Here is a 56,226-nt window from a genome sequence, read left to right as displayed (position 1 = left end):
TGGCGGTCTTCATCTGCAACGATGCCCTCGTCAAAACCGCATCGTCCCAGGCCACTGTCGCGCAGATCATGTTCGTGCGCGGTGCCATGACCATGGTTCTGGTTTTCCTGATCGCCCGCCATTTCCGCGCGCTGCCGACGCGCCGCATGCTCACCGACAAGCTCATGCTGCTGCGGGTCTTTTTCGAGATCGGCGCGACGCTCACCTACCTCACCGCGCTCAGCCGTATTCCCTTCGCCAACGCCTCGTCCATTCTCCAGTCGCTGCCGCTTGCCGTCACGCTCGGCGCCGCCCTTTTCCTCGGTGAAAAAGTCGGCTGGCGTCGCTGGGCCGCCATCGGCGTCGGTTTTCTCGGCGTGTTGATCATTCTGAAGCCGGGCCCGGCAGGTTTCGTGCCCGACGCGCTGTTTGCCGTTACCGCCGTGTTCTTCACCGCCGGTCGCGATCTCGTCACCAAACGTGTCGACCCCACCATACCGTCGATTTCGGTCAGCCTGTTCACCACAACAGCCGTCACCGTCCTCGGCGCCCTCCTGATCGTGCCGATGGGCGGCTGGCAGCCGCTCGATTCCAGCACATACGGCCTGCTGGCCCTGGCGTCGATCGCAGTATTAGCCGGCTATCAAACAATCATCATGGCGATGCGCACCGGCGAAATATCCTTCGTCGCCCCGTTCCGTTATACCAGCCTTGTCTGGGCACTGGCCTTCGGCATCCTGTTCTTTGGTGAAATCCCGGACAACTGGATGATATTGGGCGTTTCGCTTGTGATCGGTTCCGGACTTTACACCTTCTATCGCGAAAGCCGCCGGAGACAGGTGACCGTCGGCGAGACCGATCCGGCTCCGCCGGCCTGATGAGAAAAGCCATGCCCGCTGCAAAACCCCGTTTTGAAACCACAACCGGCCTCATCCTTGCCGGCGGCCGCTCCAGCCGCATGGGGCAGGAAAAGACGGTCATGACACTGTTCGGCCGGCCGATGATCACCCATGTGGCGGAACGTCTTGGACCGCAGGTGAAAAAACTTGCCGTCAATGCCCTTCCCGGCTTTGCCGAACACGGAAACCTGCCCGTAGTGCCCGATACGCTCGCCGACCATCAGGGCCCGCTTGCCGGCATCCTTGCAGGCTTGCGCCATTTCTCCACGCAGGCAAACCATACCCATATGGCAAGCGCCGCCGGCGACGGGCCGTTTCTGCCGCGCGATCTCGTTGCCCGTCTGACGGCCGCCTGTCCGGATGGCGAAACGATCGCCATTGCCGCGTCCGAAGGGCACATGCATCCGGTTTATGCGCTCTGGCCACTCTCCGTCGTCGACGATCTGGAAATCTGGCTGAAAGAACCGGGAAACCGGCGCGTCAAAGCCTTTTTCGCCCGACATAACCACGTCACGGTCGCGTTCGAGCCGGAAGAAACGGCTTCCGGCCCGCGCGATCCGTTTTTCAACGTCAATACGCCCGAGGATTTTGCCCGGGCGCAACACTATCTGGAGCAGTGATGACCCAGCGCATTTTTGGTATTTCCGGCTGGAAAAATTCCGGCAAGACGGGCCTGGCCGTCCGCCTCGTCGCCGAGTTCACCCGCCGTGGTTACCGTATCTCGACGATCAAGCATGCCCATCATGATTTCGATATCGACAAGGTCGGCGCCGACAGCTTTCGCCATCGCGAGGCGGGCGCGCACGAAGTGACCATCGTTTCCGGCACACGTTTTGCCATCATGCATGAATTGCGTGGTGAACCGGAACCGAGTTTTGAAGACATTCTTGCCCGCATCGCGCCCTGCGATCTCGTGCTGATCGAAGGGTACAAACGCGAACCGGTGCCGAAGATCGAAGCCCGCCGGCTCGAATCGGCCAATCGCGAACCGCTTGCTCCCAGCGATCCGCATATCGTCGCCATCGCCGCCGATCATGCCGTGGAAGGCAGCACAATTCCGGTCTTCGATCTCGACGATACCAACGGCATCGCCGATTTCATCGCGGAAAAGGTCGGCCTGCCGCCGAAAGCGTAAACGACGGCCGGCCGTCAGTTGGTCAGTCGGCTGTTCTGCTTGCCAATGTCTGCGGCGATCGCGGCAAAGGCCGTTACCAGGGCATCGGTGGAATTCGACTCGTAATAATTGCCCGGAGCCGAAGCGCAGAACTGCAACAGGCTCTTGCCATTGTCCGGCGCCATGAAGGCAACGGTATAGATCTTGATGCCCGCCCCTTTGGCCGCCACGCACTTGTCGCGGACGTTCTTGTCGATCGTGGGGTTCCAGAGATTGCTGTTACCGGTCATTTCGCCATCCGTCATCAGCACGATCACGCGGTCGGCGTTGGCGTTGTTCTTCTTTCTCTGCTCCACGCTTTCCGTGTCGGTGCCATACGTGTTGGCCTTGATATTGTTGGTGGCAGTATCAACGGCCGTGGTTGCATCCGTACCACCGACAGGTGCGATCATGTCGGTCACGAATTTGCGTGCCCTCGTCGTGCCCCAGTCCATTGCCGATTGCCCGATCAAAAAGCTCGAATAGGACATGGCGCCGGTGCGCACCAGCTTGGCATTCGGATCGAGCTTGTCCAGACCATCGAACAGTGCCGCAGCCGCTTCTTTCAGCGCGTCATTCTTGGTCGTGTACCTCAAGCAGATATTGAAGATCTGCAGTACGCATTTGGTGGTATTTTCCAGCATGGAGCCCGACTGGTCGAGCAGCACTTCCATCGAAATGCCGCGCGGACCGCCGTATCCGCTCGTTGTCGTGCTCGCCGCCGAAACAGTCACGGCACTGCTGAAGAGCAGCCGCGTCAGCGGTGTCATGCTCACCGGCATCCGGGAACTGACAGCAACGACGAAAGTCTTGCCAGTGGAGCCGTTGGCGGTCGTGGTCACCGTAACAGTCGTGCCCGCCTTGAGCGTGGCGACCGAGGTGGCATCCATGCTCGTTGAAAAACGACCGGCCACAAATGTCTTGCCGTATTCCGAGCCGTTGGTGCTGTCGAGCGTCTTGTCCGCCAGCCGCGACGACACCGCCAGCGCGGCCGCATCCGTCGCATCCTGCAGCTGGCTTTTCGACAGGACCATGTTGGTCGCATCGATCGCCATACCGGCCGACCCTAAGAGAACCGGCAGGATCAATGCCGTCATCATGCTGAAATTGCCGTCCTGACGGAAAACGAAATCGCGAAGTTTCTGTCGCAGAGAAAGCATGCCGGCACCGCTCGAATTCATGGGAACGGCGTCACTATTTCAGCAATCACTTAATTAGTGATAACTTCATCAATTAGAAATGAACGATATATGAATTTTTGCGGCACGACACCACCACGACGGGCAACCGAAAAAGTCGGCAATTCCCGCAGGTTCGCAACGGCATGCAGACGCGAAAATCAGCAATGATTATTGCAGGATAATGCCGGATCGCATGCAACCAGCTTCCCAGTTCAAGCGTATATGCTAAGCAGAATGCCTGCTCGAAAGGTTGCCCGGTGAATTCAGATATCGCATCGCTCTCTCGCGAAGAGCTTCAGGACGAGGTCGCCCGCCTCAGGGCATCACAATCGCGAGTGGGAGCGGAGACGGACACAGCAACGGCGGCAGCGCTCGAATCGTCGGAAAGCCGCCGCCGCGCCCTGTTCGAAGCGATCGATGACGGTTTCTGCATCATCGAATTCATCGACGGTCCGCATGGGCCCTTGAGCGACTATGTCCACATCGAATCCAATTCCGGTTATGAGCGCCAGACCGGCATTGCCGATATCGTCGGCAAGCGTCTGCGCGAGATCGAGCCGGACAATGCCGATGTCTGGCTGAAAGTGTATGGCGGCGTGCTGGAAACGGGCCAGGTCGTGCGGTTCGAGCAGGAATTCGTCGCCATCGGCCGTTTTATCGAAGTGTCGGCCACCCGTGTGGAACCGGCCAGCCTGCGGCAGGTCTCCGTCCTGTTCCGCGACATCACCGAACGCAAGCATGCCGAGGAAGCCCTGCGGGCAAGCGAGGCACGTGCCCGTGATGCCGTGCAGCGCGTGCAGTTGGCGCTGGAAGCCGGCGCCATCATCGGCACATGGTTCTGGGATGTGCCGAACAACCGGTTCACCGTCGACGAGGCTTTTGCCACCGCCTTCGGTATCGATCCGTCGCTCGGCCGTGTGGGGTTGAGCCTGCAACAGGTTGTCGAAACGGTTCATCCCGACGATCAGGCCGGTCTTGCCGCCGCCATGCGCGAGGCACTGGCGCGCGGCGGCGCCTATGCCCATCAATACCGCACCCGTCGCCGCGACGGCAAATATTACTGGCTAGAAGCCAATGGCCGCGTCGACCTTTCGCCTGAAGGCAAGCCGCTGAATTTTCCGGGCGTGCTGCTCGACATCGAAAACCGTCGCGCCGTCGAGGCAGAACGCGACCGCGCGCTGGCCGCGCTGCGAACCCTCAACGACACGCTGGAACAGCGTGTCGAAGAACGCACGACCGCGCTTCTGGCCGCGGAGGAAGCGTTGCGGCAGGCGCAGAAGATGGAAGCCGTCGGCCAGCTCACCGGCGGGCTTGCGCATGACTTCAACAACATTCTCGCCGGCATCAGCGGCAGCCTGGAACTGATGAAGACGCGCCTCGCGCAGGGCCGCATCGGCGATATCGACCGTTACCTCACCGGCGCCCAGTCCGCCGTCAAACGTGCAGCGGCACTGACCCAGCGTCTCCTTGCCTTCTCCCGCCGCCAGACGCTCGATCCAAAACCCTCAGACGTCAACCGCGTGGTTGCCGGCATGCAGGATCTGATCGCCCGCAGCGTCGGCCCCGGCATCGCCATCGAAACCGTTGCCGCCGGCGGCTTATGGACGTCTTTCGTCGATGCCGGCCAGCTGGAAAACGCGCTTCTCAACCTTTGCATCAACGCCCGCGACGCCATGCCGGAAGGCGGCAAGCTGACCATCGAGACCGGCAATCGCTGGCTGGACGAGCGCGCCGCCGCACAACGTGGCCTGCCGCCCGGCCAGTATATCTCGCTCTGTGTCAGCGATACCGGCACCGGCATGCCGGCCGATATCGTCGAGCGCGCCTTCGATCCCTTCTTCACCACCAAACCGATCGGCCAGGGCACCGGGCTCGGCCTTTCCATGGTCTATGGTTTTGCCGGCCAGTCGGGCGGTGCCGCGCGCATCTATTCCGAACTCGGCAAGGGCACGATGATCTGCATTTACCTGCCGCGTCATGCGGTCGAAGGCGACTACGAGGACATGGCGGTGGAGGATGCACCGGTGCCCGTCGCCAGCGGTCAGAACCTCATCCTCGTGGTCGATGACGAACCGCTGGTGCGCATGGTCGCAGTAGAGATCCTGCAGGATCTCGGTTATTCCGTGCTGGAGGCGGAAGATGGCCCGTCTGCACTGAAGATCCTCAACACCCGCCCGGATATCGACCTTCTCATCACCGATGTCGGCATGCCGAACGGCATGAACGGCCGCCAGCTGGCGGATGCCGCCCGCATCGAGCGACCGGAACTCAACGTGCTTTTCGTCACCGGTTACGCCGAAAATGCCGTCCTCAACCACGGCCATCTCGATCGCGGCATGCAGGTCATGACCAAACCCTTCGTGGCCGATGCACTCGGCCGACGGGTGAAGGAACTGATCGGCGGCGAGTGATACGTGCCGATCAATGATCAAATCGATGGAAGCGCGCGGCAGATGTCCTGGTTGATCTCCAGATCGGCCATCAGCATTTTTGCGCTGTTGCTATAGATCGCCTTGATGGTTGCTCCGGCCTCGATCACCGGCGCCAGCCCACCATAGCAGAAAACGGAGCTGATCCGGTCCACGATAACGGGCGGCAGACTGCTCGCCTCGGAGGCCACGTCGTATTCATAGCGCAGCATATCGCCATGAGATCCGACATAGACAAGAACGGTTGCCTCATCGACCCGCTGCGGCGTTTTCACCTGACTGGCGAGCTTTTCCAACATATCGGGCAGCGGGCGCACATCAAGCCCGCCCCTGATCATGCTGGCGGTATAGCCAGGATTTCTGGCACCTTCCTGCGCGCTAATTTTCGAGACGATGCCCAGGGATATTTTCTGAACCTGGGCGTTGACGCCATAAACGACCAGTCCCGACAATACGCAACCAACGCCGCCCAGCCAGAGCCATTTCCGGCCCGCCTGTCGAGCCTCACGGCTGGCGGTATAGAACAGCGCGAGGTTGACGAAAGGTATGTAACCGAACCACCAGCGCCCGGCAGTGCCATAGGCATTGTTGGAGCGCCCGGCCAGCACCGGCCCGAACGCATAACCGATGAGGATGAAAAGCACGACCTCGCCGATGATCAGGGCGGGAAGCAATTGGCTGGCCGCCGCCTCCGGCGCATAAACCCAGATCAGCGACGCGAACGCCGACAGCGGCAAAAGAACCGCCAGCCAACATAGATAGGCCAGTCTGCTGACAGATGGAAACGAGGAGCGCGTCAGATAATAGGCAAGCGACCCCAGCACCAGCGCAAGAATGGTGACACCCTTCAGCAACCAGGGATCGAGATTCATATAGGCGAAAGCCAGTCTTTCCATCGCACGCCCTCGCCCGCAAACCATTCAACAGGCTGCACAAAATCAGACTGACGCGTGCAAGGCAATCGGTATCTGCGCTCGGTGGCAGAGCCGATGGAAAGCCGATCCGGGCCGATCAGGCGGCCCGGAAAGTCTGCTGCTGCGGATCAGACGTTGTCCGCATCCTTGCGCGGGCTGGCCCAGCCGAGCGCGTGGTAAAGCACGATCGCACCGATCGTCGCCGTACCGATACCGTCGAGCGTAAAGCCGGCGACGTCGAGCTTGAAATTGCCCGCACCCAGAACCAGCGCCACACCGACGGTGATCAGGTTGCGCGGCTCGGAAAAATCGACCTTGTTTTCAACCCATATACGGCCGGCGGTCGCGGCAATCAGGCCGAAGACCACGATGGAAAGGCCGCCGAGAACCGGTCCCGGAATGGTCTGGATCAGCGCGCCGAATTTTGGCGAAAAGCCCAGCAGGATGGCGACGAAAGCGGCGACGAGGAAGACCAGCGTCGAGAAGATGCGGGTCACAGCCATGACACCCATGTTTTCGGCATAGGTGGTCATGCCGGTGCCGCCGAAGAAGCCGGAGAACATTGTCGCGACACCGTCACCGATAAAGGCACGGCCGAGATAGGGATCGAGATTGCGGCCGGTCATGGCGCCGATCGCTTTGATATGCCCGAGGTTTTCGGCAACCAGGATGACGACGACAGGTGCGATCAGGGTGATCGCCGAACCGGAAAAGACCGGCGCGGTAAAGGTCGGCAGGCCGAACCATGCGGCGGCGGAAACACCGGAAAAATCGATCGGCGCGCCGTAACCCATGCCGTTCGCCAGCACGAGGTAGAGAAGGTATGCGAAGGCACCGCCGATCAGGATCGGCAGGCGGCGGGTCATGCCGGGCGCATAGACTGCGACAATACCCACAGCAGCAACCGTGGCGATCGCCACCCAGCGCGAAATCTGGCTGCCGTCAGGTGACGCAGCACCGGTGCCGGACGCACTGGCAATGGCGATCGGAGCAAGCACGAGGCCGATGGCGGCAACGATCGCGCCGGTCAGCACCGGCGGCATCAGCGCCTCGATCCAGCGATGGCCGGCCATCATCACGATGATACCGATCATCGTGTAAAGCGCGCCGGCAGCGATAATGCCGCCCAGCGCCAGACCGATATTCGGGTTGGGCGCGCCGGCGGCAGCAGCGGTTGCCACCAGAACCGGGCCGATGAAGGCGAAGGACGAACCGAGATAGCTCGGCACGCGGCCGCCGACGGCGATGAAGAAGATCAGCGTCGCGATGCCGGAAAACAGGATGGAGACGTTCGGGTCAAAACCCATGATCATCGGCGCAAGCACGGTCGAACCGAACATCGCCACCACATGCTGGAAGCCCAGCACCACCGTCTGTCCCGTCGGCAGACGTTCGTCGGGCAGAATGCGCCCTTCCGTCTTCAGCCGCCAGCGCGGGAAATAACCACCTTGTTCGCTCATGTTTCGCCCCATCTGTTGGTTTTGCCAGACGACCGGGCACGCGTTTTGGCGGCGTGCCTGTTTTGCATTTCGATCGGAGGCCTGGATCTTAAAAAACTGCGCTTCGCGGACAGGTGCCGTCACAGATTGTCGGCAACACCGGTCGGCTCGCAAAAAACCTCGTTAATCCGATCTTAACCCGCTGTCATCGGGATTTTCAGGCTTTCCCACAGACGAAAAGTCTAATGTGGGAGGAATGGACTGGCGAAACGACGCAGGTCCCTTACCTGACGTTGACAGGGAGCAACAAACGACAGGGAGGAGACCCGTCATGGAAAAGAACAGGATTTGTCTCTGGTACGACAAAGAGGCGGAAGATGCTGCCCGCTTTTATGCCAAAACCTTCCCGGACAGCGCGGTCGGCAAGATCATCCACGCACCCGGTGATTACCCGGATGGACAGGAAGGCGATGTGCTCGTCGTCGAATTTACCGTGCTCGGCATTCCCTGCATGGGCATGAATGGCGGCCCGCATTTCAAACCGACGGAAGCCTTTTCATTCCAGATCTCGACAGAAGATCAGGCCGAAACCGACCGCTACTGGAACGCCATCATCGACAATGGCGGGCAACCAAGTGAATGCGGCTGGTGCAAGGACAAATGGGGTGTCTCCTGGCAGATCACCCCACGTGTGTTGATGGATGCATTGAGAGAAGGCGGCGCTCCGGCCAAACGCGCCTTCGATGCGATGATGACGATGAAGAAGATCGACGTTGCGGTGATCGAGGCTGCGGTGCGGGGTTAACCCTCGCTGCGCCCCGGCCCCTCGCGATCGCGCTCATACCGCCGCGTTACCGGAAATTCAGGCAGCCAGTCTTCCCGGCGAATCGTCCACAATTCGTAGGTCGGCTGAAACCGGTTGATCTCGTCCAGCGTGCCGAGATTGACCTCGATCTCGTCGTCGCTTCGCCCAAAAACCTGCGAACCGCAATGGGGGCAGAAATGCCGCCCCTGATAATCGCGCGTCTCGCCTTCCACCGTCACCGCGTTTTCGGGAAAGATCGCCGAGGCGTGAAACAGCGCGCCATGCTGTTTGCGGCAATCGAAACAATGGCAGATGCCGACGCGATACGGTTCTCCCGAAGCGATGATCCTGATATTGCCGCAACGGCAACCACCGGTGACCTGGGTCATGGAAGCACTCCCGGCTCATTCGGGTCCTGACAGGCACCCTTCTGATCAAGAAATGATTTTCTGCGTCAAAGGTTGCCTTATGCGGATGCGCAGGGGTTTCCCGTCAATTTGCTCCAGATCGAAGGAGTTTGTCTGGCGCACAAGATCGCTCAATTTCTTGGCGCCATAGGTTCGCGGATCGAAATCCGAGGTCAAATTCGACAACTGTGCGCCCACGGGTCCCAGATGCACCCAGCCGTCTTCACTCTCCAGTTGGGAAATCGCTTTCTTGATCAACGCCGTCGCGGTTTTCGGCTGCTTCAGCGGCATCGGGCTTAACGCGATTGCCGCCTCACTTGTCGCGACCGGTGGCATAAGGTTTTCCGTGTATATGAACCGTAGACACGCCTGCCGGAAACTCTCGGGCGTCTTCTGTTCGCCGAAACCAAAAACATCGACACCGTGTTCTCGGATACAAGCTGCCAGGCGCGTGAAATCGCTGTCGGATGACACCAGGCAAAAGCCATCGAAACGACCGCTATGCAGAAGGTCCATGGCGTCGATCACCAGCGCGATGTCACAGGCATTCTTGCCTGCCGTGTAGGCAAAATTCTGCTGCGGTATGATCGCAAACTTCGCCAGCACATCAGTCCACCCCTTCATCTGTGGCGTGGAAAAATCACCATAGATGCGTCTGACGCTCGCCTCGCCGATCTTGGCGATCTCCTCGAACAATCCACCGGCGATCTTCGCCGACGCATTTTCCGCATCAATCAGCACAGCTAGCCGCCGTGGTCGTGCTTCCGGCATAACCCCCTCCCCAAGATATCCAGGTTGAAGATCAGGCAACTCCGCCCTCCTCGCAATTTATAATTTCATCTATCATCACGCAGGCTTAACAAGTTGCTCCAGCCAGCCGCATAAAAAATTCATGCAAAACCAACCACTCACTGAGCACGAAATCATCATTCGCACTTCAAATAGGCAATGACATCCCTTAACCCGGAGAGGATTCGGCCTATTCTTCGCTTTATTCGGCGTGATACCGACAGAACCGGAACCACGCGCCAGCCTTTTGGAAAGCTTTTGCAAATGCCAACGACACCCGGCACCGCCTCACCTTCTCCATCGAGCCCAAAACCCTTCTACAGCAATTTCGGCTTTCAGGTTCTCGCCGCCATGGTCATCGGCCTGGCGCTGGGGCTTCTCGCCCGCAATATCGGCCCTGATGCCGCCGGCAACCAGAATGCCCTGTCGGTCACCCTGCAGACCATCGGCACGATCTTCGTCCAGTTGCTGCGCGCGCTCGTGCCGCCGCTGATCTTTACCGCCATCGTAGCCTCGATCGCCAACCTGAAAAACCTCAACAATGCCGCCAAGCTGGTCTGGCAGACACTGCTCTGGTTCGCCATCACGGCGCTGATCGCGGTCGTCATCGGAATCGCGCTCGGCCTCATCATCCAGCCGGGCCTCAACACCGCCGTCACCGAGGCAACCGCCCGCGCGCCCGCCTCCGCCGGTTCGTGGCTGGATTTCCTCAAAGGTCTGGTGCCGACCAACGTGCTTGGCCTCGAAGCCTCGACCAAGGTCGTGAATGGTGCAGCCTCAACGTCGCTGAACTTCAACGTTCTGCAGCTTCTCGTCGTGTCGATCGCCTTCGGCATCGCCGCGCTGAAGGCCGGCAAGGCCGCCGAACCTTTTCTCGCCTTCAACCAGTCCGTTCTCGCCGTCGTGCGAAAAATCCTGTGGTGGGTGATCAGGCTTACGCCGCTCGGCACGATCGGCCTGCTCGGCCGCGCTGTCGACCAGTATGGCTGGACGACGCTGTCGCAGCTCACCTGGTATGCCGCCGCCATCTATATCGGCCTCGCGCTCGTCCTCTTCGTCGTTTATCCGGCGCTGCTCGTCGCCCACGGCCTGAAGCCCTCGCGCTTCTTTGCGGGTGCATGGCCGGCCATCCAGCTCGCCTTCGTGTCGCGTTCGTCGATCGGCACCCTGCCGGTCACCGAAACCGTCACCGAAAAGGCGCTTGGCGTCCCGCGCGAATATGCAGCCTTTTCCGTACCGCTCGGCGCCACCACCAAGATGGACGGCTGCGCCGCGATCTACCCGGCGATCTCCGCGATCTTCATCGCGCAGTTCTATCAGGTGCCTCTCGGCATTCAGGAATATTTTCTGATCGTCTTCGTGTCGGTGCTCGGCTCTGCCGCAACAGCCGGCCTGACCGGCGCCGTCGTCATGCTGACGCTGACGCTCTCCACGCTCGGCCTGCCGCTCGAAGGCGTCGGCCTGCTGCTCGCCATCGACCCGATCCTCGACATGGGCCGCACCGCCGTCAACGTCGCCGGTCAGGCCCTGGTGCCGACCATCGTCGCCAAGCGCGAAGGCATTCTGGATCAGGCGGCCTATGACAATGTCAAGGATATCGACACGCTCGACGATCGTGAGGTTCAGCCGGCCTGATCTTAAACCGAAGAGGGTGGGGCCGGTGGCTCCACCCTCACCCGCAGCTTGCCTGCGTCACACGTCCGGTGGCCGGATCCGTTTCGATCGTCACCCGGTCCTGCCGAAAGTCGCGCGTCACCATATCGCCCGGTCCGATCTGCCGCACGTTTGCCGCGCCGGTCAGGCGCTTGGCCCGTGCATCGCTGGGCTTCTTTTTGCCCACCAGCTTTTTCGCGGCGTCTGCATTGCAGATTTTCGCCTTGGCAGGAGCTGCAACTGCCGTAACGGGAACTGACGTTACGGCAAGCAGCAGCGACAGAAGACTTGCGGAAATTTTCATGGCGATATCCTTAACTCAATCCAAACTGCAAACTTATCGATAACTTTGCCGACAATGCGACCGTCGCCAGACCGTTGCCAGTTGCTAATATTTTGCCTAGGACAAGTCTCCTGTCGGAGACTGCGCATGATCATGAATTTTTTAGCCGGACGTTCGCTCAAGACCCTTGTAGCATTGACCGCCCTTCTTTCCACCACGGCGGCGCAGGCCACGCCCGTTCTGGTGGTCGATACGGCCAGCCACGAGGTTCTCTATCAGGAAGATGCCGGCGCGCCATGGTATCCGGCCTCCACCACCAAACTGATGACCGCGCTGATCGCCTTCCAGGCACTGCGCTCCGGTGAAGTGACCCTGCAGACCCCCGTCGTCATGACGCGCAATGCCACCAAACAGGCCTTTCTCGAATCCGGCCTGACACTCGGCCGCACGATGACGCTGGAAGATGCGCTTTACGGCGCGCTCGTCGCATCCGCCAATGATGTCGCGACGGCGATTGCCGAAAAAGTCGGCGGCGACCTGCCCACCTTCATCCGCCGCATGAATGCGGAGGCTGAGCGGCTGGGCATGACAGGCACACATTTCGCCAGCCCCAACGGCCTGTTCGACAAGGACAATTACTCCACGGCGCGCGATCTTGCGATCCTCGGCATGGAAATCGAAAGACAGTTTCCGCAATACCGCCAGTTCTTTGCCCCTTCGGCCGTCACCTTCGATGGCAAGGAAGTGAAATCCAACAACCAGCTCTTGACCCGTTATGCCGGCACGATCGGCATGAAGACCGGTTTTCTCTGTGCCTCCGGCCGCAATTATGTCGGTCTTGCCGAGCGCAACGGCCGACAGGTCATGATCGTCATGCTGGGCGCCACGACGGAGCGCGAGCGCAATGAGCGCGCCGCGCAATATCTGGACGAGGCTTTTGCCGGCCGCCTGCCCTCAACGGGCCGCGTCGAGACCATCGCCAACCGCACGGACATTGCAGCACCGGACATGCGTGTAAAACTCTGTACGCCCGCAAGTGCTGCCTATGAAACCGAGCGCAACGCCATGTACCCGATGGGCTTGCCCGGCCACGAAAGTTTCCTCAAGGACGAGATCCCCGGCATCACCCACGCCATTACCACTTGGGCGACGGAAAACGTGGCGGACGTGCCCTTGCCAAAGCCACGCCCGCCGGAATTCCAATAATAATAATCAATCCTCGGGCAGGAATTGCGGGTTCCACACCACCTCCCAGATGTGCCCGTCAGGATCGCTGAAATAACCGGCATAACCCCCGTAAAACGTATCCTGCGCCGGTTTGATGATGCGGGCACCGGCCTTTCGCGCCGCCGCCATGGCCGCATCGACCTCTTCACGTGCATACACATTGTGCCCGATCGTCATGGCGGTCGGGCTCACCGGCCCGGCCGGCAGTCCGGTATCGTGGGCAATATCGGCCAGCGCCCATAGCGCCAGTTTCAGCCCGCCAGCGAGATCGAAAAATGCGACAGCGCCATGTTCGAATTCGCGGCCGATGATGCCTTCGGTCGCAAGACCCAAGCCATCACGATAAAAGACGAGAGATTTTTCAAGATCGGAGACGCCGAGCGTCACGACGGAAATACGCGGTTTCATATCCCAAAACCCTTTCTATCGACGCCTGCCCCATGCAGGCGCCCTGATAGTCTTGGGCCATCACCGTGATGACGGAAGGACCTCCAATATGGAGGGGCCGGGCCAACCTTCCCGAACCTAACCTGTTTCAGACAAGGCAAAGCTAGGCATTTGCAGGCCAAGGGTCAAGGCGAACGGGCCATTCACCCGACCAGTTCACTGGAAGATACGATATGCACACCCGGCTTTGCCGCAATCGCATTTTCCAGCAGAGTTTTGGCGATAACGGGCGCGGGATTGATCCGCCACGCCTTGGGCAGAACCGGCGCAAGGGTTTTCAAGATCACCTCGGCAACACCCTCGCCGCTGCGCCGCTCGGTGCGCTCGCCGCCGATCAATCCCGGCCGAACGAAACACAGCGAGGGAAAACCGACCATTTGCAGATCCTGCTCCAGCTTCCCCTTGACGCGATTGTAGAAAAACATCGATTGCGGATTGGCACCGAGTGCCGAATTGAGCACATAGGCCTGCGCGCCGCGCCGATGCATGATCTGAGCAACGGCCAGCGGATAATCATGATCCACCCGCTCGAAGGCTGCCTGCGAACCCGCCACCTTGATCGTCGTGCCGAGCGTGCAGACCACAGCGTCGCCCTGCCAGAAAGCCTCGGCACCCGTCATGTTCTCGAAGTCGCAGACCGGCGCTTCGAGCTTGGGATGCGGAACCAGAGCCTTGCGACCAGGTGCCACCACCCGTTCGACCCGGGGATCGGCCAGCGCCAGTGCCAGCACATGGCTGCCGACAAGGCCGCTTGCTCCAACCAGCAGAAGTTTCATATTGCCCCCCAATCCAGTATCCCGCTCAAGGAACCAAGGATAACATCATCCGCAGCACAAGAGGAGGAAACATGTCTGCAACGGCACCGCCCCCTGCCCATCCGGCTCAATGCGCCTATATCCTGCTGATGACCGAACCGGCCCCCTCCATGCTGACACCGAAACGACCGCTCCTGCGCCGCCTCACCTCAACGATACCATTGCGCGCACTGACAGCCGCCGCCCTGACACTCTTGTTGACGAAGGCCCCCGCCATGTCGGAGATGAATACCAGCGCCCTGTTCGAAGCCGCCACGACCGGCAATTCAGCCGCGATCACCGAACTGCTCGCCGAGGGCGTGCCCGTCGATGCGCGCAGGGAAAACGGCGAAACCGCCCTTCTCGTCGCCACCCACGGCAACCGGATCGAAGCGGCAAAGGTGCTCATCGAGGCAGGCGCAGACGTCAACGCCAAGGATGAGATCGACGACAGCCCGTATCTTTACGCCGGTGCACGCGGCCACCTCGAAATCCTGCGCATGACATTGTCGCATGGCGCCGACCTGAAAAGCACCAACCGTTACGGCGGCACGGCGCTGATCCCCGCCTCCGAGCGCGGCCATGTGGAAACGGTGAAAACACTGATCGAGGCAGGCGTGGATGTCGATCACGTCAACAGGCTCGGCTGGACCGCCCTTCTGGAAGCGATCATCCTCAGCGACGGCGGTCCGCGCCACCAGCAGATCGTCAAACTTCTGCTCGATGCCGGCGCCAGCCGTGACATTGCCGACAAGGATGGCGTGACGCCGCTGGAGCATGCACGAACGCGGGGATATGAGGAGATCGTGGCGCTACTGGAGGCCGGGCGTTAGACCGGCTTTACGCCCGCCCAATCACGGCGCTGCAATTCATAACGAACCTCGCCTTCTTCCGAGCCGGGGATAGGGTCGTCGAAGAGCGGAAAATCCGTACGCATATGCGTCATGCCGAGCTTTTCCATGACCCTTCGGGAGCCACGATTGACGGCCATCGTACCCGCAAAAACCGTGTCATAACCGGCCGTCTGAAATCCCCAGTCCACCAGTGCAGCAGCACCCTCGGTCGCCAGCCCCCGCCCCCAGCTTTCCCGCTTCAGCCTATAGCCGAGTTCCGCCAGAAGCGGTGTTTCCGGGCAAAGGCAGAACCAGCCGACAAAGCCGAAATCGCCTTTTCGACGGGCAGTCCACACATAGGGTTCGGTGCCGCGCGGCATCAGGAACGACACATCCTGCGACCTGACCGTGTCGTGATCCACCGCCCCACCGTGCAGGAAGCGCATGACCTCGGCATCGCGTTCGAGATGGATGAAGTCTTCGCGGTCATAGGGCTGACAGAGAGTCATCATGAGATTTGCGGTGTGCGGAATAGTCATGACAAAGCTCTCATCGTTTGGACCTTCGCTTCATCGCACCTGGATATGAATGTGATCATCATGCCGCGCCGCCCGGCAGCCCTGAAAACGGATCGCCTCCCCGCTCGCACCCAGCGCATTTTTAAGATGCGGCTCGACAAAGATCTTTTCCAGTCCGAACCGTTCGGCGCCCACGGTCGATAGCCATTGCAGCGCGAAACCGGTGCGCTGTTCCTCAATATGGTAAGCAGGAAAGACCGGCTGCAGCCAATCGAAGTTCCAGCGCGTAGTGATGATGTCGTTGCGCCCTTCGCAAGGTTGTTCATCGCCTGCCTCCGGCTGTTCGAAGGCAAAATAGCCGATCGGCGAGCGCGTCGCTCCATCAAGAAAATGCCCGTCTGCATCCTTGTAATAGAAGGCGATATCCAGCTTGCGTCCATCCGCATGGGAAAGATGCGGCAGAAGCGGAAAGCCGTCGATGAACGGAAAATTGCCATCCAGCACCACGGTCGTCGTACCCGGAAATTTTTGGTCCAGATCGCCTGCCAGCGCCGTCACCAGTTCACGCATCGGCGGCGTCACATAATTGCGGTTCAGCAGGCAATAGAGAACCGAACGGACCACCAGCCTGTCTGTCTCACCGGCAATGCAGGAGAGCGGAACCCGCCCGAAAGCGGGCGCTACGACATGGGCGGACACGGTGGCACCGACATAAATGACGAGGATCGCCAGCCGTGCGAGACGATACCGAACTTTTAGGGCGCGAGCCAAACCCAACGACACAAGATAGGCAACGCCGCCGATCTGCGTGAGGATGGTCAGTGCGGCAAAGACGAGCAACTGGAGAATTCTGCGAAAGAGATGCATGCGCGCCTTGTTCCTGTTCACCACATTTGCGTGTCATGCCACTAGCCTGCGCGGCGACACGGGGCAATCAGGAAGATCAAGCCTGATGACGTAGCGGATACAAAGCCCTATTCCTGCAATTCCGCCCGCCCGATCACATCCACCCGCTGGCAGCTTCCCCTCGCCGGAATGATCTCCAGCTTTTCCCCGACGCGAAACTTTTCGTCAGGCCGGCCAATCCTGAACGGGTGTCGGCACAGATGGCTCTGCCCGTCCGGCCCAATGCGGCTGAAGCTCAGGAGGCCAAACGTAAAAGTGTATTTTTCGCCATGGCCATACTGCTCTGCATCCCAGACAGCCTCGATCGTCGCGATCGTCCTGTCGAATGAGTTCAGCCGCCACATATAAACGGCACCGGCCAAGCCCAGCACAATAACCCCGGCCAGCGGCAAGACGATGTTGAGCCGGCGCAACTGTCCCAGAACCACAGGATCTTTGGGAAGGGTGGAATGCATGGAGCCCCACAATATCGCTTTCAGGCAGCGGTAGCATCCCATCATATGATTGCCGATTGCTTTCGCAATCCACTCTTGCCGCGAGAAATTTCCCAGCCTAAACCGCCTCAACACATCGAGAGGAGCCGCCATGTTCGAGACCACCGCGATCGAAACCGAAAACAAGCCGGAATTCTATCGCCAGCTCACCCAGCAGCTGGCTGCCCTTCTCGACGGAGAGCGGGATTTTATCGCCAATGCCGCCAACACGTCGGCGCTGCTTTTCCAGATGATGCCCGACCTCAACTGGGCCGGTTTTTATCTCATGAAGGAAGGCGAACTCGTGCTCGGCCCGTTTCAGGGCAAGACCGCCTGCGTGCGCATTCCGGTCGGTCGCGGCGTCTGCGGGGCAGCAGTACAAAAACGCCAGTCCATGCTTGTCGAGGACGTGCATGCCTTTCCCGGCCATATCGCCTGCGATGCCGCCTCGCGCTCGGAACTAGTCGTGCCGATCTTTCGCGGTGACGAGGTCATCGGCGTCATCGATCTCGACAGCCCGATCCCGTCGCGTTTCGATGCCGACGATCAGGCAGGCATCGAGCGTGTCGCCGAAATTTTCATTGCAGCGAGCGCATAAGGCGTCAGCCGTTTAGGCCTTCACATAGACCCAGGCGAGAATGCCGGATTTGAGCGGAACCTCGATCCGCTTGTAATCGGACACTTCATAGGCATCGGCGGCCGCCAGTTCCGCCGGTGTGATGCGAAACACCTTGCCGGCCACTTCATCGGCCGGATCGCCGGAGGACATGACGATCGGGTGGAACCGTTCGCCGCTTTTGGCCAGAACATCCGGGTCGGTAATTTCGACCATTTCCTTGGTGAAACCCGGCATGGCATCGTCAGTGCCATCCAGAAGCCGCCCGAACGACGATTTTTGCACGTCCGGATATTGCAGCGTTCCGTAGGAAAACAGAAAAACGGTCTCGTCCATGCCAGATCCCTCTCAGCCATCCATGCCCCAGACATATGCAATCGAAACGCTGGCCGCCACAGGCAACGGCGATGAAGCGAAAAAATTCTGCCTGCGCATCATCCGTGAGTTTTACGGCATCGAATACAACAGCGACTGGCATGCGGATCTCGACAGCCTGACCGGCAACGCCGAAAATGGCTGGTATTCATCACAGAATGCCGGCAGCTTCCGCATTGTTCGTGATGCGCGCCAAAACATCATCGCCGCCGGCGGCCTGTACGATCTTTCCCGCAAACCCGGCACCTTTGCCCGTCTGTCCGGTCGTTACGGCAATAAAAAAACCTGCCAGATCGCCCGCGTTTATCTCGATCCGGCCATACGCGGAAAAGGTCTCGGCAGCCGTATCGTCTCAGTGCTGGAAGCGGATGCCAGCGCGCTCGGATATGACATCGCCTATCTGCACGCCGATGCACAGACGCCGGCCACACTGTCCTTCTGGGCCAGCCGTGGCTACCGGGAGTTTGGCCGGTTTTCCTACCCATCACCGTCGGGCGGAACGGATACGTCGGTCGATTTCGACAAGGCACTCTGACATCCAGCCGCTCGTCGGCTATCGAAGCTATGCGTCGAAGAGCGGCCACTCCCTTCCGTGAGACTTTACAGGGCGCTCTCCATCTCGGAGGCGTCGAAAGTTATGACGACCTCCTTCCAGTCCTCGTAGCTCTCGGAATAAGCGGAAAGGTCGAACGGCAGCGCCTTCAGGATTGCCCGCCGGGCACTCGCTGCAAAAACCGGGAAGCGCGGATCATCCGACACGGTTTCCACCACGGGATTGCCATTCAGCGAACCGTCCCGGTGGAGATTGAAGCGGATCCGCACCCGAGGCGGCGAAGGCGCTTCCCCAGCCATACTCCAGTTCTTCATCACGGCATCGCGGACCACTGCCCCGGCAGATTTTTGCGGTTGCTTGGCACTCTGCTGACGCTGTGTGTCAAAACCGTCCTGCGCCCAAGCAGCAGCATATGGCGCACCGCCCATCATCGCGACCACCGCCGCAGCGATTGCCGCCTTCTTCAAAAATACCCGAAAAATCATCTCGCCCCTCGCATGCTATCCGGAAACCAGAACTAGTGCCGGAACCTCTCCTGTCCAGCTGGTAAAAACCGCATAAAAAAGCCGCCGGGCGCAAACCCGGCGGCTTTCATCGTCGATGCGGACGCTGTTACTTCTGCGCCACCGGTTTCACCAGCGGGGTGATGCGGCGGATGGTGACGCGGCGGTTTTCCTGCGAAGGACCGTCCGTGCGCACCTTCAGGTAACGCTCGCCATAACCTTGGGTCGCAAGGTTTTCCGGCGCGATGCCGAATGCGTCGGTCAGCACGCGGGCCACCGATTCCGCGCGTTCGTCGGACAGAACGAGATTGCTGTCGTCGGACCCGACGGCGTCGGTATGGCCTTCGATGAGGAAGGTTTCGGCCGGGTCGCGGTCGAGCACTTCCTTGATCGCATCCGCCACCTTGCGCAGCGAAGACGCCTGGTTCATCGGGATATCGGCACTACCGGTCGCAAAGGTGATCGTGTCAAGGTCGATACGGCGTACCTTGTCGCGGATACGCGCCGAATAGCGTACTTCATCCAGCGAATAGACGCGCTCGACGCGCTCCACCGGCGGCTGTTCCAGGAAATCGTAATAATCCCGGTCCGGCTCGGAGGAGGTGTCGATGATGTAGTCGTCCAGCGGCACCGTCAGGCGCATGGGCGGCAGGTCGAGACCCGGATCGCGCCAGCGGCGCGGCTGGTCGCGGTCGTCCATCAACTCGGGTGCGTAATAGAGCACGTATTCACGGCCGTCGCGATCGATGCGCGAACGCTGCACCACATCGCCGTAACGGTTGCGGATCGTGACGATCTGCACACCGCCGTCGCGGTCGATGATTTCGCGGGTACGGCCGCCGCGCAGGCGCTCGTATTCCGGCTCGTAGCCCTCGTCGTAGAAACGGCGGCTGTCGTCATGGCGCACGATGGTGCGGTTGTCGAACTGCAGGATCACGCGGCCACCATCCCGGTCGCCACCGCGCTCGCGAAAACCTTCGGGGCGTTCGAAGCGCGGACGACCGTCGAGGCGTTCACCCCGTTCTGCGGTTGCTGCTTCCATCTTGACCGGCGGACGCGGACGTTCGCCCGGCGCAAGCGCCTGTGCCTCGGCATCGGAGGTCGGCGGCGGTGGCGGCGGGCCCGCGGGTGCGGCAACGGCCGGACCACCTTCTGCTCCGCCACGTGGCGGACGTGGGCCACCTTCACGAGGGCCGCCTTCGCGCGGACCACGCGGACGACCCACCTGATCCGGGGCAGCAGCCGGTGCCGATGGATATTCCTTGGCGCTGTCGAGAATGGCGGCACCGTTTTCGACCGGCAACACGACCGGACCGGTGGCGGAAGCCGGATCCTTGGCGATTTCCTTGGCACGCTCGATTTCTTCCGGCGTGCGCGGCCCTGCCGGAGGAGCTGCGGCCTGACCGGGTGCCGGCTGGCCGGGTGCGGCGCCAGGCGCTGCGTCCGGGGCAGCAGGCGCCGCACCGGACTGGCCCGGTGCGGCCGGCTCGGAAGGTGCTGCACCTTCAGTCGCCGGCGCTCTGCCCGGACGTGGCGCAGGAGCCTGTCCCGGTGCGGCCTCGCCGGCAGCGGGGGCCTGGCCCTCGGCCGGCCGTGCCGGGCGCGAACCCTCAGTCGGGCGGGCTGGGCGTGGTGCGGGTGCTGCCTCAGGGGCCGCCTCGGGGGCGGCAGCAGGCGCTTCGGCCGCCGGAGCGGCAGGTTTTTCGGCCGGAGCCGGCTTTTCTGCGGGTGTTTCGGCAGGCTGCTCGCGGCTCGGGCGTTCACCCTGAGGACGCTCGCCACGCGGACGGCCCTCACCTGACGGGTTTTCGCCACGCGGCCGTTCACCGCGTGGACGCTCGGCACCCGGCTGCGCCTCGCCACTCCCTTCCTGGGTGCGGGCCGGGCGCTGCGGACGTTCCGCGGGCTGTTCGTCGGCGCTCGGCGCCTGTTCGCGGCGCGGACGCTGGCGCGGCTCCTGCTGCTGTTCCTCGGCCGCGGGTTGCTCGCGACGCGGGCGCTCCTGTTGCTGCTCAGCGGGGGCTTCACGGCGCGGACGCGGCGCTTCCGGCTCCGGCGCGGCCTCGCGGGCCCTCGGCTCAGCCTGGGGTTCGGCCTGAGGCTCGGGTGCGCGCTCGCGGCGCGGCCGCTCGGCCGGGGCCTCTTCCTGCTGGGGTGCAGCGCCCGGCGGAACAATGATTTGCCCCTCGGCTGGCTGTTCCTGCACACGGATCACTTCATTATGCGCCGGCACGGCGATCGCGCCCGGCGCAACCGGTGCGGCCAGCGCCGGCTGCCATATCAATGACAGCGACAGGACGGGCATTGCCACACCTGTCATCAAACGTTGTTTCTTCGACATGGGACCTCCTTGGTGATCTCGCATCCCTGCAAATTCTGATCGAGGCTCCTCTTCGGGAGCCTGGTAGTGTTCGGGCAGCCCTCAACGGCCACCCATTAAAATTGTTCCCAAACCTGAGCATTACAGGCTGAACTCCACCTGAACGCGCCATTCAGGCAAAGCTGAGGCACGCCGCCCACCATCCACCATTGCAAAAACGCCCGCACAGGCTAAAAGCGCGCCCATATCAACCGGCACCGGAAAAGGACGCGCCATGACCAAGATCGACGAGGAAGCCCTGGCCGAAGCCTATAACCGCGCATTGGAACTGGAAAAATCCGGCGATCTCGATGCCGCCGCCAAGGCTTATGCCGAAGTGCTCGAGCTCGACCCGGAAGACCACGGCGGCGCCGCCGTCCGCCTCGCCTCCATGGGCCGTGGCGAAACCCCGCCGCGCGCGCCGGATGCCTATGTCGAAACCCTGTTCGACCAGCATGCCGAAAGTTTTGAGGACATTCTGGTCGAGCAGTTGGGCTATACCGTGCCCATGATGGTGCGCCAGCACCTGCAGTCGCTCGATCTCGGGCCGTTCAAGCGCATGCTCGATCTCGGCTGCGGCACCGGCCTCACCGGCGGCGCCCTGCGCGACATGGCGGAAGACATTACCGGCCTCGATATTTCCGAAAACATGGTGCAGATCGCCCATGAAAAGGATCTTTACGAGACGCTTTACGTCGGCGAGGTCGAGGATTTTCTGGAAGACAATGACGACGAACCCTTTGACCTGATCACGGCCACAGACGTGCTGCCCTATCTCGGCGCGCTGGAACCGATCTTCTTCGGCGCCGCTGAAAACATGGTCAAGGGCGGCATCTTTGTCTTTTCCTCGGAAACCCTGCCGGCAGAAGACGGTCGTCCTTACATCGTCGGCCCGCACCAGCGTTTCGTGCACGCCGAAAGCTATATCCTCGACCGCCTGAAGGAAACCGGCTTCGACCTCATCGAAATGTCGGAGATCAACGTGCGCATGCAGGATGGCGAGCCAAGCCCGGGCCATCTGGTTGTGGCAAGGTTGAAGTAAGAAAAGGGTGGTGCGGCTGGTCCCTTCTCCCCGCGCGCGGGGAGAAGGGTCTATAGCGAGCTCTCCGCATTTCCGGACTCAGTCCGTAAGGCAACCTATCCCCGCCCTTCGCTCAGGCTCAGGGCGTTCGTCATTCGAAACGATTCACTGGATCGTTTCGTCGGCTGCGCCGACCATTCCTCACCCCCGCAAATACACCGATCCCGCATCAAAACTCAGCCCCGGAAACACCTTGGTGGTGAGGTCGCCGACAGAGACGCCATACTGTTTGTGGATCATCGCCGCCGCCAGTTCGCGCAGGTCGCCGGTCGGCATCAGGTCGCGGCCTTCGTAAAGCTGGTCTTCGCCCAGTCCCGGCCACTCCCCAAAAATCTTCCCGCCGTCCACCGCGCCGCCCGCCAGAACCGCAACACCGCCCGTGCCATGGTCAGTGCCGCCGCTGCCGTTTTCGCGTGCCGTGCGGCCGAATTCGGTCATCGCCAGAACCACGGTTTTCGACCAGGCATCGGCGCCCATGCTCTCCTTCAGCGTGGTGATCGCCAGCGCCAGCGTGCCGGCAACTTGCGCGAACTGCGCCTTCTGGTTCACATGCGTGTCCCAGCCATTGATGGAAAAGCTGCCGATGCGGTAATCGCGGGCCAAAAGATTGCCGGCAAGTTTCGCCATGTCGGCCACACCTGAACCGCGCTTGCCGCCGGCATAAAGCGGATCGGTCGACATGTCCGTGCGCACGGCCTCCTCGAACGCCTTGGAAAAGCTCTGGTCGCCGGCATACAGCCGTTCGAGGAAGCGCACTTCGTCCTCGGCAAGCGCCACATCCGATTGCGCCGACCAGACATCGACATCGTTGGGACCGGAGAGGATCAGTTCCATAGAGGTGTTGATGTCGATCGCCCGGCGGCTCGCCGTGCGCGGAATGGTCGCCAGCGCGCGGTTCAGCCAGCCATTGCGCTCGCGTTTGTCGGCGCCGCCGCTTTCCAGAATGTCCTGCCCGTCGAAATGGCTGCGCTCGTTGCGGTAAGGCGTCGAAACCGCATGCACGAAGGCCAGTTCGCGCGCCTGCCACAGCGGCATCAGCGATTTTGCCGCCGGGTGCAGGCCAAAACGGCCGTCGAGATCGGTGAGGCCCGTATCGGGTGTCAGCGCCAGTTTTGGCCGCAAGCCCGCATAGGCCGCGTCACCATAAGGCTGCAACAGATCCAGCCCATCCATCGCCCCGCGCAAAATGATCGTCACGAAACGGGCATCACCCGGGGCTGCGGCAAAACTCACCGGCGTCATCACCGGCATGGCCGCGAGGCAGCAGGCAGAGGCGAGAAAGCCGCGGCGCGACAGTCGAAAATCGTTCGAAGCGTCCATCGTCATCTCCTGTTGAACTCCGGGGAAACCAGAACCATGGTCAGGCCATGCACCTTGTTGGGCGCCTGCGCCACGATTTTTGTCGTGTCCGGCCGGGCTGCATCGGCAAGGGTGGTGGACAGGAAAGCGGCAGGATCAAGATCCTTGCCCAGCCCGCGCACGGCCAGTCTTGCCCAGGCGATCCGTTCGCTGAGCTGGCTCGGCGATAGCCATGCCTGCGCATCATCGGCAAACCCTGCCGGGCTCGGCGGCTGCCAGACCGGCTGCCCCATCCGCCGCAACGCGCCAAAGGTCACGGCGCGGGCAAAACCGGGTTTTGGCGCCGCCGCCTTGGTGGCGGATTTCTTGATGTCGCTGGCGGCGCCATCCTCGGCACTGGCGGCAGCATCCGGCCGGCCCATGTCGGCGCCGCGCGGCCCCGGCTTTTCCGCCTGCACCATGTCGTCGCCATCCTCGGCCTCGTCGGGCCGCAGCGGCACTTCCGCGTCCTCGTCATCCAGCGCTTTGGCCAGCGCCGTCATGTCCGCCTCCTTGACGTCGAGCGCACGCAGGCCCGACACCACGAAATCGAAAGGCTGCTTGAATTTCTGGCCCTCGCCGTCCCAGGCGCGCGGATGATCCAGCATCGCCTGATAGACCGCCGTCAGGTTGCCGTCGCTCGCCGTCCATGCGGCCACCATCGCCTCGACGATTTCGGCCGGCGGCTCATCGGCGATGAAATACTTCACCAGCTTGCGGCAAACGTGCCTGGCCGTCTCCGGCCGCTTGGCCAGATCGTCCAGCATTGCAACATGATCGGCATCGGAGCGGCCTTCCTCGCCATAGACCTTGCCCAGCAGCGACAGCCGGCCCGGCTCGGCCCTTGCCCGGCGATAACCGACTGCCAGCGTGCGGCCATCGACTGTCACACCGGTCAGGATCAGCGCCGCGCCACGCACGTCTTCCTGCGTGTAACCGGAACCCGCGCCCATCGTGTGCAATTCCAAGAGCTCGCGACCGAGGTTTTCGTTGAGGCCGGTGCCATTGCGCAGGCCGGCCTGCGATTCCGGCCCCACCGAGCGGTTCTGGTCGAGATAGAACAGCATGGCGGGATGCAGCACCGCCGCATGCAGAAGGTTGACGAACGGTCCGCCGATATTGGGCCGGATCGCCTCAGCCTCGAACAGCGACACGATCATCCGCATCGCATATGTCTTGCGGGCGTTGACGGAAAAATGATCGATCCAGAAGCTCGCCAGCCGCTCGAAAAAGCCATTGTGGGAATAAACGGCCTGCATGATGCGCGCAAACGAATCGCGCCGTAGCATCCGGTCCGCCTCCCGCAACGTATCTCGACGCAGATCGGGATTGGGTTTTCCGGCCTGCGCCGTCTTCGCCTCTGCGGCCCGCACAGACAGCAGCCGCAGCGCCGTTTCGCGCCGGCCCTCAAACCCTTCCCGCGGAAAACGCGCCTTTGCCTTGGCGCCTCGCTCGACCTGTTTCATCAGGTCGGCAGCGCTGGCCGGCGCATTTTCGTCACCCGGCTTCAGACCATAACCAAATCGGATGGCCGCCATGGTGGGGCGGGAAAGTGTCATCGAGCACCTCGTTTAGAACCTTGCACAAGGGGTGATGTAGCACTGCGACACAAACGGCAACAGATTAAGGCAAATTTCCTACATGAACGATTTGTAATCCGGCGTGATCGGGGCGGCATCGGCAGGACCTGCCACAACCACAAATATAAACGCTGCAAAACCTTGTTGGTTCCCGCATAAACCAGACACCCAATCACCTTTAAGCCATTGGTGCAATTAATGTTTTTTTCACGGGAGCATGCGCATATTCCGCGCAAGCTGAAACGGGACGAGACATTCTGGATGCCAAGCCGCTTCCTGACTGACGAGAATGAAATCCGCATCAAGTCGGAGATCGCAAAGGCGCAGGCAGCCTCGGTCATCGACCGAATGTACTATATGCTGGCCACCAATGCGGTCATCGCCGGCTGTGCCTATGCCGTTTCCACGGTCGGGCACGGCACAGATACGCTGGCGCCCTGGTGGCTGGCGGTGCTCCTGTTGACGCTGGTTGTGCGTGGTATCCTCACAGCCGCGATGATGCGGCGCAACTTGCCGAACACGGAGCCGGAAAAGACGCTTAGCCACCTTGCCACCGGCAAGCTGATCACCGGCTGTACATGGGCAGCCCTGCCCTTCATCTTCGAAAGTTTCGATGCCACCAGCGTCGATGGCGGCCTTTACCTGATGATGCTCGGCATCGCCGCCGCGACCGTCTTGATGGGTGTCGGCAACAGCCTTGCACCACTGGCCTTTGCCATTCCCGTGCACACCGCGGTCATCGTATCGCTGATGTCGCAGGGCCTGCATGGCCTGATGCTGGCACTGTGCGTCACGGCCCTTACCCTGCTGCTTTACCGCGGCAGCAAGCAGTCGGAAGCCACGTTTGCCAGCAACACGCGGGCAAAGGTTCAGGCGGATGCGCTGGCGGAATCGCTCTCCAAGGCCAATAGCGAAATTCTGGACACCAATGCGCGGCTGGAACATCTGGCCAAGTGCGACCCGCTGACCGGCCTTGCCAATCGCAATGCCTTCAACGAGGCGCTCGCCGCCGGCATTGCCGATTGCGATACCGACAAGGGCAACCAGATGGCCTTGCTGGTCGTCGATCTCGACGGCTTCAAGCTGATCAACGACACGCTCGGCCACAGCGTCGGCGACAGCCTTCTCGTCTACATTTCCGACCGCATGCGCCAGTCCATCGAGGGCGCCGACGTGTTGGCCCGTCTGGGCGGCGACGAGTTCGCGGTCGTTTATACCGGCCCGGATGCCGCCGAACGCGCCCGCCGCCAATGCGAATCCATGCTGGAGCGCAGCCATGCGCCCATCGCCTTCGCCGAACAGTCCTGCATCGTCGGCACATCCATCGGCCTGGCGATCTATCCGGATCACGCCGCCAATGCCGAGGAACTGTTCATCTGCGCCGACATGGCACTGTATCGCGCCAAGGACAGCGGTCGTGGCCGCTGGTGCGAATTCCACCCGGATTTCCGCATCGCCGCCACCCGCCGCCACCAGATCGAGCAGGATCTCGGCGCCGCCATCCTGAGCGGTGCGGTCGAGGCCTGGTTCCAGCCGCAGGTCATGCTGAATGAAAGCGGCATTATCGGCTTCGAGGCGCTGGTGCGCTGGCATCATCCGCAGCTCGGCGCCATCGCGCCGCCGGATATCGTCCATGCCGCTTTGGCCACACACCAGTCCGACAAGCTGACCGGCACGATTGCCGAGGCAGCCTGCCGCCTGCTGAAACGCCTGCCCGAGATGGGCCTGCCGCACGCCACCGTCTCCATCAACGTGTCGCCGCGCGAACTTTCGGTCTATTCCGTCGTCGATCTCATCGACAGCATTGTCAAGCGCCACGGCGTCGATCCGGCCATGCTGGAAATCGAGATCACCGAGGAAGCCTTGCTCGATACCGACATGATCGGCGACCAGCTGGCCCGCATCGCCTCGTCCGGTTACAAGCTCGCTGTCGACGATTTTGGCGCCGGCCACTCGTCGCTCACCTATCTCACCGGCCTGAAGGTGGATCGCCTGAAGATCGACCGTGGCATCGCCGCCGCCGTCACCTCCAGCCGCCAGAGCCAGAACATCGTCTCCGCCCTTGTCGGCCTCGGCCAGTCGCTGTCGATAGACGTCCTCGTCGAAGGCGTGGAAACGCCGGAAGATGCCGCCGCATTGCAGGAACTCGGCTGCCACACGGCGCAGGGCTATTTCTTCGCCCGACCGATGCCGCCGGAACGCCTCGACCACTGGATCGCCGAGCGCCCGTCCAACACGCAACAGGTGGATTTCAAACGCAGCGCCAACAGCAAAAACTGAGGAAACGGCACTGCCGTCGTTTCCCTTTTGTACTGGTTTTGTGAGCCTGCCCCCTTCACAATGGAGAAAACGCACTCCATATTCGCGGCATGGCCAAATCTCCGAAAAAATCCACGCCCCAGAACCGCGGTTTTGAGGAGGCTCCCCAAGCTTCATTCGAAGGCGCACCTCTCGAGGGCAGCGTGTCCGACTGGGTGAAACAGCTCGAAGCCGAGGCGGAAGCGTCGGGCATCGAAACCCAGCGCGAAATCGCCTCGAAAGCGGGAAAACACCGCAAGAAGATCGAGATCGCCGCCCGCGAGGAAGCGATCAAGGCTGCCGCGAAGGAAAAGCCCAAGACTGCCAAGAATACGACGGCCAGCAAGACCTCGCGCGGCGTCTCGATCGGCGCATCGTCGGACCCGAAAACACGCGCCGCCGCCGGCCTCAATCCGGTCGCCGGCATGGATGTCTCGCTGGAAGAGGCGGAGCACCTCGCCACCGGTGCCGTCACCGCTACGGTCGAAGCCCTCTCCGCCCTGATCGAATCGGGCAACCCGCTGTTCAAGGACGGCAAACTGTGGACGCCGCACCGGCCGCAACGCCCGGAAAAATCCGAGGGCGGCGTCACCATCCGCATGGCGTCGGAATACCAGCCGGCCGGCGACCAGCCGACCGCCATCCGCGATCTCGTCGAGGGCATCAACAACAACGACCGGTCCCAGGTCCTGCTCGGCGTCACCGGCTCCGGCAAAACCTTCACCATGGCCAAGGTGATCGAGGAGACCCAGCGCCCCGCCGTCATCCTCGCGCCCAACAAGACGCTGGCCGCCCAGCTCTATTCCGAGTTCAAGAACTTCTTCCCGGACAACGCGGTCGAATATTTCGTCTCCTATTACGATTATTACCAGCCGGAAGCCTATGTGCCGCGCTCCGACACGTTCATCGAGAAGGAATCCTCGATCAACGAACAGATCGACCGTATGCGCCACTCCGCCACCCGCTCGCTGCTGGAACGCGACGACTGCATCATCGTCGCCTCTGTCTCCTGCATCTACGGTATCGGTTCGGTCGAAACCTACACCGCCATGACCTTCCAGATGGAAGTGGGCGACCGCCTCGACCAGCGCCAGCTGCTCGCCGACCTCGTGGCCCAGCAATACAAACGCCAGGACATAAACTTCATCCGCGGATCGTTCCGTGTGAGGGGCGACACGATCGAGATCTTCCCCGCCCACTTGGAAGATGCCGCATGGCGCATCTCGATGTTCGGCGACGAGATCGATTCCATCACCGAGTTCGACCCGCTCACCGGCCAGAAGACCGGCGACCTGAAGTCGGTAAAAATCTACGCCAACTCGCACTACGTGACGCCGCGCCCCACCCTCAACGGCGCCATCAAATCCATCAAGGAAGAGCTGAAAATCCGCCTCGCCGAGCTGGAAAAGGGCGGGCGCCTCTTGGAAGCGCAACGCCTCGAACAGCGCACCCGCTACGATATCGAAATGCTCGAAGCCACCGGCTCCTGCGCCGGCATCGAGAACTATTCGCGTTATCTCACCGGCCGCAATCCCGGCGAACCGCCACCGACCCTGTTCGAATATATCCCGGACAACGCCCTTCTGTTCATCGACGAAAGCCACGTTTCCGTCAGCCAGATCGGCGGCATGTATCGCGGCGACTTTCGGCGCAAGGCAACGCTCGCCGAATACGGCTTTCGCCTGCCCTCCTGCATGGACAACCGGCCGCTGCGTTTCGAGGAATGGGACGCCATGCGCCCCCTCACCGTCTCGGTTTCGGCGACGCCCGGCACCTGGGAAATGGAACAGTCCGGCGGCGTGTTTGCCGAACAGGTCATCCGCCCCACGGGCCTGATCGATCCCCCTGTAGAGGTGCGGTCGGCCCGCTCCCAGGTCGACGACGTGCTCGGCGAAATCCGGGAAACCGCGCAAAAAGGTTATCGCACGCTCTGCACGGTGCTCACCAAGCGCATGGCCGAAGATCTTACCGAATACCTGCACGAACAGGGTGTTCGCGTCCGTTACATGCACTCGGACATCGACACGCTGGAACGCATCGAGATCATCCGCGATCTGCGCCTCGGCGCCTTCGACGTGCTGGTCGGCATCAACCTGCTGCGCGAAGGTCTCGACATCCCCGAATGCGGTTTCGTCGCCATCCTCGACGCCGACAAGGAAGGTTTCTTGCGCTCGGAGACGTCGCTGATCCAGACCATCGGCCGTGCGGCGCGTAACGTCGACGGCAAGGTCATTCTCTACGCCGACAAGATCACCGGCTCGATGCAGCGGGCGATGGACGAAACCACCCGCCGCCGCGAAAAGCAGGTCGCCTATAACGAAGCGCACGGCATCACGCCGGAATCGGTGAAGGCAAAGATTTCCGACATCCTCGACTCGGTCTACGAACGCGACCACGTCCGCGCCGACATTTCCGGCGCCAGCGGAAAAGGTTTTGCCGATGGCGGCCATCTGGTTGGCAACAATCTGCAGGCCCACCTCAACGCGCTGGAAAAGAGCATGCGCGATGCGGCCGCCGATCTCGACTTCGAAAAAGCCGCCCGCCTGCGCGACGAGATCAAACGCCTCAAGGCCGCCGAACTGGCGACTATGGACGACCCTATTGCGAGGGACGAGGCAAGGAACCAAGAAGGTGGCGGCAAGAGCGGCAAACGCGGTGGGGCAAGCGCCACCCGCGAGTCGATCTCCCCCCTTGAGGGGGAGATGTCCGGCAGGGCAGAGGGGGGTGGCTCTCCACCCTATACCCCATCCGAATCCTCCCTCTTCCGCCGCAACACGCTGGACGAAATGACCGTCGGCCGCACGGAAAAGCCGACCACCGGCAAAATCCCGGAAAAACCGGTCACCGAACCCGGCAAACGGTTTTCGCCACTGATGGAAGGCCAGCCGCAACGCGCCGACAAGGACGACGTGCGCCCGCTGGTGCGCGGCAAGGTCGGCGCGGGGAGTTATGAGGATGCGGGCGACGCCAAGCAACAGAAGCGGAGGACCAAGGGCAAGACGGGGCGTCCGGGGCGGTGAAGTTGGGCAATACGCCTGTTCCGGCACCACCGCCCGCACGCGGGCCAAGGCTCAACCTCGGCAAGGCGCTGCTGGCCCTGCTTTACGTCAATCTGATCGCCCTCCTGCTTTCCATCTTCGTCGGCATCATTTCCGGCGGGCTGGCCGCGACGCATCCGACAGACATCCCGCTATGGGTGTTGGGCGGAAGCATGTTCTATGGCCTGATCATGCTGTTGCCCTTGCTTGCAGGTCTCGCCGTTCATGCCATCATTGGCGAACGGCTGACTCGTCCATGGCTTGGCCTTCTTCTGGCCATCAGTTGCACGTCCGTTGGCTTGCTACAGGCACTCATCGCGTCGCAACTGAACACGGGCAATCCTATGGCTGGTATGATTACCTTCATGGCCATAGGGCTTTCAATCCCTCTCACCGTGCTCTGGACCGGCATCTATGTTTGGCTGCTGCGTTCAACGAACCCGGCAAGCGTTTTTCGCCGCTGATGGAAGGCCAGCCGCAACGCGCCGACAAGGACGACGTTCGCCCGCTGGTGCGCGGCAAGGTCGGCGCGGGGAGTTATGAGGATGCAGGCGACCCAAAGCAGCAGAAGCGGCGGACGAAGGGCAAGACGGGACGGCCGGGACGATAGACTTGCGCCTAACGCTTACTTCGTTTGCAAATCCTCATGTCATGGCCCCGCTTTGGTCGGCGTGCGCGCAAAATAAAGATTACAATGCGCGTCTGAATCACCCCTCATATCTCATAGGTTGCACATCTACAAAAATCTGATTACGCCTATCGAAAAGAGAGGCGATCAATGCAAATAAAAAGCGTAAAAATAAATAATTTCAAAAGGGTGCAGGAAACTGAAATTCACCTTGGGAAAATTACATACCTCGTCGGAGGCAACAATTCCGGCAAAAGCAGTGTGTTGCAGGCAATACACATGGCTGTTAGTTGCGCTCAGATATCATCAGAACTACAGCAGCAAGTAATCGCTGAATCCAGCTTAAGATATTCCCCGACAGCAGAGTTCCAAACTCTAGGTAATTCTGGCCCTTACGAAAACAGGAAGGAAGGCTCCAGAGGAACGATTGAGTTTTTCGGAAGCACGACCGACGGCGCCGATGCAAGCTACAAGGTGGAAATATACAAAGCCCGAAATTACCATAATATTGGCGTCGATAGATCAGGCGTATCCCCAGGATTTGGGCAATATATATCAGATTCAAAAAGTCTATTTAGCGTTTACGTCCCTGGATTGGCCGGGATTCCTCACCGTGAAGAAATGCAGGGATACGCCTCTGTATTCAAAAGAGCAGCGGGGGGAGATGCAAATTTCGTTTTTCGAAATATTATTCGCCTCATCAGCGAAAAAGGAAAAATTGAAGAACTTGAGGATCTTCTATTTGATGTTATAGGACCAACAAAATTCCGAATAGAATTCGATCCGAACCGAGACCTCTACGTTGACGTAAAGATCGCCCTCGGGGATCAACCATTCGTGCCCGTCGACCTCTGTGGCACAGGCGTGATTCAAATCACGCAGATCATATCTTATGCAATCCTATTTAATCCAAAACTGCTTCTGGTCGACGAACCAGATAGTCACCTCCACCCATCCCGGCAATCCCTACTTGCTGACGCCTTAGCAAAAATCGTCGATAGATATGACTGCAACATCATAGTCTCCACCCATAGCCGCCATTTGGTGAGCGCAGCCAGAGACGGCACAAAACTCATATGGCTGCGCAATGGAAGAGTAGAGACACAGGACAAAGACGATCTCACACAGATTTTGCTCGACCTTGGCGCACTAGACCAAATAGACTCATCCGGAGCCGAAATAATAATTTGCACAGAAGACAAGGGAAAAGAGAATTTATCAAGATTTATCAAACGCCTCGATCTTGATGAAAAAATCAAGATCATCTCCTATAACGGCGTCACAAACGCTGCGTCGGCCGTTGCAATTAAAGCGATGGCGGACTTGTTCTCAAAATCTCCAAAAATAATCATCCATAGAGACCGTGATTTTCTTTCTGACGATGAAGTTGAGATATGGGGAAAAGAATACACCAACAGAGGCATGACTATTTTTTGCCCGAAACTGAGCGATATTGAAAGCTACTACGTTCAACCAAAGCATATAGCAGAGACCTATCTTGTCAGCGAGGAAGATGCCAAGCAAAAAATTGGCTCTGTGATATCTGGAATCGAGGATAAGCTAAGGAAAAAGTTCTCAGAAAAGAGGCGCGAGGCCATTCAACGATACTGGAAGGACGGAGGCGGGCCTGCAACAGGGAATCTTTGGCCGGACAGCACCCCACCGACGGAAGCTACGATACTTGGCAAATTACTCATGTCAGCCGTCAACGAAGCCTCGCACGAGTTATTCGGTCGCAGAGAAAATTTGAATACATTGCCTAGCGCGAATCTCATGAAAGAACTCAACGAGATGCTGGAGAGTTTGCCTGACTAGGCAGAACGGTGGCCCCTTATCTTCTTTCCTGCCATTAAATCGGCAGGAAAGAAGCACATAAACAACCTCGCGAACTCCGACCCTTCCTCACCCGTAGATTCACCCTCCATAAACCCACCGCATGCCATATCTCCTTCACCACACTGCAAGGAGACCCGCCACGATGATCGGCTTCAAGAACACCCACAACCAGCCCATCTACGTGAACCGGGCGCAGGTCCTCTATGTCACCACATTCGAGGAAGACGTTTCGGTGATCGCGCTGGCCGTGGCCGGCAGCGGCGGCAAGCCGGTGACGATCCATGTGCGCGGCAGTGTCGAACTGGTCTCGTCCAAACTTTCCGCGCCACCGGTGCCGGCGCCCGCCCCGGCGCGCTGAAGCGCCCAGGCCGGCAAAGTCCGGCGACGTGGCCTTGCCCATTTGCGGCCACAACCGCCGGCACAAAGCGACAATCAATCACATTTACGTGATTTCGCTCGCGTCCACTTCCTGAAAACGACATCTGCGTCGCAATCAGACATGCTGCGTGGACGCTTGAGACCCCCGATTCAACAAAATCAATAACTTGACTCGAAGTTCATCCACGTCTTCCGAAGCCGTGCGATGCTTCACCCGTTCCATCGCGGATACACCGGGAGGCGTCCCGGCGAGGTGGAGCCGGCGCGCGGCATGAGGGGCAGACGCATATCCTCATGTCGCGGGTTCGCGGAAACTGGTTCCCCTCCGGCGACACGGGGGAAATGTTCTGGCGGTCAGACGCCACGGCATTTCTGAAGCCCGAAAGAAGCGCGCCGGGCGTGCCTGTGCGGCACACATGATCGCCAGTCGGTGGAAACACCGGGATGGCTTTCGCAGAGGAACCGAAGTCGCGGGCATAAACCGCCGAAACGGGACACGGCGCGTGTCATTTAATAATTTCAGTCAGAGGCACAAACCGTGTCCCGGCCGAAATTTTTCAAAAACGCACTGGCACCAAGGGAGGAGTCTGTCCGCAAAACGGCGCTTCCTGCGGACCGCCCACACCATCTATCATCCAACAGCAGAAATCCGATCAGCGAAAGGAGAATGCCCGATGAGCCACTTTTCCCCGGAGGACCGCCTCACCATCGCCCGGCGTGTCGCCGAGATGCTGGCGCTGCCGCACATGATCTGCCGCCGTCGCCGATGCCGGCGCAACGGCCGCTGCTGGTATCATTTCGCAGCCAGCAAAGAGCCCTGCTGCCTCAACAACCTCAACGCCAGCCAGTACGCGATCTTCGAGGAGCTGCGCGCCGATACCGAACATGTCGCCAGCCGATGGAGGTTGCTCACACTGCCGCACGGCACCTCTTCCGTCACCAAAGAGGTGCGCGAACTGTCAATCGACATCCTCTACCGTCTGTTGGGAAAGGCCAACCGTGGCCGGTTTACCGAATGGCGGCGCAAGCGCGCCCTGGAAATGGCGCCACGTCCGGCCAAGCCCGTGCCGGTGCCCGCACCACTGCCCGCTCTGGCGCCAGTGTCGGTCGCCCGCCAGGCGGTGGATTGGTCGGAGCTGGAATTCGAGACCGCCGAGACGACGGTCCCGCTGATCAGGGTGTTGTGAAGGTGGGCAAAAGCGTCGAGGCCATGGGCATCGCCCGGCTCTTTGTTCGGGCCAAAAACGCGTTTCGCGGCAATCGCTCTAAAAAAGCGATTGCCCGCTGCGAACCTGCCGGCAATCAGCCAACAAACGCCCGTTCAATGACGAACTCGCTCGGCTTGTTGTTGGCGCCTTCGGTCAGGCCTGCGCGTTCCAGCCGCTCCTTGGTATCCTTCAGCATCGCCGCCGAACCGCAGATCATGCCGCGATCCACGGCCGGATCGAGCCCCGGCACGCCGAGATCGGCAAACAGCTTGCCATTGTCGATCAGGTCGGTGATACGGCCCTGGAACGGGTAGTCCTCGCGGGTCACGGTGGAATACAGTTTCAGCTTGTCGCCGACGATTTCCGACAAAAATTCGTGGTTCTTGATCTCTTCCACCAAATCAAACCCATACTTCAGCTCCGCCACTTCGCGGCAGGTATGGGTGAGGATGACTTCCTCGAATTTTTCATAGGTTTCGGGGTCGCGGATCAGGCTGGCAAACGGCGCAATCCCGGTGCCGGTCGAAAACATGTAGAGCCGCTTGCCGGGGGTCAGCGCATCGAGAACCAGCGTGCCGGTCGGCTTCTTGCGCATCAGCACCGTATCGCCCGGCTTGATTTTCTGGAGATGCGAGGTCAGCGGACCATCCGGCACCTTGATGGAAAAGAATTCCAGTTCCTCGTCCCAGGAAGGGCTGGCGATCGAATAGGCGCGGTAGATCGGCTTGTCGCCCACCATCAGGCCGATCATCGCAAACTCGCCCGAACGGAAACGGTAACCGGCCGGACGCGTCATGCGGAAACGGAACAGGTGGTCGGTATAATGCTCGACCGACAGCACGGTCTCGGCAAACACGCCGTCCGGGATTTTTGGCGCGAATTCTTCGGGCTTGGTGGGAGCGTTCATACCGGTCTCGTTCGTCTTCGTTTCGCGGCACCAAAGCGCCGCCTCCAACCCCACCCGACAAGCGGGGCACATTCATCACTCTCGGAATTATACCAAAACGATCAGGTTTCAAAGCCGTCAGCTTGTCACGCCTGCTCCGCAGTCAGCGCACGGCGGCGCCAGCTATACCCCTGCCCGGCTTCCGCTGCCTTCACCGCCGGCTGGTAATGTTCGGAAATCCCCGGCAGACGCCCTTCCGAAAGCCGCCTGATCGCCGTCGCATTGGTCACGGAAACCGTGTCGATCCCCACCCGCAACATCAGCGGCACCTGGTCGATCAGCACATCACCCACGGCGCGCAACTCGTTGCGATAGGCGAGCCGGTCGCGCAACAAGGAGGCCTGCGAAAACGCTCGCCCATCACTGAACGCCGGAAACGTCACAGCCACGATCTCCAGCCGAGAAAGATACGGCTCCAGCTTCGTCACATCATCGGCGGGATACAGCACAACGCCAAGGCCGACATCGTTGCTCTCCTCAGCACGAGCGATCAGGGCGTCGAGCGGCAGCAGAACCTTTTGCCCCTCGCCCGCCTTCACCTCATCGGTCTCGATCACCCATGGATCACTGTCGACAAACCCGCTCTCGCGCCAAATCTTCGCGTCAGTCGCCATGGTTCACGCCGCCTCCGCCTTGGCATCGCCATAGAGCGCATCCTTGAAAGGCTGCGGCCCGACACGGCGATAGGCATCGAGAAAAATCTCATCCTTCGAAAGCCGAAGCCCCAGATAGGTATCGACAATCGTCTCGATCGCGTCCGTCACCTTCGACGGCTCGAAACCACGCCCGATGATTTCGCCGATCGACGTATGTTCGTCACCCGAACCGCCGAGCGTGATCTGGTAAAGCTCGGCGCCCTTCTTTTCCACACCCAGCAGGCCGATATGGCCGACATGGTGGTGGCCGCAGGCATTGATGCAGCCGGAAATTTTTATCTTCAACTCGCCGATCTCCGCCTGCCGTTCCGGCGCGCCAAAGCGTGTGGAAATTTCCTGCGCCACCGGGATCGAACGGGCATTGGCCAGCGCGCAATAGTCCAGACCGGGACAGGCGATAATGTCGGTGATCAGCCCGGCATTGGCCGTCTCCAGCCCCTGCGCCACCAATGCGCGGTAAAGCGGCTCAAGATCGGCCAGCGCCACATGCGGCAGGATCACGTTCTGCTCGTGGCTGATGCGGATCTCGTCATTGGCGAATTCTTCCGCCAGATCGGCAATCGCGTCCATCTGCACATCCGAAGCATCGCCCGGAATGCCGCCGATCGGTTTCAGCGAAATCGTCACCATCCCGTAATCGGGATGTTTGTGGGGACAGACGTTCTGGTCCACCCAGCGGGCAAACCCGGCATCGGATTTTTTCCAGCTGGCCAGCTGCGCCCAGCCTTCCGGCCGCTGCGGCAGAGCCGGCGGCGCGAAATAGGCGGTGATGGCGTCGATATCAGCCTGCGGCAGTGTCAGCTCGGTGCCGGCCAGATGGGCGAATTCCGCCTCCACTTGCCGCGCCAGTTCTTCCGTACCGGTCTCCAGCACGAGAATCTTGATACGCGCCTTGTACTTGTTGTCGCGGCGGCCATGAAGATTGTAAACGCGCATGATGGCGGTGATGTAGGTGAGCAGATCGGCTTCCGGCAAAAAGTCCTTGATCTTCTTGGCAATCAGCGGCGTGCGCCCCTGTCCGCCACCGACATAGACGGCAAAACCGATCTCACCCGCTTCGTTCTTTTTCAGATGCAGCCCGATATCATGCACCTGAATGGCAGCGCGGTCGCGCTCGGCACCGGTCACGGCAATCTTGAATTTGCGTGGCAGAAACGAAAATTCCGGGTGAACCGACGACCACTGGCGCAGGATTTCCGCGTAAGGCCGCGGATCCGCCACTTCATCGGCAGCGGCACCGGCAAAATGATCGGCGGTGACGTTGCGAATGCAATTGCCCGACGTCTGCAGCGCGTGCATTTCCACACTCGCCAGTTCGGCCAGAATATCCGGCGTATCCGACAGTTTCGGCCAGTTATACTGGATGTTCTGGCGCGTGGTGAAATGCCCGTAACCACGATCATATTTGCGGGCGATATGCGCCAGCATGCGCATCTGCTTCGAATTCAGCGTGCCATAAGGAATGGCGACGCGCAGCATATAGGCATGCAGCTGCAGATAAACGCCGTTCATCAGGCGCAGCGGCTTGAAAGCATCCTCGGCAAGCTCGCCGGCAAGACGGCGCGATACCTGATCGCGAAACTGCGCCACGCGGTCGGCAACAAAGGCATGGTCGAATTCATCGTAACGATACATGACGGTCTCGAACTTAACTCAGACTGCGATGAAGGCCGGATCGGCCGTGCCGTAACCGGCGGCGTAATGCATGGTCGGCCCCTGGGCGCGGATGCGCTCGCGCAGGCGGACCGGCCAGAGCTGACCGTTGATTTCCTGCACATCGACAACGGCGACATCGACCACGCGGTTATCGACGAAATCACGCTTGCCGATCGCTTCCAGCGAGGCAACGGCTTCCACATGGCGCGCCACCAGCGCATCCTGCAGGCGTTCGGTCCAGCGGCCGGTCGCATCCAGCCAGACGGCAATGCCGTCGGAAAGGCGGTTGGCAGTCAAAACCTTGTCAGTCATTGTTTTGATCCCATTCCTTCACGGGCCGCGACGATACCCACCGCCAACGGCTCGGACTTTTCCAAATTAGCACCGGCAACGGCATTGCCGATGATCACCATGACGGGGCCGGTCAGTTCGTCGCGCAGCTCCAGATCCGGTAGATCGGAGAGCCGGCCATGAAACAGGCGGCGATCCCTGCGGCTGGCATTTTCGATCGCCGCGACATGCGTGTCGGGCGACAGACCGGCCTCAACCAGACGATCGGTCACGGAAGCGGCCACCGTGCGGCCCATATAAACGGCAACGGTGGCGCCATTGACCGCAAGGTTTGCCCAGTCCGGCAGCGTGTCACCGGTCAGGTCGTGACCGGTGGTGAAGATCAGCGAGGTTGCGACACCGCGCAGCGTCAGCGGCAGATCGAAATCGGCAGCGGCGGCAAATGCGGAGGTGATGCCGGGCACGATCTCGTAGGAAATGCCGGCCTTGCGCAGCGCATCCATCTCTTCCGCGGCGCGGCCATAAACCAGCGGGTCACCGGATTTCAGGCGCACCACGCGCTGGCCGGCCTTTCCAAGCTCCACCAGCAGCTCGTTGATCTCGCCCTGCGTTTTCGAATGGGCATTCTTGCGCTTGCCGACGGAAATGCGCTCGGCATCACGGCGCCCCATGTCGACAATCGCTTTGGGCACCAGCGCGTCGTAAACGATCACATCGGCTTCCATCAGCACGCGCTGGGCGCGCAGCGTCAGCAGGTCTTCGGCGCCCGGACCGGCACCAACCAGCCAGACATGACCGGACACGCTGTTATCGGCGGAAAGCAGCGCATTGGCAGTGCGGCGCGCGGTAGCGATATCACCGGCATCGACGGCATCGGCCACGCTTGCGGAAAAGAAACGGCGCCAGAAGATGCGGCGGGCCACACCGCGCGGCACCAGCTTGTCGGCAGCATCGCGGTAATCGGCGGCCAGCGACGCAAGGCGGCCGAGCGACGGCGACAACATCTGGTCGATGCGGGCACGGATCATCTGGGCAAGAACCGGCCCTGCCCCTTCCGTGCCGATGGCAACCGCAACCGGTGCGCGGCTGACGAGAGCCGGCGTGTAGAAATCGCAATAGTCGGGCTGGTCGACGGCATTCGCCGGAATGCGACGCTCGCGGGCAGCCGTGACGATCTCGCGGTCCAGCGCATCGTCACCGGTCGCGGCAAAAACCAGCGTCGCACCATCCAACAATTCGGGAGAAAAATCGAGGTGATGCGTGGCGATCTTCTGCTCCGCCAGGAAGGCAGCGTAATCGGCTTCCGGCTCGGCGGCGTATGCGGTGATCACCGCATCCGTATTGGTCAGCAGACGAACCTTGGCATAGGCTTCATCGCCGTTGCCGAACACGACAACGACCTTACCACTGACGCGGAAGAAGGCGGGAAAAACATTCAGACGTGCGTTTTCACTGCTCATTGCCAACTCATCGATTAACAACTGCAATTTATCGCGATCCTTACGCTCCTTTGAAGCAAAGGACGTGCGAAGAAACCTGAACACCGACATTTTCCTACTCCGCATCCGCTCGACCTGAGCAAAAGCAACCGCCTCCCATACCGGCGCATGACAGGGAGGTGAAGCGCGAAGCAGCGCTTTTCTCGGTCTTTTGCGACGCCGCCGTGTCGCCTGCGGCCCATTTCACCATTATGCGGCAGGTGGAACCCGCCCGGGAAACTCAATCGGCAACGCCCCCAAACCGGCGACAAAAACTTTTCCACCACATTACATGCCCCCAAACCAAAACGGCTGCATACTTGTCGGCGACGTGCTTTAAGGTGCCGGACAACAGACGGAGTTCCGATCATGGCCAAGGCTTCGAAAAAAGAGACTTCAAAGACTTTGGCGCCGCGCCTGCTCGAAGTGATAGAACATAACATTCTGCCCCTGACGGCAAAAGGCGTAGCCGCCGGCAACAAGGTGTTTGGCGCCGCCATCCTGCGCAAGTCCGATCTGTCTCTGGTGATCGCCGAAACCAATAACGAGACCGAGAACCCGCTCTGGCACGGAGAAATCCATGCGCTGAAGCGCTTTCATGAACTGTCGGAAAAGTTCGATCCGAAGGAGTTGCTCTTTCTCTCCACCCATGAACCCTGCACGATGTGCATGTCGGCCATAACCTGGGCAGGTTTCGACAATTTCTATTACTTTTTCAGCCACGAGGATTCGCGCGATGCCTTTGCCATCCCGCATGACCTGAAAATCCTGAAAGAGGTTTTCAGGCTGGAACCGGGCGGTTACCGACGCAACAACGCCTTCTGGCATTCCCACTATATCGGCGATCTGGTCGAAACCGAAGACAAGCCGCTGCGCAAGCAGCTGAAGGACCAGACGGCGCTGATCAAATCGATCTACGACAGCCTGTCCGGGCTTTATCAGTCGGCCAAGGCCGATAACAGCATTCCGCTTCGCTGAAGCGACGTTCGAAGGATTTGACATATGGAAGCATCGCAGGACATTTCCCGGCTGATCGAGATCATGGCGGCGCTGCGCAATCCCGAAACGGGCTGCCCCTGGGATATCGTCCAGACCTATGAGACGATCAAACCCTATACGATCGAGGAAGCCTATGAAGTGGCCGATGCGATCGAGCGCCGGGACATGGACGATCTCTGCGATGAATTGGGCGACCTTCTGCTACAGGTGGTTTTCCATTCACGCATCGCCGAAGAGGCTGGCGATTTTGCTTTCGGCGATGTGGTCGAGGCGGTGACGAAAAAGATGATCCGCCGCCACCCGCACGTCTTTGCCCGCTCGGATGCCGACACGCCTGACGCCGTCAAGCTGCAATGGGATGCGATCAAGAAACAGGAAAAGCTCGATCGTGCCGAACGCCGTGCCGCGCGTGGCAATACCGAAGATTTCAAGACCGGCCATCTTGGCGGCATCCAGCGCAGCCAGCCGGCGCTGACGGAAGCGCTGAAACTGCAGGAACAGGCCGCGCGCGTCGGGTTCGACTGGTCCGAGGCGGCACCGATCCTCGACAAGATCGAGGAGGAAATCGGCGAGTTGCGCGAGGCACTCAAGGCCGGAAAACCGGAAGCGGTGGCAGACGAACTCGGCGACCTGATCTTTGCGCTGGTCAATATCGGGCGCCACGTCAACACCGATCCGGAAAACGCCCTGCGCGGCACCAATACGAAATTCCGGCGTCGATTCAATCATATCGAAACCTCTCTTCATGCATCGGGAGAAACACTCGAAGCCGCAACGCTGGAACGGATGGAAGATCTGTGGCAGGCGGCGAAGGCGATCGAGCGCGAACTGGCGTGAGCCCGACTGGTCAGGACAGATTTTACCGATGAGATTTGAAAAACTGGATATCGCCATTGCCGGTGCCGGCATCGGCGGGCTGTCGCTGGCCGCCATGCTGGCAAGCCGTGGCGCTAATGTGGTGATCTATGACCAGATGGCAGCGCCACAGCCCGTCGGCTCTGGCTTCGTGCTACAGCCGACGGGTTCGGCGGTGCTCTCCCATATGGGACTGCTTGACAAAGCGGCGGCACGCGGCGCCGTCATCAACCGCATGCATGGCAAGCTTGCCGGCACGAACAAGACGGTTCTGGAGATCGGTTACGGCAAATCCCGCCACGGCATCGCCATCCAGCGCGTCGCCTTGTTCGATATCCTGCTCGAAGCGGCAATTGCCGCCGGCGTCAAATTCGAAACCTCTTCCAAAGCCATCGACATCAGCGATGGCGAACGGCCCGCGATCGTGCTGGATGGCGGACGCATGGCACCATCGGCGGATCTCGTCATCGATGCGATGGGGGCGAATTCGCCGCTCGGCTATATCCCGACAAAGGAACTCGGTTACGGCGCGCTCTGGGCGACCGTGCCATGGCCGGAAGATGGACCGTTTCATCGCCACGAACTGGAACAGCGTTACCACCGCGCCAGCCGCATGGCCGGCGTTCTGCCGGTCGGCACGGCGAAAGACGGCGCTCCCAAAATGGCGACGTTTTTCTGGAGTCTTAGAAATCAGGATATCGACACATGGCGATCCGCCGGTCGCGCGGCGTGGATCGGTGAGGTCAAGGAGATGTGGCCGGAGACCGTACCCTTTGCGGAGATCGCCGAACCGGTTCATGCCCGCTACCGCCACCACACCCGCAAACCGATTGCCGGTCGGCGTATCCTGCGTATCGGTGATGCATGGCATGCGACCAGCCCGCAGCTTGGCCAGGGGGCCAACATGGCGCTGCTCGACGCCGCCTCGCTGGTGACGGCACTGGAACATTCGACCTCGATAGAAGGGGCGCTTGCCCTGCACGTAAGGCAGCGCGGCCTGCATATCCGGTTCTACCAGTTGATGAGTTTCGTGATGACGCCGTTTTACCAGTCGGACAGCCGCGTGCTGCCGGTGATCCGCGACATCGCCATCGCGCCGACGACACAGCTGCCGCTGATGCGGCAGTTGATCAGCCGTTTGGTAACAGGAGAATTTCTGGATCCGGTGAAAAGGATCGGGCTTTGATGACGAGAGCCTGACGTGGCGGCATGCCGCAGCGTCAGCGCTCCCAATCTTCCTTTTCCGGCTTGGAACCGTTGCCGAGCTTGCGCTCCAGTTCAGCCGCCTGCGCTTCGGACATGCGAACGTCAAGCGTCACCGAACCGTCCTCATTGTCCTTACGCTCATCGATGATGACATTGCTGTAGACCCATGAGACCAGCGCCAGCTTTTCCGGCGGAATGGTCACCGATGTCTCGGTCAACACGCCCGACAGGCGGCGGGAAATCTCGTCCATCAGCGGATCGACACCCTCGCCCGTCACGGCCGACAGCGCCATGATGTTGTCGCGTCCGCTCGCGCGTTCCGCCAGTGCATCATGGGTTTCCGGCTCGAGCCGATCGATCTTGTTCCAGACTTCGATGATGCGCTCTTCGCCTTCCTTTTCGCCAATGCCGAGATCGGCAAGGATGCGCAGAACGTCACCGGACTGCGCGGCGTTGTCGGGATCGGACATGTCGCGCACATGCAGGATCAGGTCAGCTTCCAGCACCTCTTCCAGCGTGGCACGGAAGGCAGCGACCAGATGCGTCGGCAGGTCGGAGATGAAACCGACCGTATCGGAAAGAATGACCGTGCGGCCATGCGGCAGCTTCATGCGGCGAAGTGTCGGATCGAGCGTCGCAAACAGCATGTCCTCGGCCAGAACACCGGCCCCGGTGATGCGGTTGAACAGCGTCGACTTGCCGGCATTGGTATAACCCACCAGCGCCACGATCGGATGCGGTACCTTGCGGCGCTTGGCACGATGCAGCTGGCGGGTGCGCACCACCTGCTCTAGCTCGCGCTCGAGCTTAATGATCTTGTCCTGCAGCATGCGCCGGTCGGCTTCGATCTGGGTTTCACCCGGACCACCCATGAAGCCGGCACCACCGCGCTGACGTTCAAGGTGGGTCCATGACCGGACCAGACGGCCCTTCTGGTAATTCAGATGCGCGAGATCGACCTGCAGCGTGCCTTCCTTGGTGGAAGCGCGACGTCCAAAGATTTCGAGGATGAGGCCTGTGCGGTCGATGACCTTGGCTCGCCATTCCTTTTCGAGATTGCGCTGCTGCACCGGTGTCAGCGGATGATCGACGATGACGAGGCCGGCATTCTTTTCATCGAGAAATTCTTTGATCTCCTCGATCTTGCCGGTGCCGATCAGTGTTGCCGGTCGCGGCTGATTGACCGCAACGATCAGACCTTGAGCGATCGTCAGATCAATGGCGCGGGCAAGGCCGATCGCCTCCTCCAATCGCGCCTCGTTGGAGCGTTGCGGTTGGGCTACGATCGGCGTATCCGACTGCGCAGCACGGCCGCGCGCCTGCTTGAGCACAGGAACGAGTACGACTGCGCACATGTCATCCCGGTGCTTTTCAGCTTCCGGGATGAGAGATTCATTCGAGGTATCGCGCGTTGTGATGTCTAAATGTCCTATCAGGCCGCGTTTTCTTCGGTCTCGAACATCTGCATCGGCTGGCCCGGCATGATGGTCGAGATCGCGTGCTTATACACGAGCTGGGAGTGCCCGTCACGACGAAGCAGCACGCAGAAATTGTCGAACGAGGTGACAACACCGGTCAGCTTGACGCCGTTGATCAGGAAAATGGTGAGGGAAATCTTCTGCTTACGAACGGTATTGAGGAAAAGGTCCTGCAGATTCTGAGAACGTTCCGCCATGGCGCCGCTTCTTTCTTTCTTGCCGGCTGTCGCCGGAATTCTTGTTTATAACCTGAGGTGCCGCCGTCCCACCCGGAATCGGCCGTCACCGCCCATTTGCGCATGTTTCCCGGGCGAGATCGAGTCTGGGCCCGGAACAGAATGTGCAAAGTGAGCGGGGAGATGCAAGTTTGCAACTCCCTGTCCCCCGGCATTGGTTAGCAAATCGGGATGCGCTCCGCAATCGGCAAAACAACGTATGCGATCGGCGTTGCCGCAGATCACCGGGATACCCCTTTGAAATCCAGGAGCTCAGACGCCGAGAGACTTCAACTTGCGGTGCAATGCCGAACGTTCCATGCCGACAAACTCCGCCGTGCGGGAAATATTGCCGCCGAAACGGTTGATCTGGGCGACCAGATAATCACGCTCGAACATTTCGCGCGCCTCACGCAGCGGCAAGGTCATGATGTGGTGGTCGCCACTGCCGGCCACCTTTGGCAACATGTCGCCGAGATCCTGCGGCAGCATGTCGGCGGTGATCGGCGTATCCGGGCCGTCACCACGGGCAAGGATCATCAGGCGTTCGATGTTGTTGCGGAGCTGGCGATTGTTGCCCGGCCAGTCGTTCGCCTGCAGCACCGCCATAGCATCATCGCCGATGCGACGGTTGCGGATGCCGGCGTGTTCGGAGACCTGACGCATGAAATTATCGACGAGGAAGGGGATATCCTCACGACGTTCTGCAAGCGCGGGCACCTTCACCGGCACGACAGCCAATCGATGATAAAGATCCTCGCGGAAAATGCCCTCGGCGATCAGATTTTCGAGGTGGTAGGCCGTCGAGGAAATGATGCGGACATCCACCTTCACGCGCTTCGACCCACCAACCCGCTCGAACTGCTGGTCGACAAGAACACGCAGAATCTTGTTCTGGGTTTCGCGCGGCATTTCGCCGACTTCATCGAGATAAAGAATACCGCGATGCGCCTCTTCCAGAGCGCCGATCTTGCGCGGCTGGCCGGGCGTGCCTTCGGTGCCGAACAGCGCGATCTCCATGCGATCCGGCGTGATCGTGGCGGCATTCAGCGCCACGAAGGGACCGGCCGCACGCGCCGACTTCTTGTGGATCATGCGGGCGACCAGTTCCTTGCCGGAGCCGGAGGGGCCGAGGATCATGATGCGGCTGTTGGTGGGAGCGACCTTGTCAATCGTCTGGCGCAGTTGCGAAACGGCAACCGAGGTGCCGACCAGTTCCAGCGCGTCACCGGTGCGCTTCTTGAGCTCCGTCACCTCCCGCTTGAGCTTGGAATTTTCCAGCGCACGTTCGGCGATCAGGATCAGTCGGTCCGCCTTGAACGGCTTTTCGATAAAGTCAAAAGCGCCGCGCTTGATGGCGGACACGGCCGTCTCGACATTGCCGTGACCGGAGATCATCACCACCGGCAGGTCCGGGTGGCGCGTCTTGATCTCGTCCAGCAGTGCCAAACCATCGAGCCGCGATCCCTGCATCCAGATATCGAGGAAAACCAGGCGCGGCACGCGATCGGAAATCGCAGCGAGCGCGCTATCGGCGTCATGCGCCGTACGGGTCTCGTGTCCTTCGTCGGACAGGATACCGGACACGATATCGCGGATATCCGCTTCATCATCCACGACCAGAATATCAGACGCCATAAGCTGCTTCCTTGTCCTTACCTGCATCGGGGCCAGCGCCCTGCATCGAGGCCGCATCCACATGCGGCAACAGCACCCGGATCATGGCGCCACGGCCATGGTCGAATTCGACGGGTGCATCATGCAGTTCCAACTGACCACCATGTTCTTCGATGATCTTTTTGACGATGGCGAGCCCCAGGCCCGTGCCCTTCTCACGCATCGTCATATAGGGTTCCAATATTCGGTGACGGTTTTCCGCCGGCAGCCCGCTGCCATTGTCGATAATATCGACGCAGAAAAGGTCGCGCAGCTCGTCATGCGATGTCCGCACCCAGACCTTGCGACCGTCCCGTTCCTGATCGCCGGGCACAGACTCGATCGCCTCAACCGCGTTCTTGACGAGATTGCCGAAAGCCTGACCCAGCATGCGCGCGTCGAACATGCCGACCAGTGGCGCATCGCCGAGATCACGCACGAAATCCACATCGCTGGCGCCCATCTCGCGCAGAAAGACGGCATCGCGCAGGATATCACGCAGATCCGACGGCTCCTTGGCGGGCTTGGGCATGCGGGCGAAGGACGAAAACTCATCGACCATGCGGCCGATATCGCCGACCTGACGGACGATCGTATCCGTGCACTGATCGAAGACAGCGCGGTCATCCTCGTTGATCTGCTTGCCATAACGGCGCTTCAGGCGCTCGGCGGAAAGCTGGATCGGTGTCAGCGGGTTCTTGATTTCGTGCGCGATACGCCGCGCCACATCCGCCCATGCCGTCGAGCGCTGGGCGATCACGAGATCGGTGATGTCGTCGAGCGTGATGACGTAGGATTCGCGGCTGGAGCGCTGCTCCTCACGTGTTACCTGCACCGAAAGCGTCCGCTCCTTGCCGCCGCGCATCAGATTGATCTGCTTGCGGAAATCGCTGCGGGCGCGGAACGTGGCTTCCTTCAGAACCTGATCGATCTCGGGCGCAACATCTTCCAGCCTCTGGCCGATCAACTGATCCGCACTGACGCCGAGAAAATGCTCGGCGGTCGGATTGACGATGGTGACCTGATGATCGTCCTCGACACCGATAACGGCGGCGGACACGCCGGACAGAACCGCTTCGATGAAGCGACGACGGTCATCGACCTCGTCCTTGGCCTCGAGAATCTCGTCTCGCTGGCTGCGAATTTCGGAAATCATCTTGTTGAACGTGCGCGACAGGCTGCCGACATCGCCATCCGCGGCACGCACCGGCACAACGACATTGAGATTGCCGGCACCGACGCTGTCAGCGGCGCTGATGAGCAGCCTGATCGGTCGCACGATGCGGTCGGCCACCGCAATCGCCGTCCAGATCGCAGCAAGCAGGACGATCAGCGCAAAGCCGATATAGAGGACCGCAAACGCCACCTGCAGCGATGTTCGCCCGGCTTCCATGGATTTGTATTCGTCACGGTTCTCTTCCATCAGCCGCATGGCCATCATGACCTTGGGGTCAACGGCGCGGACGGTGTAAAGAAATGTTCCCGGGATGATGTCGAACTTGATGACGGCGCCAACGAGGTTTGTCACGCCCGGCGGAATGAGAGTTGGCTGGCCGTTTGCGGCGGTCTCCAACGCATCGGATGGAATGGCGGGCAGCGGCCGGTCGGTCTTGATGTCGGCCTGCGCAATCGCATCGCCATCGTCACGAACAAGGAAAGCACCAAGCAGGCCGCGGCCTTTCGCCTGCCTGGTCATCAGGTCCACGAAACCGGTCCTATCCAGATAGAACATGGCGCGGTTGCGCTCGAGATCGTTGGCCATGGAGACCGTCTGGCCCTGCAGATAGCTGGCATTTTCCAGCATATAGGCCTTGGCGACATCGAGCGAAGACTGAACGATCGACTGGGTGCGCAGCGAGAACCAGCGGTCTAGCCCGACATTGAGCGTCAGACTGGCAAAGATCGCCACCAGAATGGCAGGCGTGATCGCAACGATGGAAAAAAGCGCAACGATGCGCACATGCAGCCGGGCGGCGGCGCGGCCACGGTTGCGCGCCTTCACCAGCCGGAACACTTCGCGCACGATGAGCGAAATCAGGCCAAGAACGAAAATCGAATTGATCACCGCCGAGGCGATCACGACATTCGTGGTCGGGGCAATCGGTGTGGCGCCCAGCAGCACCAGCAGGCTGACAATGGCGCAGACCAGAGCACCGCCAGCCAGCAGAAGGCCCGGCAAGGCAAACGAAGCGCGCCGATCCTGAACCAGGGCAGGCGCATCATCCTCGGCCGAAGGCGTCATCACGCCGTCTGTCATGAGCCACTCCCGCCTCCGCCACGCGGAGACGCACTAGAGACAATGAAATTGCCCGGAATCGGAGCAGGAGAACATGGACCGAAGGCCGTGTTGCAAGAATCGCCCGCCGCCAGAAAACCTGAGCATGCGTGACCTTTAAGCAACGCAATGTGGCGAAAATGCAACGAATACGGCGCGGGTGTCAACCCGCGTCATATCAGCTTGTACGCGAGCTGCGATAGACCGAAACGCCGAGCTCACGGATTTTCTTGCGCAGGGTATTACGGTTCAGACCCAGCAGGTCAGCCGCCTTGATCTGGTTTCCGCGCGTGGCCGTCAACGCAGCAAGGATCAATGGATATTCCATTTCGGTCAGAACGCGGTCGTACAGCCCGGGCGGCGGCAGATTATCGCCGAAACCGGCAAAATAGCTGCGCATGTTTTCCTCGACCGCCTGCGAGATGGTCAGAGAGCCTGAACGCACGCCCATCTTGTCGATCGGGCTGTCCGGCACGTCGGAACGCAGCTCGGTATCGATGATTTCGCGGGTGATAACATCCTGTGGATAAAGTGCCATCAGGCGACGGATAAGGTTTTCCAGCTCACGCACGTTGCCCGGCCAGGCATAGGCCTTCATCACTTCCAGCGCCTCGTTGTCGAAACGCTTCGTGTCCAGACCTTCCTTCTCACCCATCTGCATGAAGTGACGCACGAGATCCGGAATATCCTCGGCGCGGTCACGCAGCGGCGGCAGGCGCAGCGGCACGACGTTGAGGCGGTAATAGAGATCCTCGCGGAACAGGCCCTGATTGATGAGGACTTTTAGGTCCTTGTTCGTGGCGGCAACGATACGCACATCGGTGCGGATGGGCGTACGACCGCCCACCGTCGTATATTCGCCCTGCTGCAACACGCGCAGAAGACGTGTCTGTGCATCCATCGGCATGTCGCCGATTTCATCGAGGAACAACGTACCGCCCTCAGCCTGCTCGAAGCGGCCGGTGGAGCGGTTCTGCGCACCGGTAAAGGCACCTTTTTCGTGGCCGAACAGTTCGGATTCGATCAGATCGCGTGGGATTGCCGCCATATTGATGGCAACGAAGGGACCGTTGCGGCGTTTGCCGTAATCATGCAGTGCGCGGGCGACCAGTTCCTTGCCGGTGCCGGATTCGCCGGTGATCATCAGCGTCAGGTCCGTCTGCATCAGGCGGGCGAGAACACGGTAGATTTCCTGCATGGCGGCAGAGCGGCCGACCAGCGGCATGCCGTCCTGCGCATCGTCATCCAGCTTGGCGGGTTTTTTCTTCGGCTCGGCCAGCGCCCGCCCGATGATGGCGATCAGTTCGGTCAGGTCGAACGGTTTTGGCAGATAATCGTAGGCACCCTTTTCCGACGCCTTGATGGCCGTCATGAAGGTGTTCTGGGCGCTCATGACCAGAACCGGCAGGTCCGGGCGCGCCTTCTTGATGCGTGGCAGAAGATCGAAGGCGTTTTCATCCGGCATGACCACGTCGGTCACCACCAGATCACCGTCGCCAGCGGAAATCCAGCGCCACAGCGTGGCGGCATTCGAGGTAATGCGCACGTCGTAACCGGCGCGGGTCAACGCCTGGTTCAAGACTGTACGGATGGCCGCATCATCGTCGGCGACAAGGATCGTGGCGGTCATTTTACGCTTCCTGTGGAGTTCAAGGCGACGGCATCATCAAATGCGCTGTCTTCCTTGTGCATGGGCATCAGAACACGGAATACGGTGCGGCGCGGCTGGCTGTCGCATTCGATAATGCCGCCATGGGCGCCGATGATTTTTGCGACCAACGCCAAGCCGAGGCCCGAGCCATTGGTCTTGGTGGTGATAAATGGGTCGAAAAGATGCGGCAGGATATCGGCCGGCACGCCGGGACCGTTGTCAATGACGCAGAATTCCAGCGGCAGCGAAATCTTTTCGCGGGTGCCGGCAACCGACAGACGGATGCCCGGTCGATAGGCCGTCGTCAGCGTGATCTCACCCTCCGACTGCCCGCCGATCGCCTCAGCCGCGTTCTTGATCAGGTTCAGGAACACCTGAATCAGCTGATCGCGATTGGCAAACACCGATGGCAGCGAAGGATCGTACATTTCGAGGAATTTGATGTCCCTCGCAAAACCGGCCTTGGCCACCGCCTTCACATGATCGAGCACCGAGTGAATGTTGAGCGCGGTGCGATCGACCGGGCGCTCGTCGGAAAACACTTCCATACGATCGACCAGCGACACGATACGGTCGGTCTCGTCGCAGATCAGCCGCGTCAGCGCACGGTCTTCATCCGGAACCGAGGTTTCCAGAAGCTGGGCGGCACCGCGAATACCCGATAGCGGATTCTTGATCTCATGCGCCAGCATCGAGGCAAGGCCGGTCACCGAACGGGCCGCGGCACGATGCGTCAGCTGACGGTCGATCTTGTCGGCCATTGACCGTTCCTGAAACACGATCACCACCGAGCCGGGTTCGCTAACGACCGGCGCGACATAAAGATCGACCAGTTTTTCCTGGCCGAGACGTGGCGACGAAAGGTCGACACGATATTCATTCACCGGCGCCTTGCGCTCCCGCACCTGATCGATCAGGGCCAGCAGCGGACTGCCAAAGGGAATGAAGGTGGAAATCTTGTTCTTGGCGAGATAGGCGGCGCTGGAACCGAAAAAGGATTCGGCCTCCCAGTTGGCAAAGGCCACCTTTCCCTCTTCATCCACAAGGATGACGGGATTCTGGACCGAGTTCAGCACGGCCATGGCCAATGCATTTCCGGTCGCGTTGTCCTGCGGCGTCGGTTTCGACGTCATGCGGCAGCCTTCCGTTCTTCAAGCGGCGGCCGAGACAGCAATTCGCGCAGACGCGACACCACCACGGCAGGGTCGCGCTCCACCATCAACGCCGCCTTGTCGGCGGCATCCGTGTGTGGCGCATTGCAATCGAGATACCAGCCGAGATGTTTTCGCGCGTGGCGGAGACCCGCTTCGCGGCCATAAAATTCAAGCATCATTTCGTAGTGTTCGCAGGCAATATCGGCGATGACATTGACCTTGGGCACATCGGCACCGGCCAGCGCACCGATATGCCACGGACGCCCTTGGGCGCCACGACCGACCATGACGGCATCCGCACCCGACCGGCGCAGAATATCCTGCGCATCCTCAGGCGTGTGCACGTCACCATTGGCAATCAGCGGAATGGTCAGCACATCGCGCACGGCGCGGATCGCATCCCAATCCGCCTTGCCTTCATAAAACTGCATGCGGGTGCGGCCATGGACCGTGATCAACTGCACACCGGCATCCTGCGCACGGCGCGCGATCTCCGGCGCATTGATGGAATTTTCGTCCCAGCCAAGGCGCATCTTCAGCGTTACCGGCACTTTCACAGCCTTCACCGTCGCCTCGACCAGCGTCAGGGCATGATCGGGGTCGCGCATCAGCGCCGAGCCGGAATAACCGCCCGTCACCTTCTTGGCGGGACAGCCCATATTGATATCGACGATATCCGCGCCCTCACCCTCGACGATCTTCGCCGCCTCACCCATGAAATGCGCTTCGCGGCCGGCAAGCTGCACCATATGCGGTTTGATACCGGTGCTTTTCAGACGTTCCCACGATTCGCCGCGGTTCCGCACAAGCTCGCCACTGGCGATCATTTCGGTGACGACGAGGCCAGCGCCATGCTGCCACGCCAGCTGCCGGAACGGCAGATCCGTCACGCCGGACATCGGCGCCAGAACAACGCGGTTGCGTATGGCGACAGGCCCGATATGGAAGGGTTCTGCGAGGTCGAGGGGACTCAATTGATGATCTTTCGGGCACATTGGTAGGCTGCACTATTTTTATTCAGGCTTTACGCGTTTGCCAAGAGCAATTCCAAGATTGCGTTATTTTTGAGCGACCTGCTGGAAATGGGTCTTTTGAGTCTATAGTGCTGCCCTGTCAATTATAATTCGAGCTATCGTCCGGGGACGACAAATCCATGACAATCGGCATCGTCATCGTAGCCGCAGGACGCGGCGAACGGGCCGGTTCTCCGCAGGAGGGCCCGAAACAGTATCGCCCCATCGGCGGACGACCGGTCATCGCGCACACGCTGGAAACCTTTCTCAACTGGCACAGAAGCGGCCCGATCGTCGTTGTGATCCATCCGGACGATGAGGGGCTTTTTGCCGCATCCGTCACTGATCTGCCGAAATCGGCAAGCGAGATCGTCACCACATTCGGCGGCGATACACGTCAGCGTTCCGTCTATGAGGGGCTACGAGCACTCTCCGGCACCGGCGCGACGCATGTCATGATCCATGATGCTGCCCGCCCTTTCATCGATCTCGCCCTTCTCGACCGCATCGCGGCCATGCTGGATGTCGGCCATGACGGCGTGTTGCCGGCCATGCCGGTGGCGGACACACTGAAACGCGGTGGCGCCGACGGCCTCGTGCACGAAACGGTATCGCGCGCCGGCCTTTACGCAGCCCAGACACCGCAGAGCTTTGCGCTGAGTGAAATCCGCTCGGCACATGAAAAGGCGGCAGCTTTGCGCCGCGACGACTTTACCGACGACGCTTCGATCGCCGAATGGGCAGGCCTGCCGGTGGCTCTGATCGAAGGTTCGGCGGACAATATCAAACTGACAGTAAGACGGGATATCGAAATGGCAGATGAGCGGCTTTCCAGACAAGAACAGCGGAGCCCCCTGCCCGACGTGCGCACCGGCAACGGTTATGACGTCCACCAGCTCGCTCCCGGCGACGGCGTGACGTTGTGCGGCGTTTTCATCCCGCATGACCAGAAACTGAGCGGCCATTCGGATGCCGACGTGGCGCTTCATGCACTCACCGATGCCCTGCTCGCCACCTGCGGCGCCGGCGATATCGGCGACCACTTTCCGCCGTCCGATATGCAGTGGAAGGGCGCGGCCTCACGCATCTTCCTTGAACATGCAGCAAAGATCGTCCGGGAACATGGTGGCACGATCATGAATGCCGATGTCTCGCTGATCGCCGAGGCACCCAAGGTCGGCCCGCATCGGGAAACCATGCGCCGCAATCTCTCGGAATTTCTGGGCATCGACATGGAACGCTGCTCGGTAAAGGCCACCACGAACGAAACCATCGGTTTTGTCGGTCGTCGTGAAGGCATCGCCGCGATTGCCACGGCAACCGTCGTGTATGTGAAGGATTGAGATGAGCCTGTTTCCGCCGGATATCGAACAGACAGCCACGAAGATCATCGCCGATTTCACGGCGAAAGGCCTGATGGTTGTGACGGCGGAATCCTGCACCGGCGGGCTGATTGCGGCGGCTTTGACGGAAATTGCGGGCTCGTCCGCCGTGGTCGATCGCGGACTGGTGACCTACACGAATGAAGCGAAAGCAGATATTCTGGGCGTCAGTGTCGATACGCTGAAAAATTTCGGCGCGGTGTCGCGGGAAACGGCGCTGGAAATGGCAGCCGGCGCATTGAAGGCATCACAGGCTCAGGTCTCCGTTTCCGTAACGGGCATTGCCGGCCCCGGCGGCGGATCTGCAACGAAGCCGGTTGGGCTGGTGCATCTCGCCGCCAGCAATAGGCAGGGCAAGGTCCTGCATCGCGAGAAGCGTTATGGCGATATCGGCCGCAGCGACGTGCGCCTTGCCACGCTGCGCACCGCATTCGAAATGCTTCAGGAAATTGCTGAGGCCTGAACGTCAGGCATAAATCTTGTCGGCGCGCGCCTCAAAAGCTTCGGCGAACATGCGGAAGGCACGATCGAACATCGAGCCCATGACGGCGCCCAGAATCATGCTCTTGAATTCGTAATCGATGAAGAAGTGCACCGTGCAGCCACCCTGCCCGTCCGGCTCGAACCGCCAGCGGTTGTTGAGATACTTGAACGGTCCCTCGATATATTTCACATCGATCGCCCGTTCGGCCGGATTGAGAAGGACCTGTGTCGTAAAAGTTTCCTTGATCGCCTTGTAACCGACCGTCATATCCGCGACGAGCAGTTCTTTGCCATCGCGCTCCTTGCGAGTGCGAATGGCAAGCGCCTCGCACAGCGGCAGGAATTCGGGATATTTCTCGATGTCTGCGACCAGCGCATACATCTGTTCGGGCGAATGGCGGACCGGGCGGTGATTTTCGAACTTTGGCATGATGAGCAGTTAAGCGCGCCTTCGGCGAAGATCAAGCGCGGGAAAATATAAACGCCTGTGTTTTCAACGTCCCAAATGCCTGAGCTGGTTTTAAAACCGTCAACAAGCCTGACGCTTATTTTAACACACGCTCACATATTAACCATTGCATCCCAAAAATGTGGTTTTGGCGGCCATCTGCCCTGATCCAAACGCAAAATCTCGCGTAAAAAGCGTAATTGAAACTCAAACACCGGAATGACTCCGGAAGAAGAAGACCATGGACGACTTTACGCAGATCATGAGAATGCTGGAATCTGCCCGCCAACTGGCTGACATGAACCAACTCCCTCTCCTCGTCTATCTGATCGAGGTGGCCAAAGCGGAAGCGCGCGGCAACCGCTTCGACCTGCGCGAAAAGAAGCGCGGAGAGAGAATAGCCGGCAAGGGTGCTGCCGGCTAAGAGGTTTTACTCGGCAGCTACAAGCAGCTTCTTTTCACGAGCCGCTCTCAAACGCGCGAAATCGTCACCGGCATGGTGCGACGAGCGCGTCAACGGGCTCGAAGCGACCATCAGGAAACCCTTGGTATAGGCAACCGTCTCGTAGGATTTAAACTCCTCCGGCGTGACGAATTTTTCGACCTTGTGGTGCTTGCGGGTCGGCTGCAGATACTGGCCGATGGTGAGAAAATCGACGTCGGCAGTGCGCAGATCGTCCATCAACTGGAGCACTTCATTGCGCTCTTCGCCAAGGCCGACCATGATGCCGGACTTGGTGAAAATGGTCGGATCCAGTTCCTTCACCCGCTGCAACAGGCGAACCGAGTGGAAGTACCGCGCACCGGGGCGCACCGTGAGGTAATTGCCCGGCACCGTTTCCATATTGTGGTTGAACACATCCGGCTTGGCAGCAACAACACGCTCCAGCGCACCCGGCTTCTTCAAGAAGTCCGGCGTCAGGATCTCGATCGTCGTCAGCGGCGATGCCGCACGGATCGCCCAGATCACCTTCTCGAAATGTTCGGCCCCGCCATCGGCCAGATCGTCACGGTCCACCGAGGTGATGACGACGTGGGACAGGCCCATTTCCTTCACTGCCTTGGCGACGTTTTCCGGCTCGGCCAGATCGAGTGCGTTGGGCTTGCCTGTGGCGACATTGCAGAAGGCACAGGCGCGGGTACAGATTTCACCCATGATCATGAAGGTGGCGTGCTTTTTATCCCAGCACTCACCGATGTTGGGACAGCCCGCCTCTTCGCAGACCGTGACGAGCTTGTGCTCCTTCACGATCGAACGGGTTTCCTGATAGCCTTTCGAGACCGGCGCCTTGACGCGGATCCATTCGGGCTTGCGCATCACCTCGGTATCCGGGCGATGTGCCTTTTCAGGGTGACGGATGCGCTTCTCATCCGAGAGCGACGTCCTGTCGAGAATGGTGACCATGGTAGACTGTTCCTCCGCCGCTGTTGGTGCGGCTTCCCGTCAACGTCTGACGAGTTTGG

Annotated in this window: 55 protein-coding genes (2 of these 55 running past the window's edge); 24 read left to right on the top strand and 31 right to left on the bottom strand. The window is 60.4% G+C overall.

The genetic code is table 11. The features are described from left to right. The 3 genes in view from J2T09_RS14195 to mobB are tightly spaced (at most 11 nt apart) and all read left to right on the top strand, a layout consistent with a single transcriptional unit that may run on beyond the window. Window positions 1-857: the 3' portion of a DMT family transporter gene (locus J2T09_RS14195; protein ID WP_306835616.1), read on the top strand. It extends 49 nt beyond the left edge of the window; only the last 857 of its 906 coding nucleotides appear in the window; the start codon falls outside the window, past its left edge; it ends in the stop codon at window positions 855-857. An 11-nt stretch (window positions 858-868) separates the two neighbouring features. Continuing rightward, window positions 869-1,498 (top strand): molybdenum cofactor guanylyltransferase MobA, encoded by a 630-nt coding sequence (gene mobA / locus J2T09_RS14190; RefSeq protein WP_306835615.1) that lies wholly within the window; start codon window positions 869-871, stop codon window positions 1,496-1,498. Continuing rightward, window positions 1,498-2,013: a molybdopterin-guanine dinucleotide biosynthesis protein B gene (gene mobB / locus J2T09_RS14185; protein WP_373458458.1), complete on the top strand. Its 516-nt coding sequence runs from the start codon at window positions 1,498-1,500 to the stop codon at window positions 2,011-2,013. Before mobA ends, mobB begins: the two co-directional genes overlap by 1 nt. Before the next feature lie 14 nt (window positions 2,014-2,027). On the opposite strand, the gene J2T09_RS14180 is transcribed toward mobB, so the two are convergent. After that, complete coding sequence (locus J2T09_RS14180) at window positions 2,028-3,212, bottom strand: vWA domain-containing protein (protein WP_306835613.1); 1,185 nt, start codon at window positions 3,210-3,212, stop codon at window positions 2,028-2,030. Between the two features lie 257 nt (window positions 3,213-3,469). Here J2T09_RS14180 and J2T09_RS14175 point away from each other — a divergent pair, with 257 nt between their 5' ends. Continuing rightward, window positions 3,470-5,623, top strand: coding sequence for a hybrid sensor histidine kinase/response regulator (locus J2T09_RS14175; protein ID WP_306835612.1), 2,154 nt, complete (start codon window positions 3,470-3,472; stop codon window positions 5,621-5,623). Between the two features lie 17 nt (window positions 5,624-5,640). Here the strand turns inward: J2T09_RS14175 and J2T09_RS14170 are convergent, their stop codons facing one another. Both J2T09_RS14170 and J2T09_RS14165 read right to left on the bottom strand, forming a co-directional pair. Continuing rightward, window positions 5,641-6,537: a hypothetical protein gene (locus J2T09_RS14170; protein WP_306835611.1), complete on the bottom strand. Its 897-nt coding sequence runs from the start codon at window positions 6,535-6,537 to the stop codon at window positions 5,641-5,643. A 146-nt stretch (window positions 6,538-6,683) separates the two neighbouring features. Next, window positions 6,684-8,015, bottom strand: a complete 1,332-nt coding sequence (locus J2T09_RS14165; RefSeq protein ID WP_306835610.1) for a solute carrier family 23 protein — start codon at window positions 8,013-8,015, stop codon at window positions 6,684-6,686. 310 nt (window positions 8,016-8,325) lie between these two features. Between J2T09_RS14165 and J2T09_RS14160 the strand changes: the two genes are divergently transcribed. Beyond that, window positions 8,326-8,799, top strand: coding sequence for a VOC family protein (locus tag J2T09_RS14160; protein WP_306835609.1), 474 nt, complete (start codon window positions 8,326-8,328; stop codon window positions 8,797-8,799). On the opposite strand, the gene J2T09_RS14155 is transcribed toward J2T09_RS14160, so the two are convergent. Both J2T09_RS14155 and J2T09_RS14150 read right to left on the bottom strand, forming a co-directional pair. Further along, window positions 8,796-9,188, bottom strand: a complete 393-nt coding sequence (locus tag J2T09_RS14155; RefSeq protein WP_306835608.1) for a GFA family protein — start codon at window positions 9,186-9,188, stop codon at window positions 8,796-8,798. The genes J2T09_RS14160 and J2T09_RS14155 overlap by 4 nt on opposite strands. A 45-nt stretch (window positions 9,189-9,233) precedes the next feature. Continuing rightward, window positions 9,234-9,977 carry an NYN domain-containing protein gene (locus J2T09_RS14150; protein WP_306835607.1) on the bottom strand — a complete coding sequence of 248 codons (744 nt, stop codon included), beginning with the start codon at window positions 9,975-9,977 and terminating at the stop codon, window positions 9,234-9,236. Between the two features lie 282 nt (window positions 9,978-10,259). Here J2T09_RS14150 and J2T09_RS14145 point away from each other — a divergent pair, with 282 nt between their 5' ends. Next, window positions 10,260-11,630, top strand: coding sequence for a dicarboxylate/amino acid:cation symporter (locus J2T09_RS14145; RefSeq protein WP_306835606.1), 1,371 nt, complete (start codon window positions 10,260-10,262; stop codon window positions 11,628-11,630). A 37-nt stretch (window positions 11,631-11,667) separates the two neighbouring features. Here J2T09_RS14145 and J2T09_RS14140 read toward each other — a convergent pair whose 3' ends face one another. Next, the gene (locus J2T09_RS14140; RefSeq protein WP_306835605.1) at window positions 11,668-11,952 is read right to left on the bottom strand and encodes an I78 family peptidase inhibitor; all 285 of its coding nucleotides are present in this window, start codon (window positions 11,950-11,952) and stop codon (window positions 11,668-11,670) included. A 126-nt stretch (window positions 11,953-12,078) separates the two neighbouring features. Here J2T09_RS14140 and J2T09_RS14135 point away from each other — a divergent pair, with 126 nt between their 5' ends. Then, window positions 12,079-13,137 carry a D-alanyl-D-alanine carboxypeptidase family protein gene (locus J2T09_RS14135; protein ID WP_306835604.1) on the top strand — a complete coding sequence of 353 codons (1,059 nt, stop codon included), beginning with the start codon at window positions 12,079-12,081 and terminating at the stop codon, window positions 13,135-13,137. Window positions 13,138-13,143: 6 nt separating this feature from the next. Here the strand turns inward: J2T09_RS14135 and J2T09_RS14130 are convergent, their stop codons facing one another. Both J2T09_RS14130 and J2T09_RS14125 read right to left on the bottom strand, forming a co-directional pair. Next, entirely contained in the window at window positions 13,144-13,566 is a 423-nt protein-coding gene (locus J2T09_RS14130; RefSeq protein WP_306835603.1) for a VOC family protein, read from the bottom strand. 182 nt (window positions 13,567-13,748) lie between these two features. Then, window positions 13,749-14,381, bottom strand: coding sequence for an NAD(P)H-binding protein (locus J2T09_RS14125; protein WP_306835602.1), 633 nt, complete (start codon window positions 14,379-14,381; stop codon window positions 13,749-13,751). 149 nt (window positions 14,382-14,530) lie between these two features. Here J2T09_RS14125 and J2T09_RS14120 point away from each other — a divergent pair, with 149 nt between their 5' ends. Then, window positions 14,531-15,232 (top strand): ankyrin repeat domain-containing protein, encoded by a 702-nt coding sequence (locus J2T09_RS14120; RefSeq protein ID WP_373458461.1) that lies wholly within the window; start codon window positions 14,531-14,533, stop codon window positions 15,230-15,232. Here J2T09_RS14120 and J2T09_RS14115 read toward each other — a convergent pair. From J2T09_RS14115 to J2T09_RS14105, 3 genes are all read right to left on the bottom strand, one after another. Further along, entirely contained in the window at window positions 15,229-15,771 is a 543-nt protein-coding gene (locus tag J2T09_RS14115; protein WP_306835600.1) for a GNAT family N-acetyltransferase, read from the bottom strand. The two genes, J2T09_RS14120 and J2T09_RS14115, sit on opposite strands and share 4 nt — an antisense overlap. Before the next feature lie 30 nt (window positions 15,772-15,801). Then, window positions 15,802-16,617 carry a hypothetical protein gene (locus tag J2T09_RS14110; RefSeq protein ID WP_306835599.1) on the bottom strand — a complete coding sequence of 272 codons (816 nt, stop codon included), beginning with the start codon at window positions 16,615-16,617 and terminating at the stop codon, window positions 15,802-15,804. A 107-nt stretch (window positions 16,618-16,724) separates the two neighbouring features. Next, on the bottom strand, window positions 16,725-17,243 hold the full coding sequence (locus J2T09_RS14105) for a hypothetical protein (protein WP_306835598.1): 519 nt from the start codon (window positions 17,241-17,243) through the stop codon (window positions 16,725-16,727). Between J2T09_RS14105 and J2T09_RS14100 the strand changes: the two genes are divergently transcribed. After that, a complete protein-coding gene (locus tag J2T09_RS14100; protein ID WP_306835597.1) occupies window positions 17,242-17,727 on the top strand; it encodes a GAF domain-containing protein in 486 nt (161 codons plus the stop codon). The two genes, J2T09_RS14105 and J2T09_RS14100, sit on opposite strands and share 2 nt — an antisense overlap. 12 nt (window positions 17,728-17,739) lie before the next feature. Here the strand turns inward: J2T09_RS14100 and J2T09_RS14095 are convergent, their stop codons facing one another. Beyond that, window positions 17,740-18,081, bottom strand: coding sequence for a gamma-glutamylcyclotransferase family protein (locus tag J2T09_RS14095; protein ID WP_306835596.1), 342 nt, complete (start codon window positions 18,079-18,081; stop codon window positions 17,740-17,742). Between the two features lie 22 nt (window positions 18,082-18,103). Between J2T09_RS14095 and J2T09_RS14090 the strand changes: the two genes are divergently transcribed. After that, the gene (locus tag J2T09_RS14090) at window positions 18,104-18,655 is read left to right on the top strand and encodes a GNAT family N-acetyltransferase (RefSeq protein ID WP_306835595.1); all 552 of its coding nucleotides are present in this window, start codon (window positions 18,104-18,106) and stop codon (window positions 18,653-18,655) included. 65 nt (window positions 18,656-18,720) lie between these two features. On the opposite strand, the gene J2T09_RS14085 is transcribed toward J2T09_RS14090, so the two are convergent. Continuing rightward, a complete protein-coding gene (locus tag J2T09_RS14085; RefSeq protein WP_306835594.1) occupies window positions 18,721-19,140 on the bottom strand; it encodes a cell envelope integrity protein TolA in 420 nt (139 codons plus the stop codon). A 145-nt stretch (window positions 19,141-19,285) separates the two neighbouring features. Continuing rightward, window positions 19,286-21,517: an OmpA family protein gene (locus J2T09_RS14080; RefSeq protein WP_306835593.1), complete on the bottom strand. Its 2,232-nt coding sequence runs from the start codon at window positions 21,515-21,517 to the stop codon at window positions 19,286-19,288. Window positions 21,518-21,770: 253 nt separating this feature from the next. On the opposite strand from J2T09_RS14080, the gene J2T09_RS14075 reads away from it, so the two are divergent. Further along, on the top strand, window positions 21,771-22,577 hold the full coding sequence (locus J2T09_RS14075; protein WP_306835592.1) for a methyltransferase domain-containing protein: 807 nt from the start codon (window positions 21,771-21,773) through the stop codon (window positions 22,575-22,577). A 180-nt stretch (window positions 22,578-22,757) separates the two neighbouring features. On the opposite strand, the gene J2T09_RS14070 is transcribed toward J2T09_RS14075, so the two are convergent. Beyond that, window positions 22,758-23,936: a DUF1501 domain-containing protein gene (locus J2T09_RS14070; RefSeq protein ID WP_373458456.1), complete on the bottom strand. Its 1,179-nt coding sequence runs from the start codon at window positions 23,934-23,936 to the stop codon at window positions 22,758-22,760. Between the two features lie 2 nt (window positions 23,937-23,938). Further along, window positions 23,939-25,513, bottom strand: a complete 1,575-nt coding sequence (locus J2T09_RS14065; RefSeq protein ID WP_306835590.1) for a DUF1800 domain-containing protein — start codon at window positions 25,511-25,513, stop codon at window positions 23,939-23,941. 219 nt (window positions 25,514-25,732) lie between these two features. Between J2T09_RS14065 and J2T09_RS14060 the strand changes: the two genes are divergently transcribed. The 7 genes from J2T09_RS14060 (at window position 25,733) to J2T09_RS14030 (ending at window position 34,899) form a co-directional block, all read left to right on the top strand. Continuing rightward, the gene (locus J2T09_RS14060) at window positions 25,733-27,814 is read left to right on the top strand and encodes a putative bifunctional diguanylate cyclase/phosphodiesterase (RefSeq protein WP_306835589.1); all 2,082 of its coding nucleotides are present in this window, start codon (window positions 25,733-25,735) and stop codon (window positions 27,812-27,814) included. Window positions 27,815-27,903: 89 nt separating this feature from the next. Beyond that, window positions 27,904-30,852: an excinuclease ABC subunit UvrB gene (gene uvrB / locus J2T09_RS14055; protein WP_306835588.1), complete on the top strand. Its 2,949-nt coding sequence runs from the start codon at window positions 27,904-27,906 to the stop codon at window positions 30,850-30,852. A gap of 2 nt (window positions 30,853-30,854) precedes the next feature. Further along, window positions 30,855-31,334 (top strand): hypothetical protein, encoded by a 480-nt coding sequence (locus J2T09_RS14050; RefSeq protein ID WP_306835587.1) that lies wholly within the window; start codon window positions 30,855-30,857, stop codon window positions 31,332-31,334. After that, entirely contained in the window at window positions 31,289-31,480 is a 192-nt protein-coding gene (locus J2T09_RS14045) for a hypothetical protein (RefSeq protein ID WP_306835586.1), read from the top strand. Before J2T09_RS14050 ends, J2T09_RS14045 begins: the two co-directional genes overlap by 46 nt. Before the next feature lie 168 nt (window positions 31,481-31,648). Then, a complete protein-coding gene (locus J2T09_RS14040) occupies window positions 31,649-33,313 on the top strand; it encodes an ATP-dependent nuclease (RefSeq protein WP_306835585.1) in 1,665 nt (554 codons plus the stop codon). A gap of 163 nt (window positions 33,314-33,476) precedes the next feature. Continuing rightward, window positions 33,477-33,692 carry a hypothetical protein gene (locus J2T09_RS14035; RefSeq protein ID WP_306835584.1) on the top strand — a complete coding sequence of 72 codons (216 nt, stop codon included), beginning with the start codon at window positions 33,477-33,479 and terminating at the stop codon, window positions 33,690-33,692. A gap of 694 nt (window positions 33,693-34,386) precedes the next feature. Next, window positions 34,387-34,899: a hypothetical protein gene (locus J2T09_RS14030; protein ID WP_306835583.1), complete on the top strand. Its 513-nt coding sequence runs from the start codon at window positions 34,387-34,389 to the stop codon at window positions 34,897-34,899. 115 nt (window positions 34,900-35,014) lie between these two features. On the opposite strand, the gene J2T09_RS14025 is transcribed toward J2T09_RS14030, so the two are convergent. The 5 genes from J2T09_RS14025 to cysG all read right to left on the bottom strand — a co-directional run bounded on the left by J2T09_RS14025 (window position 35,015) and on the right by cysG (window position 39,929). Beyond that, complete coding sequence (locus tag J2T09_RS14025) at window positions 35,015-35,827, bottom strand: ferredoxin--NADP reductase (RefSeq protein ID WP_306835582.1); 813 nt, start codon at window positions 35,825-35,827, stop codon at window positions 35,015-35,017. A gap of 125 nt (window positions 35,828-35,952) precedes the next feature. Further along, window positions 35,953-36,480: a DUF934 domain-containing protein gene (locus J2T09_RS14020; RefSeq protein ID WP_306835581.1), complete on the bottom strand. Its 528-nt coding sequence runs from the start codon at window positions 36,478-36,480 to the stop codon at window positions 35,953-35,955. Between the two features lie 3 nt (window positions 36,481-36,483). After that, entirely contained in the window at window positions 36,484-38,157 is a 1,674-nt protein-coding gene (locus J2T09_RS14015; protein ID WP_306835580.1) for a nitrite/sulfite reductase, read from the bottom strand. Between the two features lie 18 nt (window positions 38,158-38,175). Then, complete coding sequence (locus J2T09_RS14010; protein WP_306835579.1) at window positions 38,176-38,490, bottom strand: DUF2849 domain-containing protein; 315 nt, start codon at window positions 38,488-38,490, stop codon at window positions 38,176-38,178. Continuing rightward, on the bottom strand, window positions 38,487-39,929 hold the full coding sequence (gene cysG / locus J2T09_RS14005; protein ID WP_306835578.1) for a siroheme synthase CysG: 1,443 nt from the start codon (window positions 39,927-39,929) through the stop codon (window positions 38,487-38,489). The genes J2T09_RS14010 and cysG overlap by 4 nt, the downstream gene beginning before the upstream one ends. Window positions 39,930-40,316: 387 nt before the next feature. Between cysG and J2T09_RS14000 the strand changes: the two genes are divergently transcribed. From J2T09_RS14000 to J2T09_RS13990, 3 genes are read left to right on the top strand one after another with little or no spacing between them, the layout of a single operon-like run. Further along, complete coding sequence (locus J2T09_RS14000; protein WP_306835577.1) at window positions 40,317-40,925, top strand: deaminase; 609 nt, start codon at window positions 40,317-40,319, stop codon at window positions 40,923-40,925. 24 nt (window positions 40,926-40,949) lie between these two features. After that, complete coding sequence (gene mazG / locus J2T09_RS13995; protein ID WP_306835576.1) at window positions 40,950-41,783, top strand: nucleoside triphosphate pyrophosphohydrolase; 834 nt, start codon at window positions 40,950-40,952, stop codon at window positions 41,781-41,783. Between the two features lie 28 nt (window positions 41,784-41,811). After that, window positions 41,812-42,987 carry an FAD-dependent oxidoreductase gene (locus J2T09_RS13990; protein WP_306835575.1) on the top strand — a complete coding sequence of 392 codons (1,176 nt, stop codon included), beginning with the start codon at window positions 41,812-41,814 and terminating at the stop codon, window positions 42,985-42,987. A 34-nt stretch (window positions 42,988-43,021) separates the two neighbouring features. Here J2T09_RS13990 and hflX read toward each other — a convergent pair whose 3' ends face one another. The 7 genes from hflX to dusB all read right to left on the bottom strand — a co-directional run bounded on the left by hflX (window position 43,022) and on the right by dusB (window position 52,431). After that, complete coding sequence (gene hflX / locus J2T09_RS13985) at window positions 43,022-44,362, bottom strand: GTPase HflX (protein ID WP_306835574.1); 1,341 nt, start codon at window positions 44,360-44,362, stop codon at window positions 43,022-43,024. A 77-nt stretch (window positions 44,363-44,439) separates the two neighbouring features. Further along, entirely contained in the window at window positions 44,440-44,682 is a 243-nt protein-coding gene (gene hfq, locus J2T09_RS13980) for an RNA chaperone Hfq (RefSeq protein WP_007757453.1), read from the bottom strand. A 291-nt stretch (window positions 44,683-44,973) separates the two neighbouring features. Further along, the gene (gene ntrX, locus J2T09_RS13975) at window positions 44,974-46,338 is read right to left on the bottom strand and encodes a nitrogen assimilation response regulator NtrX (protein WP_306835573.1); all 1,365 of its coding nucleotides are present in this window, start codon (window positions 46,336-46,338) and stop codon (window positions 44,974-44,976) included. Then, the gene (locus J2T09_RS13970) at window positions 46,328-48,613 is read right to left on the bottom strand and encodes a sensor histidine kinase NtrY-like (RefSeq protein WP_306835572.1); all 2,286 of its coding nucleotides are present in this window, start codon (window positions 48,611-48,613) and stop codon (window positions 46,328-46,330) included. The genes ntrX and J2T09_RS13970 overlap by 11 nt, the downstream gene beginning before the upstream one ends. A gap of 196 nt (window positions 48,614-48,809) precedes the next feature. Beyond that, the gene (gene ntrC, locus J2T09_RS13965) at window positions 48,810-50,261 is read right to left on the bottom strand and encodes a nitrogen regulation protein NR(I) (protein WP_306835571.1); all 1,452 of its coding nucleotides are present in this window, start codon (window positions 50,259-50,261) and stop codon (window positions 48,810-48,812) included. Beyond that, the gene (locus tag J2T09_RS13960; RefSeq protein WP_306835570.1) at window positions 50,258-51,415 is read right to left on the bottom strand and encodes a two-component system sensor histidine kinase NtrB; all 1,158 of its coding nucleotides are present in this window, start codon (window positions 51,413-51,415) and stop codon (window positions 50,258-50,260) included. The genes ntrC and J2T09_RS13960 overlap by 4 nt, the downstream gene beginning before the upstream one ends. Beyond that, window positions 51,412-52,431, bottom strand: coding sequence for a tRNA dihydrouridine synthase DusB (dusB, locus tag J2T09_RS13955; RefSeq protein ID WP_306835569.1), 1,020 nt, complete (start codon window positions 52,429-52,431; stop codon window positions 51,412-51,414). The genes J2T09_RS13960 and dusB overlap by 4 nt, the downstream gene beginning before the upstream one ends. 158 nt (window positions 52,432-52,589) lie before the next feature. Here dusB and J2T09_RS13950 point away from each other — a divergent pair, with 158 nt between their 5' ends. Both J2T09_RS13950 and J2T09_RS13945 read left to right on the top strand, forming a co-directional pair. Further along, window positions 52,590-53,792 (top strand): bifunctional 2-C-methyl-D-erythritol 4-phosphate cytidylyltransferase/2-C-methyl-D-erythritol 2,4-cyclodiphosphate synthase, encoded by a 1,203-nt coding sequence (locus J2T09_RS13950; protein ID WP_306835568.1) that lies wholly within the window; start codon window positions 52,590-52,592, stop codon window positions 53,790-53,792. A 1-nt stretch (window position 53,793) separates the two neighbouring features. After that, window positions 53,794-54,294 carry a CinA family protein gene (locus J2T09_RS13945; RefSeq protein ID WP_306835567.1) on the top strand — a complete coding sequence of 167 codons (501 nt, stop codon included), beginning with the start codon at window positions 53,794-53,796 and terminating at the stop codon, window positions 54,292-54,294. Between the two features lie 3 nt (window positions 54,295-54,297). Here J2T09_RS13945 and J2T09_RS13940 read toward each other — a convergent pair whose 3' ends face one another. Then, window positions 54,298-54,744 (bottom strand): type II toxin-antitoxin system RatA family toxin, encoded by a 447-nt coding sequence (locus J2T09_RS13940; protein WP_306835566.1) that lies wholly within the window; start codon window positions 54,742-54,744, stop codon window positions 54,298-54,300. A gap of 259 nt (window positions 54,745-55,003) precedes the next feature. On the opposite strand from J2T09_RS13940, the gene J2T09_RS13935 reads away from it, so the two are divergent. Further along, window positions 55,004-55,186 carry a hypothetical protein gene (locus tag J2T09_RS13935; protein ID WP_306835565.1) on the top strand — a complete coding sequence of 61 codons (183 nt, stop codon included), beginning with the start codon at window positions 55,004-55,006 and terminating at the stop codon, window positions 55,184-55,186. 6 nt (window positions 55,187-55,192) lie between these two features. On the opposite strand, the gene lipA is transcribed toward J2T09_RS13935, so the two are convergent. Together lipA and J2T09_RS13925 are read right to left on the bottom strand one after the other, a co-directional pair. After that, window positions 55,193-56,167 (bottom strand): lipoyl synthase, encoded by a 975-nt coding sequence (lipA, locus tag J2T09_RS13930; RefSeq protein ID WP_306835564.1) that lies wholly within the window; start codon window positions 56,165-56,167, stop codon window positions 55,193-55,195. A 39-nt stretch (window positions 56,168-56,206) separates the two neighbouring features. Next, window positions 56,207-56,226: the end of a GlsB/YeaQ/YmgE family stress response membrane protein gene (locus tag J2T09_RS13925; protein ID WP_112503624.1), read on the bottom strand. Its footprint extends 226 nt past the window's final position; the window shows 20 of its 246 coding nt (coding positions 227-246); the start codon falls outside the window, past its right edge; the stop codon is at window positions 56,207-56,209.

It is taken from the genome of Neorhizobium huautlense, assembly GCF_030811685.1.
Lineage (GTDB): Bacteria > Pseudomonadota > Alphaproteobacteria > Rhizobiales > Rhizobiaceae > Neorhizobium > Neorhizobium huautlense_A.
Note: the sequence above shows the minus strand (reverse complement) of the source record. Positions and strands in the feature narration are given on the sequence as shown.

Excerpts from the sequence above, each read along its gene's own strand:
- mobA (WP_306835615.1), top strand. The coding sequence starts at position 869 with ATGCCCGCTGCAAAACCCCGTTTTGAAACCACAACCGGCCTCATCCTT.
- mobB (WP_373458458.1), top strand. The coding sequence starts at position 1,498 with ATGACCCAGCGCATTTTTGGTATTTCCGGCTGGAAAAATTCCGGCAAG.
- J2T09_RS14180 (WP_306835613.1), bottom strand. The coding sequence starts at position 3,212 with ATGAATTCGAGCGGTGCCGGCATGCTTTCTCTGCGACAGAAACTTCGC.
- J2T09_RS14170 (WP_306835611.1), bottom strand. The coding sequence starts at position 6,537 with ATGGAAAGACTGGCTTTCGCCTATATGAATCTCGATCCCTGGTTGCTG.
- J2T09_RS14165 (WP_306835610.1), bottom strand. The coding sequence starts at position 8,015 with ATGAGCGAACAAGGTGGTTATTTCCCGCGCTGGCGGCTGAAGACGGAA.
- J2T09_RS14160 (WP_306835609.1), top strand. The coding sequence starts at position 8,326 with ATGGAAAAGAACAGGATTTGTCTCTGGTACGACAAAGAGGCGGAAGAT.
- J2T09_RS14155 (WP_306835608.1), bottom strand. The coding sequence starts at position 9,188 with ATGACCCAGGTCACCGGTGGTTGCCGTTGCGGCAATATCAGGATCATC.
- J2T09_RS14150 (WP_306835607.1), bottom strand. The coding sequence starts at position 9,977 with ATGCCGGAAGCACGACCACGGCGGCTAGCTGTGCTGATTGATGCGGAA.
- J2T09_RS14145 (WP_306835606.1), top strand. The coding sequence starts at position 10,260 with ATGCCAACGACACCCGGCACCGCCTCACCTTCTCCATCGAGCCCAAAA.
- J2T09_RS14140 (WP_306835605.1), bottom strand. The coding sequence starts at position 11,952 with ATGAAAATTTCCGCAAGTCTTCTGTCGCTGCTGCTTGCCGTAACGTCA.
- J2T09_RS14135 (WP_306835604.1), top strand. The coding sequence starts at position 12,079 with ATGATCATGAATTTTTTAGCCGGACGTTCGCTCAAGACCCTTGTAGCA.
- J2T09_RS14130 (WP_306835603.1), bottom strand. The coding sequence starts at position 13,566 with ATGAAACCGCGTATTTCCGTCGTGACGCTCGGCGTCTCCGATCTTGAA.
- J2T09_RS14125 (WP_306835602.1), bottom strand. The coding sequence starts at position 14,381 with ATGAAACTTCTGCTGGTTGGAGCAAGCGGCCTTGTCGGCAGCCATGTG.
- J2T09_RS14120 (WP_373458461.1), top strand. The coding sequence starts at position 14,531 with ATGCTGACACCGAAACGACCGCTCCTGCGCCGCCTCACCTCAACGATA.
- J2T09_RS14115 (WP_306835600.1), bottom strand. The coding sequence starts at position 15,771 with ATGACTATTCCGCACACCGCAAATCTCATGATGACTCTCTGTCAGCCC.
- J2T09_RS14110 (WP_306835599.1), bottom strand. The coding sequence starts at position 16,617 with ATGCATCTCTTTCGCAGAATTCTCCAGTTGCTCGTCTTTGCCGCACTG.
- J2T09_RS14100 (WP_306835597.1), top strand. The coding sequence starts at position 17,242 with ATGTTCGAGACCACCGCGATCGAAACCGAAAACAAGCCGGAATTCTAT.
- J2T09_RS14105 (WP_306835598.1), bottom strand. The coding sequence starts at position 17,243 with ATGGCGGCTCCTCTCGATGTGTTGAGGCGGTTTAGGCTGGGAAATTTC.
- J2T09_RS14095 (WP_306835596.1), bottom strand. The coding sequence starts at position 18,081 with ATGGACGAGACCGTTTTTCTGTTTTCCTACGGAACGCTGCAATATCCG.
- J2T09_RS14090 (WP_306835595.1), top strand. The coding sequence starts at position 18,104 with ATGCCCCAGACATATGCAATCGAAACGCTGGCCGCCACAGGCAACGGC.
- J2T09_RS14080 (WP_306835593.1), bottom strand. The coding sequence starts at position 21,517 with ATGTCGAAGAAACAACGTTTGATGACAGGTGTGGCAATGCCCGTCCTG.
- J2T09_RS14075 (WP_306835592.1), top strand. The coding sequence starts at position 21,771 with ATGACCAAGATCGACGAGGAAGCCCTGGCCGAAGCCTATAACCGCGCA.
- J2T09_RS14070 (WP_373458456.1), bottom strand. The coding sequence starts at position 23,936 with ATGGACGCTTCGAACGATTTTCGACTGTCGCGCCGCGGCTTTCTCGCC.
- J2T09_RS14065 (WP_306835590.1), bottom strand. The coding sequence starts at position 25,513 with ATGACACTTTCCCGCCCCACCATGGCGGCCATCCGATTTGGTTATGGT.
- J2T09_RS14060 (WP_306835589.1), top strand. The coding sequence starts at position 25,733 with ATGTTTTTTTCACGGGAGCATGCGCATATTCCGCGCAAGCTGAAACGG.
- uvrB (WP_306835588.1), top strand. The coding sequence starts at position 27,904 with ATGGCCAAATCTCCGAAAAAATCCACGCCCCAGAACCGCGGTTTTGAG.
- J2T09_RS14040 (WP_306835585.1), top strand. The coding sequence starts at position 31,649 with ATGCAAATAAAAAGCGTAAAAATAAATAATTTCAAAAGGGTGCAGGAA.
- J2T09_RS14035 (WP_306835584.1), top strand. The coding sequence starts at position 33,477 with ATGATCGGCTTCAAGAACACCCACAACCAGCCCATCTACGTGAACCGG.
- J2T09_RS14030 (WP_306835583.1), top strand. The coding sequence starts at position 34,387 with ATGAGCCACTTTTCCCCGGAGGACCGCCTCACCATCGCCCGGCGTGTC.
- J2T09_RS14025 (WP_306835582.1), bottom strand. The coding sequence starts at position 35,827 with ATGAACGCTCCCACCAAGCCCGAAGAATTCGCGCCAAAAATCCCGGAC.
- J2T09_RS14020 (WP_306835581.1), bottom strand. The coding sequence starts at position 36,480 with ATGGCGACTGACGCGAAGATTTGGCGCGAGAGCGGGTTTGTCGACAGT.
- J2T09_RS14015 (WP_306835580.1), bottom strand. The coding sequence starts at position 38,157 with ATGTATCGTTACGATGAATTCGACCATGCCTTTGTTGCCGACCGCGTG.
- J2T09_RS14010 (WP_306835579.1), bottom strand. The coding sequence starts at position 38,490 with ATGACTGACAAGGTTTTGACTGCCAACCGCCTTTCCGACGGCATTGCC.
- cysG (WP_306835578.1), bottom strand. The coding sequence starts at position 39,929 with ATGAGCAGTGAAAACGCACGTCTGAATGTTTTTCCCGCCTTCTTCCGC.
- J2T09_RS14000 (WP_306835577.1), top strand. The coding sequence starts at position 40,317 with ATGGCCAAGGCTTCGAAAAAAGAGACTTCAAAGACTTTGGCGCCGCGC.
- mazG (WP_306835576.1), top strand. The coding sequence starts at position 40,950 with ATGGAAGCATCGCAGGACATTTCCCGGCTGATCGAGATCATGGCGGCG.
- J2T09_RS13990 (WP_306835575.1), top strand. The coding sequence starts at position 41,812 with ATGAGATTTGAAAAACTGGATATCGCCATTGCCGGTGCCGGCATCGGC.
- hflX (WP_306835574.1), bottom strand. The coding sequence starts at position 44,362 with ATGTGCGCAGTCGTACTCGTTCCTGTGCTCAAGCAGGCGCGCGGCCGT.
- hfq (WP_007757453.1), bottom strand. The coding sequence starts at position 44,682 with ATGGCGGAACGTTCTCAGAATCTGCAGGACCTTTTCCTCAATACCGTT.
- ntrX (WP_306835573.1), bottom strand. The coding sequence starts at position 46,338 with ATGGCGTCTGATATTCTGGTCGTGGATGATGAAGCGGATATCCGCGAT.
- J2T09_RS13970 (WP_306835572.1), bottom strand. The coding sequence starts at position 48,613 with ATGACAGACGGCGTGATGACGCCTTCGGCCGAGGATGATGCGCCTGCC.
- ntrC (WP_306835571.1), bottom strand. The coding sequence starts at position 50,261 with ATGACCGCCACGATCCTTGTCGCCGACGATGATGCGGCCATCCGTACA.
- J2T09_RS13960 (WP_306835570.1), bottom strand. The coding sequence starts at position 51,415 with ATGACGTCGAAACCGACGCCGCAGGACAACGCGACCGGAAATGCATTG.
- dusB (WP_306835569.1), bottom strand. The coding sequence starts at position 52,431 with ATGTGCCCGAAAGATCATCAATTGAGTCCCCTCGACCTCGCAGAACCC.
- J2T09_RS13950 (WP_306835568.1), top strand. The coding sequence starts at position 52,590 with ATGACAATCGGCATCGTCATCGTAGCCGCAGGACGCGGCGAACGGGCC.
- J2T09_RS13945 (WP_306835567.1), top strand. The coding sequence starts at position 53,794 with ATGAGCCTGTTTCCGCCGGATATCGAACAGACAGCCACGAAGATCATC.
- J2T09_RS13940 (WP_306835566.1), bottom strand. The coding sequence starts at position 54,744 with ATGCCAAAGTTCGAAAATCACCGCCCGGTCCGCCATTCGCCCGAACAG.
- J2T09_RS13935 (WP_306835565.1), top strand. The coding sequence starts at position 55,004 with ATGGACGACTTTACGCAGATCATGAGAATGCTGGAATCTGCCCGCCAA.
- lipA (WP_306835564.1), bottom strand. The coding sequence starts at position 56,167 with ATGGTCACCATTCTCGACAGGACGTCGCTCTCGGATGAGAAGCGCATC.